Source organism: Janibacter limosus NBRC 16128 (genome assembly GCF_001570985.1).
Lineage (GTDB): Bacteria > Actinomycetota > Actinomycetes > Actinomycetales > Dermatophilaceae > Janibacter > Janibacter limosus.
In genome coordinates this window covers 1-41,671 of sequence record NZ_BCSS01000030.1, presented here as the reverse complement: position 1 = coordinate 41,671, position 41,671 = coordinate 1, and the positions used below count along the sequence as shown (strand labels likewise).

At 68.9% G+C, this 41,671-nt stretch carries 45 protein-coding genes; 11 read left to right on the top strand and 34 right to left on the bottom strand.

Annotation, left to right across the window (positions count from 1 at the left end):
• The 4 genes from radA to JLI01S_RS11675 form a co-directional block, all read left to right on the top strand.
• Positions 1 to 1,281: DNA repair protein RadA (radA, locus tag JLI01S_RS11690; protein WP_068264731.1), on the top strand; the 1,281-nt coding region annotated here is incomplete at its 5' end.
• Between the two features lie 9 nt (positions 1,282 to 1,290).
• Positions 1,291 to 2,367: a DNA integrity scanning diadenylate cyclase DisA gene (gene disA, locus JLI01S_RS11685; RefSeq protein WP_068264722.1), complete on the top strand. Its 1,077-nt coding sequence runs from the start codon at positions 1,291 to 1,293 to the stop codon at positions 2,365 to 2,367.
• 1 nt (position 2,368) lies between these two features.
• Positions 2,369 to 3,556: a DUF5005 domain-containing protein gene (locus JLI01S_RS11680; RefSeq protein ID WP_068264720.1), complete on the top strand. Its 1,188-nt coding sequence runs from the start codon at positions 2,369 to 2,371 to the stop codon at positions 3,554 to 3,556.
• Entirely contained in the window at positions 3,553 to 4,455 is a 903-nt protein-coding gene (locus JLI01S_RS11675) for an iron-sulfur binding domain-containing protein (RefSeq protein WP_281177464.1), read from the top strand. The genes JLI01S_RS11680 and JLI01S_RS11675 overlap by 4 nt, the downstream gene beginning before the upstream one ends.
• 37 nt (positions 4,456 to 4,492) lie before the next feature.
• Here JLI01S_RS11675 and JLI01S_RS11670 read toward each other — a convergent pair whose 3' ends face one another.
• Both JLI01S_RS11670 and JLI01S_RS11665 read right to left on the bottom strand, forming a co-directional pair.
• Positions 4,493 to 4,990: an amino-acid N-acetyltransferase gene (locus JLI01S_RS11670; protein ID WP_068264715.1), complete on the bottom strand. Its 498-nt coding sequence runs from the start codon at positions 4,988 to 4,990 to the stop codon at positions 4,493 to 4,495.
• 58 nt (positions 4,991 to 5,048) lie between these two features.
• The gene (locus JLI01S_RS11665) at positions 5,049 to 6,476 is read right to left on the bottom strand and encodes an LVIVD repeat-containing protein (protein WP_068264712.1); all 1,428 of its coding nucleotides are present in this window, start codon (positions 6,474 to 6,476) and stop codon (positions 5,049 to 5,051) included.
• Between the two features lie 170 nt (positions 6,477 to 6,646).
• Between JLI01S_RS11665 and JLI01S_RS11660 the strand changes: the two genes are divergently transcribed.
• The 3 genes from JLI01S_RS11660 to JLI01S_RS11650 all read left to right on the top strand — a co-directional run bounded on the left by JLI01S_RS11660 (position 6,647) and on the right by JLI01S_RS11650 (position 8,285).
• A complete protein-coding gene (locus JLI01S_RS11660) occupies positions 6,647 to 7,324 on the top strand; it encodes a DUF305 domain-containing protein (RefSeq protein WP_084349388.1) in 678 nt (225 codons plus the stop codon).
• A gap of 92 nt (positions 7,325 to 7,416) precedes the next feature.
• A complete protein-coding gene (locus tag JLI01S_RS11655) occupies positions 7,417 to 7,791 on the top strand; it encodes an ArsR/SmtB family transcription factor (protein ID WP_245634599.1) in 375 nt (124 codons plus the stop codon).
• A complete protein-coding gene (locus tag JLI01S_RS11650) occupies positions 7,788 to 8,285 on the top strand; it encodes an SRPBCC family protein (protein ID WP_068264710.1) in 498 nt (165 codons plus the stop codon). Before JLI01S_RS11655 ends, JLI01S_RS11650 begins: the two co-directional genes overlap by 4 nt.
• A 112-nt stretch (positions 8,286 to 8,397) precedes the next feature.
• Here JLI01S_RS11650 and JLI01S_RS11645 read toward each other — a convergent pair whose 3' ends face one another.
• The 3 genes from JLI01S_RS11645 to JLI01S_RS11635 form a co-directional block, all read right to left on the bottom strand.
• On the bottom strand, positions 8,398 to 10,920 hold the full coding sequence (locus JLI01S_RS11645; RefSeq protein ID WP_068264708.1) for an ATP-dependent Clp protease ATP-binding subunit: 2,523 nt from the start codon (positions 10,918 to 10,920) through the stop codon (positions 8,398 to 8,400).
• A 159-nt stretch (positions 10,921 to 11,079) separates the two neighbouring features.
• Positions 11,080 to 11,394 carry an antibiotic biosynthesis monooxygenase family protein gene (locus JLI01S_RS11640; RefSeq protein ID WP_068264702.1) on the bottom strand — a complete coding sequence of 105 codons (315 nt, stop codon included), beginning with the start codon at positions 11,392 to 11,394 and terminating at the stop codon, positions 11,080 to 11,082.
• A complete protein-coding gene (locus tag JLI01S_RS11635) occupies positions 11,391 to 11,870 on the bottom strand; it encodes a DUF4328 domain-containing protein (RefSeq protein WP_068264695.1) in 480 nt (159 codons plus the stop codon). Before JLI01S_RS11635 ends, JLI01S_RS11640 begins: the two co-directional genes overlap by 4 nt.
• 46 nt (positions 11,871 to 11,916) lie before the next feature.
• Between JLI01S_RS11635 and JLI01S_RS11630 the strand changes: the two genes are divergently transcribed.
• A complete protein-coding gene (locus JLI01S_RS11630; protein WP_068264694.1) occupies positions 11,917 to 12,504 on the top strand; it encodes a flavin reductase family protein in 588 nt (195 codons plus the stop codon).
• 2 nt (positions 12,505 to 12,506) lie between these two features.
• On the opposite strand, the gene JLI01S_RS11625 is transcribed toward JLI01S_RS11630, so the two are convergent.
• From JLI01S_RS11625 to JLI01S_RS11510, 24 genes are all read right to left on the bottom strand, one after another.
• Entirely contained in the window at positions 12,507 to 13,328 is an 822-nt protein-coding gene (locus JLI01S_RS11625; RefSeq protein ID WP_068264692.1) for an SDR family oxidoreductase, read from the bottom strand.
• A 36-nt stretch (positions 13,329 to 13,364) separates the two neighbouring features.
• Positions 13,365 to 14,096 carry an SDR family NAD(P)-dependent oxidoreductase gene (locus JLI01S_RS11620; protein WP_084349387.1) on the bottom strand — a complete coding sequence of 244 codons (732 nt, stop codon included), beginning with the start codon at positions 14,094 to 14,096 and terminating at the stop codon, positions 13,365 to 13,367.
• Positions 14,093 to 14,902: an SDR family oxidoreductase gene (locus tag JLI01S_RS11615; protein ID WP_068264688.1), complete on the bottom strand. Its 810-nt coding sequence runs from the start codon at positions 14,900 to 14,902 to the stop codon at positions 14,093 to 14,095. The genes JLI01S_RS11620 and JLI01S_RS11615 overlap by 4 nt, the downstream gene beginning before the upstream one ends.
• A 14-nt stretch (positions 14,903 to 14,916) precedes the next feature.
• The gene (locus tag JLI01S_RS11610; protein ID WP_068264686.1) at positions 14,917 to 15,753 is read right to left on the bottom strand and encodes a VOC family protein; all 837 of its coding nucleotides are present in this window, start codon (positions 15,751 to 15,753) and stop codon (positions 14,917 to 14,919) included.
• Entirely contained in the window at positions 15,750 to 16,523 is a 774-nt protein-coding gene (locus JLI01S_RS11605) for a maleate cis-trans isomerase family protein (RefSeq protein WP_068264684.1), read from the bottom strand. The genes JLI01S_RS11610 and JLI01S_RS11605 overlap by 4 nt, the downstream gene beginning before the upstream one ends.
• A gap of 31 nt (positions 16,524 to 16,554) precedes the next feature.
• Positions 16,555 to 17,382 carry a GntR family transcriptional regulator gene (locus JLI01S_RS11600; RefSeq protein ID WP_068264682.1) on the bottom strand — a complete coding sequence of 276 codons (828 nt, stop codon included), beginning with the start codon at positions 17,380 to 17,382 and terminating at the stop codon, positions 16,555 to 16,557.
• Positions 17,375 to 17,692 carry a hypothetical protein gene (locus JLI01S_RS11595; protein WP_218005504.1) on the bottom strand — a complete coding sequence of 106 codons (318 nt, stop codon included), beginning with the start codon at positions 17,690 to 17,692 and terminating at the stop codon, positions 17,375 to 17,377. The genes JLI01S_RS11600 and JLI01S_RS11595 overlap by 8 nt, the downstream gene beginning before the upstream one ends.
• On the bottom strand, positions 17,689 to 18,561 hold the full coding sequence (locus JLI01S_RS11590; protein WP_068264680.1) for a nitrilase-related carbon-nitrogen hydrolase: 873 nt from the start codon (positions 18,559 to 18,561) through the stop codon (positions 17,689 to 17,691). Before JLI01S_RS11590 ends, JLI01S_RS11595 begins: the two co-directional genes overlap by 4 nt.
• Positions 18,558 to 19,655, bottom strand: a complete 1,098-nt coding sequence (locus JLI01S_RS11585) for a DODA-type extradiol aromatic ring-opening family dioxygenase (protein ID WP_068264678.1) — start codon at positions 19,653 to 19,655, stop codon at positions 18,558 to 18,560. Before JLI01S_RS11585 ends, JLI01S_RS11590 begins: the two co-directional genes overlap by 4 nt.
• A 1-nt stretch (position 19,656) precedes the next feature.
• A complete protein-coding gene (locus tag JLI01S_RS11580) occupies positions 19,657 to 20,661 on the bottom strand; it encodes a 2,5-dihydroxypyridine 5,6-dioxygenase NicX family protein (protein WP_068264676.1) in 1,005 nt (334 codons plus the stop codon).
• Between the two features lie 25 nt (positions 20,662 to 20,686).
• A complete protein-coding gene (locus JLI01S_RS11575) occupies positions 20,687 to 21,460 on the bottom strand; it encodes an SDR family oxidoreductase (protein WP_068264674.1) in 774 nt (257 codons plus the stop codon).
• Between the two features lie 93 nt (positions 21,461 to 21,553).
• Positions 21,554 to 23,083: a sugar ABC transporter ATP-binding protein gene (locus JLI01S_RS11570; RefSeq protein WP_157074926.1), complete on the bottom strand. Its 1,530-nt coding sequence runs from the start codon at positions 23,081 to 23,083 to the stop codon at positions 21,554 to 21,556.
• A complete protein-coding gene (locus JLI01S_RS11565) occupies positions 23,071 to 24,216 on the bottom strand; it encodes a sugar ABC transporter substrate-binding protein (protein WP_084349385.1) in 1,146 nt (381 codons plus the stop codon). Before JLI01S_RS11565 ends, JLI01S_RS11570 begins: the two co-directional genes overlap by 13 nt.
• 24 nt (positions 24,217 to 24,240) lie before the next feature.
• Positions 24,241 to 25,296, bottom strand: a complete 1,056-nt coding sequence (locus tag JLI01S_RS11560; protein ID WP_068264667.1) for an ABC transporter permease — start codon at positions 25,294 to 25,296, stop codon at positions 24,241 to 24,243.
• 48 nt (positions 25,297 to 25,344) lie between these two features.
• A complete protein-coding gene (locus tag JLI01S_RS11555; protein ID WP_068264665.1) occupies positions 25,345 to 25,539 on the bottom strand; it encodes a ferredoxin in 195 nt (64 codons plus the stop codon).
• Entirely contained in the window at positions 25,536 to 26,840 is a 1,305-nt protein-coding gene (locus JLI01S_RS11550; protein WP_068264663.1) for an NADH-ubiquinone oxidoreductase-F iron-sulfur binding region domain-containing protein, read from the bottom strand. The genes JLI01S_RS11555 and JLI01S_RS11550 overlap by 4 nt, the downstream gene beginning before the upstream one ends.
• Positions 26,837 to 27,475, bottom strand: coding sequence for an isochorismatase family protein (locus JLI01S_RS11545; RefSeq protein WP_245634598.1), 639 nt, complete (start codon positions 27,473 to 27,475; stop codon positions 26,837 to 26,839). The genes JLI01S_RS11550 and JLI01S_RS11545 overlap by 4 nt, the downstream gene beginning before the upstream one ends.
• 5 nt (positions 27,476 to 27,480) lie before the next feature.
• A complete protein-coding gene (locus JLI01S_RS11540; protein ID WP_068264659.1) occupies positions 27,481 to 28,884 on the bottom strand; it encodes an aromatic ring-hydroxylating oxygenase subunit alpha in 1,404 nt (467 codons plus the stop codon).
• A gap of 30 nt (positions 28,885 to 28,914) precedes the next feature.
• Positions 28,915 to 29,439, bottom strand: a complete 525-nt coding sequence (locus tag JLI01S_RS11535; RefSeq protein WP_068264657.1) for an aromatic-ring-hydroxylating dioxygenase subunit beta — start codon at positions 29,437 to 29,439, stop codon at positions 28,915 to 28,917.
• A 47-nt stretch (positions 29,440 to 29,486) separates the two neighbouring features.
• Entirely contained in the window at positions 29,487 to 30,437 is a 951-nt protein-coding gene (locus JLI01S_RS11530; RefSeq protein WP_068264655.1) for an oxidoreductase, read from the bottom strand.
• Between the two features lie 12 nt (positions 30,438 to 30,449).
• Complete coding sequence (locus JLI01S_RS11525) at positions 30,450 to 32,045, bottom strand: purine-cytosine permease family protein (protein ID WP_068264654.1); 1,596 nt, start codon at positions 32,043 to 32,045, stop codon at positions 30,450 to 30,452.
• A gap of 134 nt (positions 32,046 to 32,179) precedes the next feature.
• Positions 32,180 to 33,004, bottom strand: a complete 825-nt coding sequence (locus JLI01S_RS11520) for an Fpg/Nei family DNA glycosylase (protein WP_068264652.1) — start codon at positions 33,002 to 33,004, stop codon at positions 32,180 to 32,182.
• A 12-nt stretch (positions 33,005 to 33,016) separates the two neighbouring features.
• Positions 33,017 to 33,982: a non-homologous end joining protein Ku gene (ku, locus tag JLI01S_RS11515; protein WP_068264650.1), complete on the bottom strand. Its 966-nt coding sequence runs from the start codon at positions 33,980 to 33,982 to the stop codon at positions 33,017 to 33,019.
• Between the two features lie 33 nt (positions 33,983 to 34,015).
• Positions 34,016 to 35,863: a hypothetical protein gene (locus JLI01S_RS11510; RefSeq protein ID WP_068264648.1), complete on the bottom strand. Its 1,848-nt coding sequence runs from the start codon at positions 35,861 to 35,863 to the stop codon at positions 34,016 to 34,018.
• Positions 35,864 to 35,967: 104 nt separating this feature from the next.
• On the opposite strand from JLI01S_RS11510, the gene ligD (JLI01S_RS11505) reads away from it, so the two are divergent.
• The 3 genes from ligD (JLI01S_RS11505) (at position 35,968) to JLI01S_RS11495 (ending at position 38,231) form a co-directional block, all read left to right on the top strand.
• Positions 35,968 to 36,903, top strand: a complete 936-nt coding sequence (gene ligD, locus JLI01S_RS11505) for a non-homologous end-joining DNA ligase (RefSeq protein ID WP_068264646.1) — start codon at positions 35,968 to 35,970, stop codon at positions 36,901 to 36,903.
• Positions 36,896 to 37,780, top strand: a complete 885-nt coding sequence (ligD, locus tag JLI01S_RS11500) for a non-homologous end-joining DNA ligase (protein ID WP_068264644.1) — start codon at positions 36,896 to 36,898, stop codon at positions 37,778 to 37,780. The genes ligD (JLI01S_RS11505) and ligD (JLI01S_RS11500) overlap by 8 nt, the downstream gene beginning before the upstream one ends.
• A 76-nt stretch (positions 37,781 to 37,856) precedes the next feature.
• A complete protein-coding gene (locus JLI01S_RS11495; RefSeq protein ID WP_068264642.1) occupies positions 37,857 to 38,231 on the top strand; it encodes a VOC family protein in 375 nt (124 codons plus the stop codon).
• On the opposite strand, the gene JLI01S_RS11490 is transcribed toward JLI01S_RS11495, so the two are convergent.
• From JLI01S_RS11490 to JLI01S_RS17145, 5 genes are all read right to left on the bottom strand, one after another.
• Positions 38,218 to 38,832, bottom strand: a complete 615-nt coding sequence (locus JLI01S_RS11490; protein ID WP_068264641.1) for a (2Fe-2S)-binding protein — start codon at positions 38,830 to 38,832, stop codon at positions 38,218 to 38,220. The genes JLI01S_RS11495 and JLI01S_RS11490 overlap by 14 nt on opposite strands.
• Before the next feature lie 11 nt (positions 38,833 to 38,843).
• Positions 38,844 to 39,173: a histone-like nucleoid-structuring protein Lsr2 gene (locus JLI01S_RS11485; protein WP_068264640.1), complete on the bottom strand. Its 330-nt coding sequence runs from the start codon at positions 39,171 to 39,173 to the stop codon at positions 38,844 to 38,846.
• 48 nt (positions 39,174 to 39,221) lie between these two features.
• A complete protein-coding gene (locus JLI01S_RS11480; protein ID WP_068264637.1) occupies positions 39,222 to 39,428 on the bottom strand; it encodes a hypothetical protein in 207 nt (68 codons plus the stop codon).
• Between the two features lies 1 nt (position 39,429).
• Positions 39,430 to 40,881, bottom strand: coding sequence for a lysine--tRNA ligase (lysS, locus tag JLI01S_RS11475; protein WP_245634600.1), 1,452 nt, complete (start codon positions 40,879 to 40,881; stop codon positions 39,430 to 39,432).
• A 222-nt stretch (positions 40,882 to 41,103) separates the two neighbouring features.
• The coding region (locus tag JLI01S_RS17145) for a hypothetical protein (RefSeq protein ID WP_218005503.1) at positions 41,104 to 41,671 on the bottom strand (568 nt) is incomplete at its 5' end.

Below are 41,671 nucleotides of genomic sequence, written 5' to 3'. Positions count from 1 at the left end.
GGGCCGACGGTCCGCACCCTCGCCGCCGCGAGGGTGGAGCGTCCCGCCGTGCCGATCCGCGATGTCGACGCCGAGGCGGCGACCCACCGCAGCTCCGGGGTGCCGGAGTTCGACCGCGTGCTCGGCGGGGGCCTCGTGCCCGGATCCGTCGTGCTCGTGGCCGGCGAGCCCGGCATCGGCAAGTCGACGCTGCTCCTCGACGTCGCCGCACGCGTGGGCGAGCAGCGCCGCGTCCTCTACATCAGCGGCGAGGAGTCGGCGGCCCAGGTGCGTGGCCGGGCCGAGCGGATCGATGCCGTCACCGACGGGCTCTATCTCGCCTCGGAGACCGATCTGGCCACCGTCCTGGCACAGATCGAGCAGGTGCAACCCGACCTCGTCGTCATCGACTCGGTGCAGACCATCGCCTCCACCGAGGTGGACGGCGCGCCGGGCAATGTCGGGCAGGTGCGTGAGGTCGCCGGATCCCTCATCCAGGCAGCCAAGTCCGGGGGCTTCGCGATGCTCCTGGTGGGGCACGTGACCAAGGACGGGTCGATCGCCGGGCCACGCGTGCTCGAGCACCTCGTCGACGTCGTCGTCCAGTTCGACGGCGACCGACACTCGCGTCTGCGGCTGGTGCGAGCGGTGAAGAACCGCTTCGGCCCGACGGACGAGGTCGGCTGCTTCGACCTGTCCGACAGCGGCATCATCGGCCTGGACGACCCCAGCGGTCTCTTCCTGTCCAGCCGCCACATCAATGTGCCGGGCACCTGCGCGACGGTGACGCTCGAGGGACGCCGACCGTTGGTCGTCGAGGTCCAGTCGCTCGTCTCCCCCTCGCAGATCCCGACGCCACGACGGGCCAATGTCGGGCTCGACGGCGGCCGGCTGGCCATGATCATCGCCGTCCTCGACAAGCGGGCAGGCGCCCCGATCGGCAACCAGGACACCTACGTCTCCAGCGTCGGCGGGGTCAAGATCACCGAGCCGTCCAGCGACCTGGCCGTCGCGGTCTCCATCGCGAGCGCCGTCCTCGACGAGCCCATCGCGCACGACCTCCTCGCCCTCGGCGAGGTGGGCCTGAGCGGCGAGGTCCGCCCCGCCGCCGGAGTCGCGCGGCGCCTGACCGAGGCGGCCCGGCTGGGCTTCCGCACGGCCTTGGTCCCCAAGGGCGCTCTCGCCGACTCCCCGACCCCGCAGGGCATGGAGGTCATCGAGGTCGTCGACGTGGCCTCGGCGATCACCGCGGCCCGAGGACATCACCCTCGGCCACACCTCGTGCCCAGCCGCACCCCATAGACTCGCCGCGTGGCCGACACTGACGACGAGCTCTTCCGGACGACCCTTGCCGCGGTCGCGCCGGGCTCAGTGCTGCGCGACGGGCTCGAGCGCATCCTGCGAGGCAACACCGGCGCCCTCATCGTGCTCGGTCACGACAAGCTCGTGGAGTCCCTCTGCACCGGCGGCTTCGACCTCAACATCGAGTTCTCGGCGACGCGGCTGCGCGAGCTGGCAAAGATGGATGGCGCCGTCGTCGTCGACTCGAGCGTCTCGCGCATCCTCAAGGCCGCCGTGCAGCTCGTGCCCGACTCGAGCATCGAGACGATCGAGAGTGGCACTCGGCACCGCACCGCCGAGCGGGTGGCCAAGCAGACGGGGCACCCGATCGTCTCGGTCAGCCAGTCGATGCACATCATCGCGCTCTACGTCGGCGGCCGACGGCACGTGCTGCGCACGACGACCGAGCTGATCTCCCAGGCCAACCAGGCGATGCAGACCCTCGAGCGGTACACCAACCGGCTCAACGAGGTCACGGGCACGCTCTCCGCCCTCGAGATCGAGGACCTCGTCACCGTGCGGGACATCGCGGTCGTCCTCCAGCGTCTCGAGATGGTCCGCCGCATCCACGCCGAGATCGCCGAGTACGTCCTCGAGCTCGGCGTCGACGGACGTCTGCTGACGCTGCAGCTCGAGGAGCTGACTGCCGGACTCGACGACGACCTCAACGCCGTGATCCTCGACTACCTCGACCCCGAGGGTCCCGTGGGGTCGAGCGACCAGGTGCTCAGCAACCTCTCTGCCCTCGATGCCGCCGAGCTGCTCGACCTGGGGCACGTGGCCAAGACCTTGGGTTTCGCCATCGTGGGCGAGTCCCTGGATGCGTCGGTCAGCCCTCGGGGACTGCGCATCCTGGGCAAGATCCCTCGCCTGCCGGGTGCCATCGTCGATCGCCTCGTCGAGCACTTCGGCTCGCTGCAGCGGCTGCTCGCAGCCGGCATCGACGACCTGATGACGGTCGACGGGGTCGGCGAACTGCGCGCGCGGACGGTCCGCGAGGGGCTCTCCCGGCTGGCCGAGTCATCGATCCTCGAGCGCTACGTGTGACATGACCCGGTTCCTCGTCTCATGGCTCGCCGGCAGCCTCGTCGTCGCCGGGGCATGGTTCGGGTGGACGTACACCGATCAGGTCAATGCCGCCGTGACCAGCGCCGCCCAGCTGGGCCCGACACCTGAGGGCGAGGCACTGCGGACCGATGGCACCGAGCTCGGCAGCGCCTGCTCAGGCCCTACTCCTGTGGATGCCACGGGCATGGATGCTCTGATGGACCAGCTCGACGGGGAGCCCACGCTCCAAGGCGCCGACCACGGCGGCTCCGTGGCCCTCGCGGACGGCCGGCGGCTCTACGCCTTCGGCGACACCATCCGTGACACGGACGTCGTCAAGCCCTTCATGGTGCGCAACTCCGTGCTCATCTCCAATGGCGACTGCATCAAGCCCATGGAGGTCGACCACCATGGGCCGGCGATCCCCAGCGACGGCAAGCTGGGCTACTGGCCGATGTCACTGCGCGCGACCCCGGTCAAGGGCGGGACCATCGTCCAGATGATCACCGCGACCGTGACCGTCAAGGGCAGCGAGTCCTTCGCGACCACGGGGTCCAACCTCGCGACCTTCGAAGTCCCCACCAACCGCATGCCGCGCCTGGTCTCCCACCGGCCCCTCGGGCCCCGCACCGCGGACCCGCGCGTCCCCACCTGGGGTGCTGCCATGTGGGACGTGGGTCCATGGACCTATGTCTTCGGCACGGCCAGCAACGCGGACAAGTCCACCGCTGGATGGGCCCTCCACGTCGCGCGCACCTCACCCGACGACCTCGACGACCCCGACGCCTGGCAGTACTGGGACGGCAGCACGTGGGTGACCGGCGACCCGTCAGCCGCCCAGGGCGAGGCGGCACAGCTCATCGGCCCGGACAACGGCGTCTCGCACGTCCTCGGGGTCATGGAGCAGGACGGCAACTGGTACGCCGTCAGCAAGGAGGGCGATTACCACGGAGTGTGGCTGAGCGTCTGGAAGGCACCCGAGGTGACCGGCCCCTGGACCAAGCACCGTGTCCGTCCTCTGGCCAACGACTCCACGATCCGGCGCTACGCGCCACTGGTCCACCCCGACTTCACGACCGCCTCGGGCCGTCTGCTGATCTCGTGGAGCGAGTCCCCGACGACTCACGGCCCCTTCTACACCCATCCTGAGCTGTACCGACCGCGATTCGCGGAGATCGACCTGCCGTGAGCGACCTCCCCCCGACCGGGGTGGCCAGTGCCGTCCTGCACTCCGCTGTCCTCGAGTGGTACGCCCAGCACGGACGCGACCTGCCATGGCGCGACCCCGAGTGCACCCCGTGGGGCATCTACCTGTCCGAGGTGATGTCGCAGCAGACTCCGGTCGCTCGGGTGCTGCCCGTCTGGGAGCGGTGGCTCGAGCGGTGGCCCACCCCGGCAGCGCTGGCTGCCGACTCCCCCGGCGAGGCCGTGCGCATGTGGGACCGACTCGGCTATCCCCGACGGGCCCTGCGCCTGTGGGAGTCGGCCCGGGCCATGGTGGAGCGGCACGACGGCCAGGTCCCCCGGGACCACGAGGACCTGCTCGCACTGCCCGGCGTCGGGACCTACACCGCAGCGGCCGTCGCGTCCTTCGCCTTCCAGGATCCGCGCACCGTCGTCGACACCAATGTGCGCCGGGTGCTGGCACGGACCGTGAGCGGCACCCAGCACGCGGCGCCCGCGCTCACCGCCGCCGAGATGCGCTTGGCCACTGCCTCGATGCCGCCGGACCGCGACCGGGCCAACCTGTGGAATGCCGCGTCGATGGAGCTCGGCGCGCTCGTCTGCACCGCGCGCACCCCTCGATGCGGCGAGTGCCCTGTCGCCCATCTGTGCGCCTGGCAGCTCGCCGGCCGGCCTGCCCACGAGGGGCCGGTCCGCCGCGGGCAGGCCTGGCACGGGACGGACCGACAGGTGCGCGGTCGCATCGTGCAGCTGCTCCGTGAGAGCCCTGACCCCGTCTCCCGGAGCGACATCACGGCAGTGTGGCCCGACGACGAGAGCAAACTCGAGCGTTGCCTCGCCGCGCTGGTCGACGACGGGCTGGTCGAGCCGCGCGACAGCGGGCGCTTCGCGCTGCCGAGCTGAGCGGTCCGCCCCCTTCGTCCGCTCAGGATCCGCTGGCTCAGAGCTGGCGGAGCATCCGGGTGTTGCCGAGGGTGTTGGGCTTGACGCGCTCGAGGTCGAGGAACTCCGCGACGCCCTCGTCGTAGGAGCGCAGCAGCTCGACATAGACATCGGGGTCGACGGCCTGGCCCTCGATCTCGGTGAAGCCGTGACGGGTGAAGAAGTCGACCTCGAAGGTCAGGCAGAAGAGCCGCTCGACGCCCAGCTCCTCCGCGTCCTGCGCGAGGGTCTCCAGGAGAGCGCCGCCCACCCCACGACCCAGCTGACCCTCCGCGACGGCGAGGGTGCGGATCTCGGCGAGGTCGTCCCACATGACGTGCAGCGCACCGCAGCCGACGACCTGCCCGTCGACCTCGGCGACCCGGAACTCTTGGAGCCCCTCGAAGTAGGCGACGGTGTCCTTGCTGACGAGGACCCGCCTCTCGGCGAGCGGCGCCACGAGGGAACGGATCTCGCGCACATCGCTGGTGCGCGCGCGTCGGATGGTCAAGGTCACCCGGACAAACCTACGCCCCCACCACGAGGGCGGGGGCGCAGGCTCACGACGAGGGGGGTCAGCGCACCTTGTACCTGGGCTGCGACTGCGGGTTGAGCTCGTCCATGATGACGCGGTCAGCCTTCTTGGTCATCGCGCTCTTGAACTTCAGCACGTCGAACCCGCGTGCGATGTCGGAGGAGAAGATGTGACCGTTGTAGTAGTAGCTCGACCACGTACCGCCGATCCCCTCGGACTCCGGCAGCGGACCGCGCTCGAAGTAGCCGATCTCCTTGGGCTTCTTGGAGTTGGTGAAGTCCCAGACGCTCGTCCCACCCTGGTACCAGGACTGGACCATGATGTCGCGGCCGGCCACCGGGATGAGCGAGCCGTTGTGGGCCACGCAGTTCTCGGTCTCGGTCTGGTGACGCGGGATCTTGTAGTACGACGTGAAGGTCAGCTTCCCCAGCTTGGAGAGGCTGTAGATCGCGTTGGCCCCGCGGTTGGGTCCGGTCTCGGCGTCACAGGTCGCTGCACCGCCACCACCGAGCTCGTCGGTGAAGACGACCTTGGTCGCATCGGCGTTGAAGGTGGCGGAGTGCCAGAAGGCGAAGTTTTCGTTGTCCTGCACCCGCTCGATGACGCGAGGCTTCTCCCGGTCCTTGATGTCCATGATGATGCCGTCACCCATGCACGCGCCGGCCGCAAGATTCTTGTGCGGCAGGGCCGTGAGGTCGTGGCAACCGGTCGTCGAGGAGCGGTTGGCGATCGGCGTCGGGCCGGGGCCACCGGGGTTGCCACCGTCAGGGAAGAGGTTGGGGGTGGCGATGACCGCGGACTGCTCAGGCGCGGACTTGTCGACCTTGACGATCGAGATCAGGTCGTGCGGCGTCTGGCAGTCGGGGTACTCCGCGCGCGGCGAGTAGCTCGAGACGTAGAGGTAGTCATTGCCCTTGGTCTTGCCCTTGCCCGGGACGAGGGTGTGGGTGTGCGAGCCGCAGGCGGTCTCGACGGACTTCAGGTAGCGCGGGTTCTTCACATCGGAGATGTCGAAGATCTTGATCCCCTCCCAGCTCTCCTTCTGGGACGCCGGCTGCGAGGTGGAGGCACACGAGTCGTCGCTGCGGGAGGAGTCGGTCGACAGGTAGAGGAGGTCACCCGACACGGAGATGTCGTTCTGGCTCCCGGGGCAGCTGACCTGGACGAGGGTCTTCGGCTTCTTGGGATTGCGGACATCGATGATCGAGAAGCCGTCGTAGTTGCCGACGAAGGCCTTGTCGTCCTGGAAGGCCATGTCGGTACCGAGGCCTTCAGCAAGCGCTCCGGACGGTGCGAGGTTGGCCAGATGTTTCACATTGGCACTGCGGCCGATCTCATCGGTCAGCAGATCCGTCCCGGAGACACCGACTCGATCGTCGGGTCCGTCCGCGGTGGCACTCCCGACCCCGACTCCGGAGACGATCATGGCTGCGACGGCTGCGACGGCCAGGGCTGGTCTCTTGCGCATGCTTCCTCCACGGTGGCGTCCGCCGAGACTGGGTGTGTTCGGCGAGTACGCCACACCTTCCTCCCCGGCACACAGGCACACACCCCCGGCAACCTCCGGGTTGTTTCCGGAAATGGTCAGTACCGCTGACAGCGGTCCCGCGAGCGGCGAAGGGGGCTAACGTCGGCTCGGTGACCCGCTACCGCTTCGCCCCTCTCGTCGCCTCCGCGGCTCTGGCTCTGGCACTCGGCGCCTGCTCCTCCGACGAGCCGGCGACCCCGACCGCGACCTCCCCCGACGCGCCCGTGCTCCAGCCGGGCGTCCCGGGCGAGCCCAACACCTCGCTGAGCGGGACCTCGGCCGTGGCAACGCCCAAGGTCACCCACAACGACGCCGATGTCACCTTCTTGCAGGACATGATCGTCCACCACGCGCAGGCCGTCGTCATGGGTGATCTGGTCAAGGGCCGCCTGACCGACCAGCAGGTGCGAGGCATCGCCAGCCGGATCCGGGATGAGCAGAAGCCGGAGATGAAGGCCATGTCGAGCACCTTGAAGTCCTGGGGCGAAAAGGTGCCGATCGAGGCGACCAACCCGACCCTGGGATCCCGCGCCGGGCACTCCCAGCACGCACAGATGCCCGGGATGGCGACGCAGAAGCAGCTCGACGAGCTGGCCCGGGCCAAGGGCGCGGACGTCGACCGTCTGTACCTCGACCTGATGACCAAGCACCACCAGGGCGCCCTGACGATGTGCACCACCTTGGGTGACAAGGGGTCTGACGAGCGCACCAGCGAGCTCGGTGACGACATCAACGTCACCCAGAGCAAGCAGATCGACCAGATGAAGGCCATGCGCAAGCGGCTCTGACCTCCGCGCCACCGCTCGTCCGCTCCCCCCTTGACCATGCCCTCGCCGAGGTCTACCGTCTTATTCAACCCAAAGGTTGATTAAGGAGCAGCGTGGCAGACCCACTGGAGGAGCGGCTCTCCCGGTCCTTCGCCGCGCTCTCCGACCCCGTCCGGCGGGACATCATCGCCCGCCTCACCGTCGGTGACGCCACCGTCTCCGACCTCGCCGTCCCCTACGACATCAGCCTCCAAGCCGTGAGCAAGCACGTGAAGGTCCTGGCCGACGCCGGGCTCGTCAGCCAGCGCAAGGAGGCCCAACGCCGCCCGGTCCATCTCGAGAGCCAGGCACTGGCCGCGATGACCGGTTGGATCGAGCGGCACCAGCAGCGGGCAGAGCAGCGCATGGCCCGCCTCGGAGAGGTCCTGGCGGACCTCCCTTCGTCCGACACCACAGGCACGTCCGACACACACGGAGCAGGACAATGACCCAGGCAACCGACCACATCACCACGGCCACCATCGAGGCCGACCCCGAGGTTCCCGTCATCCGCATCACCAGGGACTTCCCGGCGAGCGCCGCCCAGCTCTTCGCCGCGCACACCGACCCCGAGCTGTACAAGAGGTGGGTGGGCCCGGACTCGGTGGACACCGTCATCGACCACTGGGACGCGCGCACCGGGGGCAGCTATCGCTTCCTCAACACTCGCGGCGACGAGGAGTACGCCTTCCACGGCAGCTTCCACGAGGTCTCCCCCGAGCGCATCGTGCAGACCTTCACCTTCGAGGGCTTCCCCGACGGGGTCTCGCTGGAGACCATGACCTTCGAGGACCTCGGCGACGGATGGACCCGAGTCCACGGCCACTCGCTCGTGGCCACCTTCGAGGCGCGCGAGGGCATGCTCGCCTCCGGCATGGAGGTCGGCATCAACGAGGGCTACGCCGCGCTCGACCGGATGCTCGCGGCCGGCGAGATTGCCTGACCTGGCGTCGATCAGGAAGTTCGACGAGCAAACGGCCAGCGGCGCCGGACCACGACGAAGGGAGGGCCTCACCACTTGGTGGGGCCCTCCCTTCGGTCGTCAGCGTGCGGGATCAGCTCCCGGCGCCGCCGTCACCGGCTCCGAGGAGCGGGACGTCGAGCTCGCCGATCTTGTGTGCACCTTTGAAGGTGAAGATCGCCGACTTGCCCTCGCCCTCGACGTCCACCGCGACGATCTCACCAGCGGTGAGCTCGCCGAAGAGGATCTTCTCGGACAGCACGTCCTCGATCTCGCGCTGGATGGTCCGCTTGAGCGGACGCGCGCCGAGCACGGGGTCGTAGCCGCGCTTGGCGAGCAGCTCCTTGGCCGCACCCGTGAGCTCCAGGCCCATGTCCTTGTCCTTGAGCCGCTGGTCGAGCTTGGCGACCTCGAGGTCGACGATCTGCACGATCTCCTCCGGGCTCAGCTGCGGGAAGACGATCGTGTCGTCCACGCGGTTGAGGAACTCGGGGCGGAAGTGCTGCTTCAGCTCGTCGGTGACCTTGTCCTTCATCCGCTGGTAGCTCGAGGTCTGGTCGGCGCCCGAGGTGAAGCCCAAGGAACCCTTGGAGATGTCACGCGTACCGAGGTTGGTCGTCATGATGATGATCGTGTTCTTGAAGTCGACCATCCGGCCCTGGGAGTCGGTCAGACGCCCGTCCTCGAGCACCTGCAGGAGCGAGTTGAAGATCTCCGGGTGCGCCTTCTCGACCTCGTCGAAGAGGACCACCGAGAAGGGCTTGCGGCGCACCTTTTCCGTCAGCTGACCACCCTCGTCGTACCCGACGTAGCCGGGAGGCGAACCGAAGAGCCGGCTGACCGTGTGCTTCTCGGAGTACTCGGACATGTCGAGCGTGATGAGGCTGTCCTCGTCGCCGAAGAGGAACTCCGACAGCGCCTTGGCCAGCTCGGTCTTACCGACACCCGTCGGACCGGCGAAGATGAACGAGCCACCGGGACGACGCGGGTCCTTCAGGCCAGCGCGCGTGCGACGGATCGCCTGCGAGATGCCCTTGATGGCTTCGTCGTTGCCGACGACCCGCTTGTGCAACTCGGCCTCCATGTTGAGCAGTCGGCTCGACTCCTCCTCGGAGAGCTTGAAGACGGGGATGCCGGTGGAGGCAGCGAGCACCTCAGCGATCAACTCCTCGTCGACCTCGGCGACGACATCCATGTCGCCGGCCTTCCACTCCGCCTCGCGCTTGGCCTTCTCCGCGAGCAGGTTCTTCTCGTCGTCGCGCAGGCTCGCCGCCTTCTCGAAGTCCTGGCCGTCGATGGCCGACTCCTTTTCCAAGCGGACCTTGGCGACCTTGTCGTCGAACTCCTTCAGCTCCGGCGGAGCCGTCATCCGACGGATGCGCAGCCGCGCGCCCGCCTCGTCGATGAGGTCGATCGCCTTGTCCGGGAGGAAGCGGTCGTTGATGTAGCGGTCGGCCATCGTGACGGCGGCAACGATCGCCGGGTCGGTGATGGTCACCTTGTGGTGCGCCTCGTAGCGGTCGCGCAGGCCCTTGAGCATCTCGATGGCGTGCGGCAGCGACGGCTCGGCGACCTGAATCGGCTGGAAGCGACGCTCCAGGGCCGAGTCCTTCTCGATGTGCTTGCGGTACTCGTCGAGCGTCGTCGCACCGATCGTCTGCAGCTCACCACGGGCGAGCATCGGCTTCAGGATGCTCGCGGCGTCGATCGCGCCCTCGGCGGCACCCGCACCGACGAGGGTGTGGATCTCGTCGATGAAGAGGATGATGTCGCCGCGCGTCTTGATCTCCTTGAGCACCTTCTTCAAGCGCTCCTCGAAGTCACCGCGGTAGCGGCTGCCGGCGACGAGGGAGCCGAGGTCGAGCGTGTAGAGCTGCTTGTCCTTCAGCGTCTCGGGCACGTTGTCGTCGACGATGTCCTGGGCCAGGCCCTCGACGACGGCCGACTTGCCGACGCCGGGCTCACCGATCAGGACAGGGTTGTTCTTGGTGCGTCGCGAGAGCACCTGCATGACGCGCTCGATCTCCTGCGAGCGCCCGATGACCGGGTCGAGCTGGCCCTCTCGGGCAGCCTGGGTCAGGTTGCGACCGAACTGGTCGAGCACGAGGGAGCCTGCGGGCTGGCCCTCGGCGGGACCCGCACCGGCGCCGACGCCAGCGGCCTGCCCCTCCTTGCCACCCTGATAGCCCGAGATGAGCTGGATGACGGTCTGGCGCACGCGGCCGAGGTCTGCCCCGAGCTTGACGAGGACCTGGGTGGCGACACCCTCGCCCTCGCGGATCAGGCCGAGCAGGATGTGCTCGGTCCCGATGTAGTTGTGGCCGAGCTGCAGCGCCTCACGAAGGGAGAGCTCGAGGACCTTCTTGGCACGCGGGGTGAAGGGGATGTGCCCCGACGGAGCCTGCTGGCCGGGACCGATGATGTCCTGGACCTGCTCACGGACGGCATCCAGAGAGATGCCGAGCGACTCGAGCGCCTTGCTGGCCACGCCCTCACCCTCGTGGATCAGGCCGAGCAGGATGTGCTCGGTCCCGATGTAGTTGTGGTTGAGGAGGCGTGCCTCCTCCTGGGCGAGGACGACGACCCGGCGGGCCCGGTCGGTGAACCGTTCGAACATGGGATCTCCCCTTCACGTGGTGCTCTGACCTCGATGCTAACCGTGCCCGCTGCCTGAGCCGGGGCGGCGAGCCTCTCACGGGGTCACAACGCAGGTACCCCCAACCCTGTTCCATGACACGGAGAGGGTCACCCCTTGTTCGCTCTCAGCGGATCGCGATCACTCGGCCGTGGGCGCCGGGACATCGATGACGATGTCGAAGCCGAGCAGCTCTGCACCCGTGGCCACCGGCTTCTTGGCCTCGCCGGAGTGGGCGGCCCGAGCGTCCCCGTCACGCCAGGCGGCGAAGGACTCCTCGTCGGCCCAGCGCGTGACGACGAAGTAGCGGTCGCCACCCTCGGTCGGACGCAGTAGCTGGAACCCCTCGAAGCCGGGCGACTGGTCGACGGCTCCCTGACGGGCAGCGAAGCGGCGCTCCAGCTCCTCGCGGGCCTGCTCGGGGACGCTGATGGCGTTGATCTTGACGATGCTCATGGCTCGACCGTAATGGAGGCCCTCGCTGCGGCAGTCATGGCCGACACGACCCGGATCCACAGAACACCGGTGACCAAGGTCGCCACGGCGAGGACAGCGGAGACGATGAGCCACGGAGTCAGGTCGTCGGGCGACAAGGCGAGCGCGACGGACTCCGCGGCAGCAAGGACGCCGGTGACGATCCAGCCGGCCCACCACCAGGGCAACACCCGGGTGCGAGCTCCCACGGCGGCTGCTGCGTCGCGCACCACCTGATAGGGGAACCAGAGGTTGACGACGGGCGCGATCCAGCCCACGAAGCTCCAGTAAGCCTCACGCTCGTGCCGGGCCTCCGGATTGAGCTGACGGGCTGCCTCGACGAAGAAGTACAACCAGAGCCCGGCGATGATGAAAGCGAGAAGCTGCACGAGGACCGACAACGACGCGAGGGCGTCGACGACGAAGAAGAAGGCGATATCGGGGTCGGGCCGCGGCACCTGCGCGCCGAGATCTCCTCGGCTGTGGACAACCTAGGCTCACGGCATGCGCACCGTCTTCGACGTCAGTGATCCCGACACCAACGCCTACGCCCTGCTCACCTCGGTGGTCGTGCCACGGCCGATCGCCTGGGTCACGAGCGTCGGGTCGGACGGGGTCGGCAACCTCGCGCCCCACTCCTTCTTCAACGTGGCGTGCGCGCGGCCGCCGATCGTCAGCTTCACCTCGGTCGGGCGCAAGGACACACTGCGCAATGTCCTCGCCACCCAGCACTTCGTCATCAACCTCGTGAGCGAGCAGCTCGCGGACCTCGCCAACGCGAGCAGCGCTCCCTTCGACCCGGAGGTGGACGAGGCGGACGCGCTCGGGATCACGCTCGAGCCCAGCGAGCTCGTCCCGGTCCCGCGCGTCGCGGACTCGCCCGTCTCCATCGAGTGTCGCCTGCACTCAAGCATCAAGCTGGGCAACAGCCACCTCGTGCTCGGCGACGTCCTGGCGATCACCGTCTCCGATGACGCCCTCGTCGACGGCCACCCGAGCATGGAGGCGCTGCGCCCGATGTCCAGGCTCGGACGCGACGAGTGGGGCCGGCCGCCGGAGGTTGTCCACCTGACGCGACCAGAGGGCCCCTGAGCTCAGGTGACGTCGAGGGCATCCGGGTCGAGCTCCGCGCCTCCGCGCGGTGATCCGATACCCCGGATCCCGAAACCGCTGTCGGTCCAGATGCACTCGCCCGTCGCGACCGACGCCCGGTCTGACGCGAGGTAGACGAAAGCGCCCGCATGGTCGGACGCCTCGGGGATCACCTCCAGGGGTATGACCTGCTCTGCCCCCGGCAGGACCGCGTCGACGGTTGGCTGGTCGAGGCACTGCAGACCTTCCATGTTGGTCCGGGCCACTCCGATCGCCACACCGTTGACGCGGACCCGAGGGGCAAACTCCCACGCCAGTTGCCGCACGATGCCTACGTCAGCGTGCTTGCTCGCCACGTACAGCACGCCATCGTCGACGGCCCGGTAGCCGGCGATGGAGGTCGAGAAGATCATCGACCCGTGGGCGCGCAGCACTTCGGGCAGCGCGGCCCGAGCACCCAAGAGGTAGCCGCGCACGTTGATCGCAAAGATCTCGTCGATGGCCTCCTCGAGCTTGTCCACCGGCATCTGGGCGAGTGTGAGGTTGCCGGCACCCACACCGGCGTTGCCGACGAAGGTGGTCAGGCCACCGAAGGCGTCGACCGTCGTCTGCACGGCGCGCACGTTGTCCGCCATCCGCTCCACGCTCCCGTGGACCCCGACGACCGCGTCCCCGAGGTCGCGGGCCACGGCATCCAGCCTCTCCGCGTCCCGGTCGAGGATGCCCACGCGGGCGCCTGCCTCGACGTAGGCGCGAACCACGGCCTCGCCGATACCACCGGCGCCGCCAGTCACGAGGGCGATCTTGCCGTCCATGGAAAACATCAGTCTGTCCTTTCGTGCCCGGGCACCGTGCCCGGGTCAGCTCATCGCGACGCCACCGTTGACGTCGATCGAGATGCCGGTGGTGAAGCCGGCGTCCTCCCCCACGAGGTACCGCACGGCAGCCGCGACCTCGGCAGGGTCGCCGAGTCGTCCCATCGGGATGGACGCGGCAAGGTCTGCTCCCGCCCGGTCGCTGTCGCGCAGGTAGTCGTCGAGGTGCTCCGTGCGGGTCGTGCCGGGGTTGACGACATTGGCCGTCACCCCGGTCCCAGCCGTCTCCAGCGCCAGCTGCCGCGTCCATCCCACGACCCCGGCCTTGGCTGCGACGTATGCAGTGGCGTTGCCGAGCGCAGGTGCGCGCGCGACGACCGAACCGATCGTCACGATGCGGCCCCACCCGCGGGCGATCATCCCGGGCAGCACCGCCTGCGTCATGACGAAGGGGGCGGTGAGGTTGAGCGCGAGCTGTTGCTCCCACTCCTCCTTCGTGGTGTCGAGCGTGGTCCCCGGCCGCAGGAAACCGCCAGCGTTGTTGACGAGGACGTCGACCGGTCCGAGCCGGTCGGCCACCTCTGCGAGCATCCGGTGGACGTCTCCGGCATCGGTGACGTCCCCCGTGATCGTCAGGTCGGCTCCCGGCGTCGACGTCGGTGACCGGACGGCAGCGACGACCTGCAGCCCGGCCTCGGCGAGAGCCGTCACCGTCGCGGCGCCGATGCCCCGCCGCGCACCGGTGACCAGGGCCACCCGGGTGGGCCGGGGCGTCATCGCACCCCGACGCGGCCACCGGGGCGGTTCAGGCCGCGCACGGACAGCCCGCTGTCGACGCTGATCATCGCGCCGGTCATGATCGCCGCGTCGTCGGAGGCGAGCATGACGAAGGCCCCGTCGAAGTCGCTCAGCTCGGGCACCCGCTGCAGGGGCAGGATCGCCGCCGTCCCGTCGAGGACCGAGTCCGTCGCCTCCTGCCCCAGGGCGGAGAGCCCCTTGAGCCGGGTCGGGGCCACTCCGGGGGCGATGCCGTTGACCCGGACGTCGGGCGCGAGCTCGTAGGCCAGCTGGCGCACGAGCCCGAGGACCGCGTGCTTGGACGCCGTGTAGAGCGCGCCTCCTCCGGCCGCGTGGGAGCTGGCGAAGGAGCCGGTGAGGATGATCGACCCCCTGCTGCTGATGAGCTCTGGCAGTGCCGCACGCGCTCCCAGCATGAGGGCGAGGACGTTGACGTCGAAGAGCTCGTGGAAGGCCTGCGTGAGGTCCTCACCGGGGATCTCCTCGAGCGGACGGGCTGCATCGGTGATCCCGGCGTTGCCGACGAAGAGGTCCAACCGACCCCAGGCCGCGACAGCCGCCTCGACGGCCGCCCGGTTGCCCTCCCAGGTCGACACGTCGGCGACGACAGGGATGACGGCATCCCCCAGGTCGGCAGTCGCCTGCTCCACCCGGTCGGAGATGTCGACGGCGACGATCCGCGCCCCCTCGGCGACGAAGCGGCGCACGGCGGACAGGCCGATGCCTCCGCCGGCTCCGGTGAAGACGACGACCTTGCCGTCGAGGCGACCGGTGGATGTGCTCATGGGTGTCTCCTGGGTCATAGGTTGATCCGCGCTCGGGCGATGGTCCGCTCGGCGCGTTCGCTTGCGGGCAGGATGGAGATGGTCAGCTGCTCACCGTCCGGCAGGTCCATCCGCTGGCAGGTCTGCTCCCACGGTGTCTCGACGACGCCCGTGGCGTGGCGGGTGGCCCCCGATGCCTCGAGGACACCGGCCAGTCGTTCGAGGGCGGGCAGGTCGGCGACCTCGACGCGCAACCCGTGGTCACGCCCGAGCGGCTCCCCCGCCTCGACGGCGTCGACGAGGTCTGCCTGGGGCCCGTCGAAGATCTCCAGGGCCGCGGGCACGACGCCGAAGAGCGCACCCCGCTGCCCGTCGGGGTGGGTCCACTCGTCGACGACCTGCATCCCGAGCCCGTCGCGGTACTGGGCCAGTGCGGTGTCGAAGTCGTCGACGCGCAGGCAGAAGCGCAGCTCGTCGAAGCCGCGGTCACGCGAGACCCGCTGCTCCGGCCAGCTGGTGACCAGCCCGTAGAGGTAACCGTCCGGCCCGCGGAAGTGGGTCCAGCGCGGCGACCACGAGTCCTCGACCCCCTCGTGGATCTCCCCGACGAACTCCACGCCCCGGGACTCCAGATGGGCCCGCACCTCCGCCACGTCGTCGACGAGGAAGCCGGCGACCGGGTGCTCGAAGAAGTCGTGCGCGTCGTCGCTCGGCTTGAAGATCTCGAAGGCACTGCCGTCGGGGAACCCGAAGACCCGGGCGCCCTCCTGCTCCTGCTGCACCTCGAGGCCGAGCCCGTCGCGGATGAAGGCCGTCATCTCCTCGAGGGCAGGACTGCTCGACCCGAGCCAGGCCAGCCCGTGCACCTTCATCGGGAGACCGCCTGAGCGAGGGGCTGCCCCAGGAGCGCGCCGGCCTCGGGCACCACCGGGTCGAGGTCGAGCTCGCGCAGCATCTTCCACACGGTGGCCGACGCGGCGCTGACGACGGGGATCGGCGAGCGCCGCTGCACCTCGGCGAGCGCCCTGAGGGAGGGCATCTGCACGCACGCGCTGATGACGAGCGCGTCCGCGCCGGTGGTGTCCACCTCACCCGCAAGCCGGATGAGCTCGTCCTGGTCGAGCTGACCGACCTTGAGGTTGTCGGGCTCCTCCCTGCTGATGGAGTCGACGACCTCGATGTCCTCGTTCTCGATGTAGCTGCACACGGTGGCGGTGAGTGGCTCCATGTAGGGGGTCAGGACCGCGACCCTGCGGGCGCCCAGGTGCTCCAGCGCCTCGACGAGCGCACCGGCCGAGGACACGATCGGCAGGTCGCCACCGGTCTCTTCGCGCGCCACGCGACCCAGACGCTCCTCGGAGGTCCTGTGGTACCCGTGGCCCTGGGACATGATCGCGACGAGGCAGGCATACCCCATGACGTCGACCCGGGCGTCGGCCAGCTCGGCGGCGGCTCGCTCGGAGTCCGCGTCCATCGCGGCCAGCTCCTCCGGCGTCACCTGCTTCATCCGCATGCGCGCGGAGTGGAAGGTGAAGCGCTCTGGCGCGACCTGCTCCCGAGCGCGCAGCATGGCCGGGATCTCGGTCTCCATCGTCACGTTGCTGCTCGGCACGATGAGGCCGACGCGGATGGGGGTGTGCATGGGTGGGCTCCTGTCGAAGGGGGTCACGGGCTCACCGGGTCTGCCGGGGTGCCTTGAGAGGGACGAGGTTGACGGTCTCGGTGAGACCGATGTCGTAGTAGTCGTGGCGCCACAGGACGTCGAGGCGTCCGTCGGCGCGCTCGTCGAGGACGATGTCGAGGGCGTCACAGGTGACGAGCAGCGGATCGAGGACGTAGTCCGGGTCGACCTCGCGGATCATGCCGATCGCGGCGTCGAGGAGATGGAACTCCATCATCCGGGCTGCCGCCGCGCCCTCGCGAGTCCCGACCGCCTCGAGGAAGGCGCGGTCGACGTCGGTGAAGTTGGACAGGGCCCGCGGGCGGGCGAAATAGAGCCGCTGGTGGCGCTGGATGAGCATCATCTGTGCGTCGACCAGCCGTGAGACGGCCTTCGGGTACTTCCCGGTGATGATCTCGTGGAAGGCGAAGTGCGCGTCCTGGAAGTCACGCGTGCTCGTGTGGTCGCGCTCCATGGCCTCGAGCCGCTCGCGCATGGCGTCGAGCGCGTCGTCCTCGATGGTCGAGACGATGGCCCGCACCATGGGTGGCTCGGTCATCAGGCGCAGGCAGTAGGCGTCCTCGACCTGGTGGAGGGGCGCCGGGGCCACGGACATTCCGCGGTTGGCCTGGGTGACGACGAGACCCTCCGCCTCGAGTTTGTGCAGCGCCTCCCGCAACGGCGTGCGTGAGACATCGAGCTCGCGCGCCACGTCCGCCTGGCTGAGACGCAGACCGGGGGCGAGTGCCCCCGAGACGATCTGCTCGCGCAGCGCATCGGCGACCGCCTCGACGACGTTCCCCGAGCGTCGTTCACCGCTGCCGACGGCGTGGTCAGGCATCCGTCGGCTCCTCGGACCCGGCACCCAGCTCGCGGGCATGCAGGCGGCTGAAGAAGGTCGGGTCCTGCGCAGCGACGATCTCCAGCTGCATCGGGTCGAGGACGACGCTGTGACCTCGTCGCGGGACGAAGAGCTGTAGGCGTTCGCCGTTCTTGGTGCGCACCTTGCGGAAGTGGACACCGGTGAACTCGTTGCCGATGCCCTGCCACTCCTCGGCGCTCACGACACCCGGCACGGGGTCCGGCTCGTCCTTGGCGTCCGGGCCCGGCTGGGCGTCCCCGAGGTCGGGGTGGATCTTGTGCTCGCTCATGTCATCGCTCCTGAGGTCGTGACTCGTCGGATCTGTGCACCGTATGTCTCCGGCTGCACGCCGCGCAGGGCCGGCAGCCGGTCACGCACCGCGTCCACCTGGTCGAGGTCGAGGTCGAGGACCTTCGTGGCGAAGGTCGCCTCCCCGAGGTCGGCGAGGACCTCGCCCCAGGGGCCCACCGCGAGGGCGTGCCCGTAGGTCTCGAAGGCGTCGGGCGTCTCGCCGTCGCCGTGGACGGTGGCACTGGCGAGGACGTAGGCCCCGGACTCGATGGCCCGGGACCGCAGCAGGACCTCCCAGTGGGCGTCGCCCGTGATGCGGGTGAAGGCAGCGGGCACGAGGATCACCTCGGCCCCGCCCAGCGCGAGGGTGCGGTAGAGCTCGGGGAAGCGGACGTCGTAGCAGATCGTCAGACCGACGGCGACACCGTCGACGTCGACGATTACCGGGTGCGTGCCACGTTGCTCGACCGAGCTCGCCTCGAAGGACTGACCGCCGATGCGTGCATCGAAGAGGTGGATCTTGTCGTAACGCCCGGCCAGGTGTCCCGACCGGTCGTAGACGAGGGCGGAGTTGAAGGTTCCGCCGTCGGTGCGGTTCTTCAGTCCACCGACGACGACCACGACGTCCTTGTCACGCGCCGCCTCGGCGATGCGGTCGAGGTGAGGGTCGCCCCCTTCGCTGAAGGCCGCCTCCCTCATCTCGGTGTTGCTGCCGAGCATCAGTCCGTTCTCCGGGAGGACGACCAGCTGCGCTCCCGCGGCCGCGCAGTCGCGGACGGCCCGCAGGGCCAGCTCGACGTTCGCCGCGACATCCCGCGTCGCGTGCCACTGGGTCAGACCGACCCGTAGGCTCCTCGTGTCCGTCATGACTCCTCCTCGATCTGCATCCGCACGACGGTCCAGCCGCCACCGGATGCCTCCATGGGCTCGTAGGTGTAGACCTCACCGCGGACACCCGGCCCGACGAGCCCGAGCATGATCAGCCAGTTCGGGAACTCGTACTGCCCGTGGTCGAGCAGGGGGTACGGCTCGAGGTTGGCGATGTCGTTGCCCCGCCCTGCCCGGAGCATCTCGAGCAGGTAGGTGTCGAACTCGACGTCCACGCCGCCGAACTTGCCCGGGTCGAGCCAGTGGCTCAGGCCCCCTGTGGCGAGCATCGCCACGCGCAGCCCGGAGCGCTCGACCGCGGCCCGCATCGCGGCACCGAAGGCCCTGGCCCCGAACGGCGAGAAGCTGCGGTGCGGCTGGGTGATGATCGGCACGACCGGGACGTCGGGCCGAGGCAGCATGAGGCGAAGGGGGACGATCAGCCCGTGATCGAGGTCGACGCGGGACGCCTCCTCCACCTCCAGGCCCGCCGCGCGCACGGCCGTCGCGATGTGCTCGGCCATCTGCGGGCTGCCGGTGAGCTCGAGGTCGAGGTCGGGACGCTTGAAGAACTCCATCGAGCCGCCGTGCGTCGCGGCCGTGCCGACGACGTAGTGCTGCGTCTCGAAGCTCTGGAAGTGGCAGTCGGCCGTCACGAGGATGACGTCGGGGTCGGCGGCCCGCAAGTCCGCCGCCATCCGCTCGTACCCGGCGAGGAGTCGCTGCACCCCCTCCTCGGGGTCGATCTCGGGACGGGCCAGCAGGTCGGGGACGTGCGATGCCCCGCCGGCGAAGACCAGGCCCTCGGGCAGGTCCTTCGGCGGCAGCGGCGTCGTCGTGTCCACGTGCAGGCGGCCCTCGCTCGCGCTGTCACCGATGTCGTCCCGGAACCAGCGGCTGACGAGGATCGTGATGCCGTCGTTGACCCCGGCCGAGCGGAGCCGGTCGCGATCGCCGGAGACGATGACCTCGACCCACTCCTGCGTGATCCCGAGCTCGGTGGCACCGGCCGCCGGGTCCTGGCGGACCCGCTCGAGCAGGTCTCGGTCGCGGGCCATCGCGAGGATGGCGCCCTCGAGGGAACCATCGGACATGTCAGACCAGCTTCCCGTCGCGCACGACGACCCGGTCGTCGACGCTCACCGTGCAGCCGCGCATCGGGACGTCGAGGTGGGCCGGGGTCTCGCGGTCGGCGAACCGGTTGGAGCCCGTGGACCACATGAAGTTGCCCGCGGTGGAGCGCAGCTCCTGGCCGTAGAGGGTGCGTGGGTCGTAGACGTCGAAGGCCGACCAGCGCGCCTGGGGCAGCAGGCCCCAGCCCATGTGGCTGAGCGCCCAGACCTCGGGGTCGTCCCAGGACTCGAAGTAGTCGTTGAGCACGTGCGCGTCGGCGCCGCCGGTGATGGAGGTGATGAAGCCGTCCTCGACGGCGATCGTCACCTCGTCACGGACGTAGCGCTGCCACGGGATGAGCGCGTCGCCCGGCTGCAGGACGATCTGCCCCTGGGCCGTGCGGTCCTTCGGGAAGCAGGCGGCGAAACCGCTCGGCCAGTGGTCCCAGCGACCGGGGACGTCGACGTACCCCCACTGCATGGTGATGGGCAGGTCCTCGCCGGACACGTCGGCCGTGAGGTCGGTCCCGGCAGCGCTCACGACGTGCAGCGTGTTGCCGTCGCGCAGGACGTCGCCGGCAGCCGAGACGTCGGCCTTGAGGTCCTCGCCACCCATGAGGCGCTCAAGGACGTCGTTGGGCTCGGCGACGAAGAGCATCCGCTTGCCGTTGCCGGTGATGCGGGTGCGCACGTCGGAGTGGATGAGTCCGCCGACGGTGCAGTCGACGACGAAGTCGGCCTCGCCCGCCGCCGCGAGCAGCGCCGCGACCTCACGGCCGTCGGGCTCGTAGGGCGGGAGCATCGGGCTCGACAGGCTGGAGGCGTGCAGGACCAGCGCGCTGGCGCCGAGCTGGCGGGCCGCGGCCACGGAGGCGGCGACGTACTCCTCCTTGTGGCCGAGCTCGGCGATGACGGCGACGACCTCGCCTGAGGTCACCTTGCACAGTTCGAACTGCTTGACGAAGTTCTCGGTCAGTGAGCGGGGCATGTGAATGCTTCCTTTCGGGTGCGGATCAGTGGGCGGAGCGGATCGCTCCGCCGTCGATGACGAAGGAGGAACCGGTGGAGAAGCCGGGGAGGTCGGAGGCGACGAAGGCGATGAGGTCGCCGATCTCGTGCGCCTCGCCCCACCGGCCGAGCGGGATGTCGGCGACGACGCGGTCGAGCTCGGTGTCGCGGTCGGTGCCGTTGGTCTCGGCCTTGCTGCGCAGGATGTTCTCCATCCGCTCGGTGCCGGTGGCCCCGACGAGGACCTGGTTGACCCGGACCCCGCGCGGAGCGATCTCGCCGGCGAGCGACTTGACGAAGGAGGACTGGGCGGAGCGGTAGGCGGCCGACAGGACGCCGGCCGGGGCGGGCTGGCGCACCCACGACGAGGAGACGAGCACCATCGCCCCGCTCCCCTGGCCGACCATGACGCGACCCGCCGCGGTCATCAGCTCGACCACCGGTCGCAACATCGCGTCGTGGGCGCCTGTCCAGTCCTCCCAGGTGAGCTCCAGCGCCGGCGAGAGCTTCGGACCGGGGGTGTTGGCCACGAGCACGTCGAGCCGCCCGTGCTCCTCACGCACCTGCTCGACGAGGGCGCTCCCCGCACCGGCCTCACCGAGATCGGCCACCACGGGCACGATCCCCCCGCGCCCGACCTCCTCGGTCTCGCGGTCCTGCGAGCGCGCCGCCGCGATGACGGTCGCACCCTCGCTCGCCAGTCGCTCGGCCGCCGCTCGACCGATTCCGCGTGATGCCGCGGTGACGAGGGCGACCTTGCCGTTCAGTGCCAGATCCATGTGCTTCCTTGTTCTTGTTCGCTGAATAACCGACATACTATGCATACATGTTTGCATACATTTTTGCACGTCGTCATCTCATCACTCGGAACACTAAATTCCTTGCGCCGCGCTCAAGAGCGCCGCCTCGGTCAGATCACCGCCTTCGAGCGTCCGGAAGATCACTCCTCGCTCGAAGACGTGGACCCGATGACAGATGTTGGCGAGGTCCTCGTGTTCCGCACTGGCGATGACCACCGCCGCGCCTTGAGCTGCGGCCTCCATGACATGGCGCAAGATCTGGTAACGAGCGCCGACGTCCACTCCCTGCGTCGGCTCATGCAGGACAAGGATCCGCGGACTGATGTTCAGCCACTTGGCCATGAGCACCTTTTGCTGGTTACCACCGCTGAGGGTGCTCATCGCGACGTCCGGCACTGCCGGCCGAACATCGAACTGCTTCAGGAGGGCATTCGTCAGGCGTCGTCGACCGGCCAAGTCGAGCTTTCCGTGACTGACCAGTCTGGGGAGCGTGGCGATAGTGGCGTTTTCCTCGACTGATAGCTCGCCGACAGCGCTGTCTCGGACCCGATCGGCTGGCACAAGAGCGATCCCCATGGCCACAGCCCGCTGTGGTGTCATCCGCGCGAACTCGATCGGCTCCGCCTCGCCTACAGCGAGGGAACCATTGACGTTGTCAAGGGCACCCATGATCGCGTACGGAACTTGCTCCCATCCGGAGGCGACGAGGCCTGCCAATCCGACGATCTCGCCAGGCGCGACGGCAAGATCCACCGGACCGAGAAGATCGGCAGACAGCCCCCTGATCCTGAGAAAGGCAGCGGTCTCCAAGGAGTCCGGTCTATCGGGATACGTCGCATCTGGCGTCGTCCCGATCATGGCCTCGATGATTTCGGCCTCTGTCGTCTCGGGGACCTCCTTGGTCGCAACGACCTTCCCGTCCCGCAGCACCGTCACACGGTCAGCGACGGCCATGACCTCTTGGAGGCGGTGCGTCACGAGCAGCACGCCGACCCCAGATCGTGCTGTCTGGACGATCTGACTCAGCAGCTCCCTGACACGGTCATTCGGCAAATAGGCGGTCGGTTCGTCGAGGACCAAGAGGGACCCACGCGCATCCACGACTTCATCCCGCGCACGGGCAAGGGCCAACAATGCCTTGTCCACCTGTTGAAGTGATCGCATGGGAGTGTCCACGGACAACGACAGCCCAGCGAGTTCGGTGATTCGTTCCGCCCGGATGCGTTCGGCACGCCAGTTCAAGGTGCCCAGGGAACGGCTATGGAAGGCGCCGGCTAGGTTTTCGACGATGCTCAACGAGTCGACGAAGCCAAGGTCTTGGTGGACGAAGGCGATTTTGTCCGACCATCCTTCCGCCTCACCAGCAACGTAGACCTCGCCACCTTTGTCCGCCGGCTGGTAGCCAGACAAAATCTTGATGAAGGTGCTTTTGCCAGACCCGTTTTGACCTACGAGCGCGTGCACCTCACCCGAACGGATGGTCAAATCCAGATCCGTGAGAACGCGTGTTGCGCCGAAGGTCTTCGACAAGCCCGACACCTCAAGGGCACAGATCTCGGGATGCACCACTTGCTGTACTCCCATGCCCATCAGTTCTTCCACAGCGTCGGGAACTTCTTGGCCGGGTCGACACCGAAGATTGCCTCATCACTCCCGGCAAGGTCGATGTCGCCGACATTGGTCTCGTCGAGCAGGCGTACGGGAACACCCGCCTTCTCGATGGGGCCCTCGCCGGACAAAATCCGCAGGGCAAGGTCAATGTGCGACCAGCCCTGCCACGTGTATGGGAAGGCCACATCGGCTCGGAGGGGCGACGACCCAAGAAGGTTCTGGAGCACCTCCGGCGTGCCGTTGCTCGAGACAACGGAGACGCGCTCTTCAGCATTCTGCTGGGCCAAGGACGACATGATCGGTTGCGAGAAGGTGTCGTAGTCCGGCATCAGCACGTTGGTCTTACCGTCTTGGATGTCCGTAGCCGACTGGGTGCCGACATTGTTGAAGAACTCGTCGTACCCAGGAAAGGTGACGGGGGTGAACGAGCAAGTGTCTTCGCAGGTCTCCTCCAGCACGCGCTTCTCGGCGGCCTGCTGAACCTTGGACCCAAGGTCGTTGTTCACCCCGTAGGCGACCGCATGGGCACGCCCTCCCGTGTGCTCGACGGCCCACGCCGCCATGGCCTCGCCGATGCAGGTCTGGCACAGCTCCTGCTGAGCCACGATCCCGATGGCCTGCTCCTCCTTGGTCGGCCACTCCGGATCACCGTGGGTTCCGCTCATCACGAACTCGATGCCAGCCTTATGCGCCTGCTTGATCGCCGGCTGGATCTGGGTTGGAGGCACCGTAGCCACCGCGATCAAGTCGACGTCCATACCAATCCCCTGCGTGATCGCCTTCGACGTGTCGTCGGCATTGCCCTTGCCGTCGAGGATCGTGACGTCGACGCCGTACTTGGGCATCTCACGCTTGATGGTGTCCGCCTGTGCCTTCACATACGGCAGGTTGAGGCCGTTGGCTATGTACAAGTACCTCTTCCCTTTGGCTGGTGTGACGTCGAATGCCGGTCCGGGCGGTTCCCACGCGATCGGCTTGCGGTAGTCATCCGCGATCTTGTTGGCGGCGTCGACCGCTCCTTGGTTCACCTCGCCTTCGGGTCCTGCTGCGGCGGAACACGCAACGAGCGGAAGCACCACGGCGGATGCCAGGAGAGCAACGGTGAACTTGAGACGAGAAGGCATGGGGTTCTCCTACGAGTATGAAGGTCAGAGACGCACGGACTTTGCGGACATGCTGTCCAGTGCCGCATCGTGGTGGGACGTTGATTCCGTGGTCGCGTCGTCGATGAGGTCTTGGATGTCGGCCTTGCGCTTGAATCGACCGACGACCTGTGAAGCCGCGACTGCGAGAACCAGAGCCCCGCCATAGAAGACGTTGGCCGCCCAGCCTGAAGCTCCGATGAGCTGGATCCCCGTGATGCCGGTTGTCAGGAAGTAGACGGCGACGAATGTTCCTACGGAGTTGAAGCGCCCTGGGTTGATCGCAGTGGAGCCCAAGAAGGCCGCGGCGAAAGCTGGCAAGAGATAGGGCGGACTCATCGCAGGGTTCACCGATCCGAGCGTTCCGATCATGACTACTCCGGCGGTCGCCGCCAGCGTGCTGGTGATGATCAGAGAACCCGTCCGGAGCCGGTCGACCGGTACGCCACTCAGCCGGGATGCGTTGTGATTCGACCCGACGAACCGGAGATGAGTGCCAACGATCGTGTATCGGAACACCCACCAGAGGATTGCCGTCAGAGCCACCCCGTACCAGAACGCGAGCGGTAGACCGATCACCTGGGCCCGCATGGCGCTAACCAAGCCGTCGCTGATGCCGAATGCCGTCTCTTGGTTGATGGCCACGGCAATCCCCCCGAAGAAGGTCCCCGACCCCAGGGTCACCACCATCGCGTTGATTCCCAACCCGACGACGAAGACGGCGTTCAGAGCCCCGATGAGAGCGCCACACAACAACATCACCATGATGGTTGGCACGATGGGCCACCCGAGCTCGACGTTGAGGAAGCCGCCGAGGACGGAGCTCACGCCCAGCACACCGGTGATGGACAGATCCACCTCTCCAGCACTGAGCGCCACGCACAAGGCCAGCGCCAAGAAGAGGATCACCGTCTGACTGCCGAAGATCGTCTGGACATTGGACCAGGTGAGAAAACGCTCAGGACGCAGGACGGAGAAGGCGGCGCCCACGCAGAGCCACACGCCGATAAGACCGAATTTCGGTGCGAAGGTTGACAGTTCAACGGATCGACGCCGCGCCATGATGAGTCCTTGTCTGTTCGAGGTGCACGAGTGAAGTGCAGGTGGGTTTCAGAAGCCGAGATGGACGGCGTCCTCGGGGCAGGCTCGCTGCGCCGAGCGCGCTGCCTCCTCGAGCGCCTCGGGGACGTCGCCATCGCCGATGACGGCGGCGAATCCCCACTCGTCGAGCTCGAAGAGCTCCGGGCACCGGTCCACGCAGGTCCCGTAGCCCTGACACCTGATCGCGTCGATGCGTGCCTTCATGACTGCTCCTCGAGGGTGGTGGTGGCGCCGTTCCCAGCGCGTGCTCGGGCGCCCACGAACTCCTTGGCGCTAATGACCGAGACGGTGGTGCGGGCCAGGGTCGCCGCCCCGTCGAGGAAGGCGCAGGCCCCGCGGCCGGGCAGGTCCACGCCCCACCGGGAGAGGTTGGCCAGGTCCTCGTCGTCGGCGAGTCCCTCCGCGTTCTTGCCGAGCGCCTTGCCGATGGCTCGGGTGCCGTTGCGGCAGACCCCGCACTGCTGGGCGCTCTCGGAGGCATACCAGGCACCGAGCTCGGCAACGATGCCGGCGACGTCCTCGTCGGGACCGATGACGGTGAGCGAGGCGCAGCCGAGTCCGCTCCCGGCGAGACGCAGGGTCGTGTAGTCGCACTCGAGGCCGAGGACCTCCGAGGCGTGCACGCCTCCGAACCACCCGCCGAGGAAGAGGCGCGAGACGGCCTCGGGCTGCACGCCGACGAAGGACAGCAGCTCGTGGATCTCGATGCCGAGCGGCGCCTCGATGATCGCGCAGTCCTCCGGTCCGCCCATGATCGTGAAGAGCGCGCTGCCGGGCGAGGTCCGGGTGCCGAGCTGGGCGAAGGCCTCCGCTCCGTGGCGGTGGATCCAGGCGACGTGGGCCAGCGTCTCGACGTTCTGGATGAGGGTCGGCTGGCCGCCGACGCCCTCCTCGAAGGGCCGGGGAGGCTTGAAGGTCGGCAGCGGCTGCTTGCCGTTGATGCCTTGCACGAGGGCGCTCTCCTCCCCCGTGACGTACCGGTGGTCGAGCGAGACGACCTCGATGTCCACCGACTCCTGCACCAGTCCCGCCGCCGCGAGGTCACCGATGGCCGCCTCGACGGAGGCGCGTGTGTCCGGACGGCTGACGCAGACGATGGTCCGGTCGGCTCCAAGGGCGGCGCCTGCCAGCAGCAGTCCCTCCAGGACGAGGTGGGGACGGTGGAGCAGCAGCCAACGGTCCTTGCCGGACGCCGGCTCGCCCTCGTGGCCGTTGGCCACGACGACACGCCGCCCGTCGGCCGCGGCGACCGAGCGCCACTTGACGTGGGCCGGGAAGCCGGCCCCGCCGCGGCCCTGGACCCGGGCACGGGTCAGCTCGTCGATGAGTCCGGCGGCTGACGCGGGCGTCGGTGTCTCCTGCAGGTACCCCGCCTCCTGCTCGCCGGCCAGCCCGAGCGGTGCGCCGTCAGGTCGGGTGCGCACGAGGCGCGGCTCCATGCAGGGCGCGACGCGAGCGGTCGGCAGACGATCGGGGACCCGACGCAGCAAGGGGAAGGTGGTCATCGGTGCTCCTCGATGATGGACAGGGCCGTCTCGATGGGGACGACCTCTCCGTACTTGGCCTGGATGTCGATCAGCGCGGCGTCGTGGGGCGACTGCTCACGGTCGCCGACGGCGGAGGCGACGACGAAGGGCCGCAGCCCCACGGAGATCGCGTCGACCGCGGTGGCGCGCACGCACCCGGAGGTCGTGGCGCCGCAGACGACGACCGTGTCGACGCCGGCCTCCTCCAGCCGGCTCGCCAGGTCGGTCCCGCTGAAGGCCGAGGCCGCCTGTTTGACGACGACGTGGTCTCCGTCGGCGATCCCGGCGGCCGGGTCGATGTCGACCCAGGGGGAACCGTCCCGCAGCTCGAGCATCGCGGGCATCTTCGTCAACCACACCGGCTCGTCGTCCGAGGCGAAGGCGATCGTCGTGAAGAGGACCGGCACGTCGGCCGCATGGGCGGCTGCCACGAGCCGGGCCGTCTCGGTGACGACGGTCGGCATCTCGAAGCCGGGGCCGCAGGCCGGGTCGGTGAAGCCCCGTTGCAGGTCGACGACGAGCAGGGCGGGTCGGTGACCCGGCGACAGGGCGCCGGCCAGGCCCCCTTCGGCGTACCGGGTGAGGACCGCGTCGCGGTCGGTGGAGGTCGTCACGGCGCTCACTCCAGCGAGGTGACGGGCCACTCGCCGTCACCGGCGCGCATGAGCGCGGAGTAGTAGCGGTAGAGGTTGCGCTGGACGCCCTCCTCGTAACGCGACCAGTAGGCCTTGCCGGGCCCGGGCCAGTCGTCGACCTCGCGGGCGATGCCGACACCGGGCATGCCCATCTTGTAGTTGAGCTGCATGTGCATCAGCTCCGCGGCGACGGACCGACCGGTGCGGCCCACGGTGATCCACGGCTCGGTGTCGTCCATCTCGAAGGAGCCGCCGACGGAGAAGGTCCCGAGGCCCGCCTTGTACGTGCGCTCCTTCTGCTCGTCGCTGAGGTTCTTGTACGCGAGGAACCAGTTCCAGATCTCGATCTCGCCCGGGCCCTTGGGCTGCCAGGTGCGCATGGTGAGGATGCCCGTGGGGGCGTGCTTGTCGCCGTCCTCGCTCATGGGCAGCGCCAGCACCGAGAAGTTGGGGAAGACATTGCCGACGAAGACCCGTGCGCGGCGCGCGATCTCGAGCTGGTGCTCGGAGATGTTCGTCGTGTCGAAGTGCTCGGCGAGGGTGTCGGGGAAACCGAAGAAGTTGGGTCCCGGCTCGTCCGGGTCCTCGGCCATGGAGAAGGACAACGAGTGTCCGGGCGCCGCCTGGACGTGGTAGCCCATCATGTTGTCCTGGAAGGCCACGGGGAAGGCCCCGATGTCCCACACCGAGCGGTGCAGAGTGCCCAGGTGGTAGTCGTCACCGGAGAAGTTGTCCGCCCCCGACTTCCAGTTGGCCTGCACGATGAAACGCTGCGGCGGGCCGAGCACCTCGACGCCGTCCTTGTCGAGGCCGAAGAGCAGCGACAGGTACCAGCCCATCCCGCCGAGGTACTCCTCGAGCGGCGGCGCGGTCGGGTCGAGGCTGGCGAAGACGAGCCCGAGGAAGCTCTCGACCTTCGGAGCCTTGAGCAGACCGTTGGACTCCTTGTCCATGCCCTCGAGGGCGTGCTTCCACAGCGGTGCCCCGATGAGCTTGCCGTCGGAGGCGTAGGTCCACCCGTGGTACGGGCACCGGAAGTGGCTGGAGTTGCCGGCGTCGGACCGGCACACCTGGACGCCGCGGTGGCGGCAGGCGTCCAGGAGGACGTGGATCTCGCCCTGCTCGTCGCGGGAGACGATGAAGTTGTCCTCGCCGATGGCCCGGACCACGTAGTCGCCGTTGGCGGCGATCTCCGACTCGTGGGCCAGGAAGACCCACGCGCGCCCGAAGACGCGGCGCAGCTCGGCCTGGTAGATCGCGGGGTCACCGAAGATCGAGGCCGGGATGTAGCCGTCGGGCAGGTTGGCGTCGAGCTCGTCGAGGAGCTCGGTCGCACGCGCGGTGAGCGGTGGGCGCACCTTGAGGGATTCGTTGACGTCCTGGGTCATGGCATGTCTCTTTCGTTGGTCCGTCGCCGGTCAGAAGAAGATCGAGAGGTTGTGGGTACCGATGACGGTGAGGTCGAGGACAACGGAGCGGCGCAGCAGTCGCAGGCCCTCCCCTTCGTCACGCAGGACGTCGTGCCGTTCGCCGGCGAGCAGCTGCGGCGTGGTCTGGTCCTGGCGGGTGCGGTAGATGAGGATGTTGGAGCGGACGGCGAGCTCGCCGGGACGCTCCCCGTGGCGGACGCGGACGTTCGTCACGAAGTGACGCACCCGCGACGGCGGGTCCTCCGCCCAGGCATAGGCCGTCTCGTTGCGCTTGACCTTCGAACCCAGCGAGCCGTAGTCCTCGTTGAGGTGGTACATCCCGGGCGCGACCCCGTTGCCGCGTGAGCGCTCGACGGTCTGGCGCAGCGGCAGCTGGTAGATCACGTCGCGGCTGACCATCTCGACGAGCCAGCGACGCTCCTCGAGGTCGTCGAGCAGCTCGGCCTCCAGCATGAGGAAGTCGACCGCGGCGGTGTGCTCCGGGCTGGTCGAGCTCAAGGGTCGGTTGGTCATCTCTGCTCCCTCTCGAGGTGGGTGGTCGGTCACGGGTGCATCGGCAGTCACAGCTGCCTCCCCGTGAAGAAGGCACTGTGGACGGCATCGAAGACGCGCCCCGATCGGTCGGCCGAGCCGATGGTGACGACCTGCTGCCCCCGCTCGGCCAGTGCCTGGCGAAGGGGGTCCCTCGCCTCCCGGCGCCCGCTCGCGAGGACGACGGTGTCGGCCTCGAGCAGCTCGCCGTCGGCCAGCGAGACGCCGTCAACCGTCACGCCTGTGGCGCGGGTCCCGGTGCGCACGTCGACCCCGGCCTCGGCGAGGAGCCTCGGCAGGGCCATGAGGTCGGTGAAGACCTCATCACCCTGCTGGAGTGACTCGTGCTGCTCGACCAGGGTGACCGTGGCACTGGGCACCTCCCGGGCGATCCGCAGGGCGCACTCGCACCCCTGGAACCCGCCACCGACGACGACGACGCAGGACCCGACGTCCTCGGGGCGCACCGTCGCTGGCGTCCTCGTCGTCACCCCGGCCGCGACGTCCAGGTCGGCATCCCGATGGATCTCGACGGCCGTCATCGGCACGGGGACATTGCCCTCGACCGCCTCGACCTCGCTCCAGGAGGAGGTCGAGGCGGACTTCAGCGGACGCGTGCCGAGGAACTTCTGGCGACCGCCGTGGGCCAGCTGGATGCCCACCTTCGCCCCGGTGGAACGCACCACGTCAGCGAGCCACCCCAGGCCGGCGACGTGCTCCCGCCGGGACAGACCGATCTGGTTGTGGATCGCCTTGGAGGCGTCATCGTCCACATGGGTGTACTCGACCATGACCAGGCCGGTACCCCCTTCGCCCAGGCGCCGGTAGTGGTCGACGGTGCGCTGGGTGACCGTCCCGTCCTGGTTGGCCGTGGCGGTCGCCTGCGGCGACTTCACGGCGCGGTTGCGCAGCTCGAGCCGGCCGATGTGTCCCGGGCGGGCCAGGCTGGCGAAGGGGGCAGCGTCCACTGCGGTCGACATGGTCGTCCTCTCTCAGGCGAAGTTCGTGGCGCGACTGCCGATGGCGCAGGCGTCGCACAGCGGTCGGTGGTCGTCGGAGTGGACGTCCCGGTCCATCTCGTAGGCGACGTAGGACTTCGTACACTCGTCGCACCGGACGTAGGTGCGCCAGACGTCGTCGACCTCGAGACGGATGTCGCTCACGGGCAGCTCGGCCCGGCGAGCGGCCATGACGAGATACCCGATCGTGTAGAGCACGACGGCGATGACGAGCGCGGCGACCGGGGCGATGGCGGCCAGCTTGGCCGGGGCCGCGCTGGACTCCTCGAGCCAGATCGCGACGGCGGCGGAGATCAACCACGCGGCCAGGCCCCACGTCACCCGGGGGGCCCGCTGCGCGCGGAACTCGGTGGCCCTCCACCCCTTCGACAGCGCGTAGTGGGCCAGGAGGATGCCGACCCAGCCGACCATGAAGGCGGCCTGCCAGCCGAGCATCCGCTGGATGTAGCTGAAGACATCGGTGAGCATGAGGAGGAAGACCACCGCGGTGAGCCCCGCGACGAGACCCAGCCGCGGGACCCGTCGGCCGGTCAGCGAGGTGATGACACGGGAGGCATTGGCCGAGGACTCGTAGTAGTTGAGCGTGTTGATCCGGGTCTGCGAGACGACGATGAGGATGAGACCGAAGACGCCCAGGCTGGACAGCAGAGCCGTGACCACGCCCGTCTCCGCGGCGGGCTCGTTGGGGATGACCGAGCGGACGAGGAAGATGCCCACGACGCCGTTGACGAGGAAGAGCAGGGTCTGGAAGACCCAGCCGAAGCTGACGTTGGTGTGGAACTTCTCGTCCTCGACCTTGCCGAAGCGGGCGAAGTCCGCCGTCGTCGGCATGAGGATGAACAGGCCCATGTAGAGCATGAAGGCGAGGACCCACCCCGGGTACGCACGCGCCTCCGGCGGGACGATGCCCTCGAAGTCCAGCCAGGCGGAGCCGACCGGGAAGCGGACCGCCGTGACGACGACCGCTGCGATGAGCCCGACGTAGTAGAAGGGCAGGAGGGCGCCGTTGAGCTTGGCCATGAAGGTCTGCACCCCGCCGAGCATCAGCGGCAGCATGATGAGGGCGACGACGGCGTACCAGACCTCGATGCGCCAGGACGGCGTGTAGTGCGCGAAGGCGACGGCCAGGGTGCTCGACTCGAAGACGGCGTAGTACACGGTGTTGGCGGTGAGCATCGCGGCAGCGAAGATCGCACCGAAGATGCCGAAGGTCTGGCGCGACAGCAGGGTCGCGTTGAGGCCGGTGCGGATCGTCCAGCGGGCGATCACCGCATTGCCGACGGAGTAGGTGACCACGGCGAGGACCATCGCGATGATCGCGTTGGCGCTACCGAAGAGGCTCGAGGCGAGGGCTCCGTAGAAGAGCCAGACCATCGCGGACAGCAGCGACCAGAAGGACATGGCCAGCTGCCACCTGCCGAGCCGCATCGAGATCGGGACGACGTGGTTGGCGTAGTCGTCGTGGTGCTGGTCGTCGACGACGCGCGGGTCGTCCGAGCCGGACAGCTCCAGCTCACGCACAGCTCGTGGCGTGAGCTCTGCCTGCGACTCCCTGGGGGCAACACCCATCTGAGGACCTTTCTTCAGGTGTACGCACCTTTGCATACACTTTGATGAAGTGTGGGACCCCGGTCACGAAGTGTCAAGGACCGGTTGGATGCAGGTCCGCGATGTGGACCGAGGCACACCTAGCCTGCGTGGCGTCAGCTGCGCCGCTGGCAGTTGGCGCACCAGTACAGAATGCGCCCGGCGACGTCCTTGGCCCGCACGACGGAGCCGCACCGCACGCAGTGCTCACCGGTGCGCTTGTAGACATAGCTCGTGCGCTCGTCGAGGTGCACGTCCTCCCCCTTCGCCAGGGCGGACTCGACCTGCTCGATCTCCTCGTCGACCGTGACGATCCGACTCGTCGCGACACCGAGCGGCAGCAGCCGGCGCAGGTCGGTCCAGACGAGGTCCCACGACGCGCGCTTGAGCCGCTCCCCCGGCGTCATTGGGTTGATCCGATGCCTGAAGAGGACCTCGCAGCGATAGACATTGCCGACGCCGGCGAGCACGTCCTGCTCCATGAGCAGCGCCGCGACCGACTTGCGTGAGCGGTGGATCCGCTCCCACGCCGGCCCACCATCGGTGTCCCGTAAGGGATCCGGACCGAGCTTGGCGTGGACCGCGTCCTCCTGCTCAGGCGTGATGACGGCGCAGGTCATCGGTCCGCGCAGGTCGGCGACGTGCTCGTCCGTCGCGATCCGGCAGCGGACCTGCCCGACGACCGGCTGCTCTCCGACATAGGCCGTGGCGTCGATGGTGAAGGTCCCGATGAGCCCGAGGTGCACGTGCAGCACCCGCTCCCCCGCGAACTCCACGAAGAGGTGCTTGCCGTGGGCCCGCGCCTCGATCAGCTCGTGGTCGGTGAGCAGCGCTGCGCCGGCGCCGAATCGGCCCTGGGGAGAAGATACCTCGACGACCTGCCCGGCAAAGGTGCCGTGCAGGTCGCGAGCGAGACGGTGGAGCGTGTGGCCTTCAGGCATGACGAAGGGAGGTCAGCTCGCCTTCTTCTTCGGGGACGATTTCTTCGCTGCGGTCTTCTTCGCCGTCGACGTCTTGGCTGCGGCCTTCTTGGCCGGAGTCTTCTTCGCGGCGGCCTTCTTCGTCGTCGTCGACTTCTTGGCCGCGCTCTTCTTCGCTGCAGACGCCGTGGGCTTCGTGGCCGGAGCGCTCGACGTGCTCTCGCCGCGAGAGGCCTTCGCCTTCTCCACGGACCGAGCGAGCGCAGCGAGCAGGTCGACGACCTCGCCGGACTCCTCCTCGTCGGGCTCAGGCTGCTGGACCTCGCCCCCTTCGAGCTTGGCCTTGACGAGCGCCTCGACGGCGAGCGCGTAGTCGTCCTCGTACTCGTCGGGGTCGTAGTCGCCGGCCAGCTCGTCGATGAGCATGCGGGCCATCGACATCTCCTTGTCGCTGACCTCCTGGTCCTCGATCGTCGCGAAGTCCGCAGCGCGGATCTCGTCGGGCCAGAGCATGGTCTGCATGACGATGACGCCGTCGCGGACCCGCAGGACGGCCATCGTCATCCGGGTGCGGATGGACACGGTGACGATCGCCATGCGCCCCTGGACCTCGAGCGCCTCACGCAGCAGCACATAGGGCTTGGTCGCGGACTTGTCGGGCTCGAGGTAATAGCTCTTGTCGAGGAGCATCGGGTCGATCTGGTCCTCGGGGACAAACTTTTCGACGCTGATCTCCTTGCTGGAGCGCGTCGGGAGATCGGCCATGTCCTCGTCCGTCAGGACGATCATGCTGCCGTCCTCGGTCTCGTACCCCTTGGCGATGTCGTCATAGGCGACCTCGTCGCCGTCCTTGCTGCAAAAGCGCTTGTACTTGATCCGGCCCCCGTCGGTGCGGTGCACCTGACGGAACTGGACATCGTGGTTTTCGGTCGCCGAGTACAGACGCACCGGGACGTTGACGAGGCCGAAGGAGACGGCGCCCTTCCAGATTGCACGCATGTTGTCCTCCCGCAGGTGTGGGTCGGTCGAAGCCTACGCGTCGGGGTCCGGCTGCAGAGCGTAGATCCGAGAGGGGCCATCGCCCTCCGAGGCGACGATCAACCCCAGCCCGGTACCGGTCACGGCGATCGGCACACCGTCAGCGGCATTGATGGGCCCAGGGAGCGGTGTGGTGCTGGCTCCCTTCCTCGTCGCTGCCGCATCGCGCGACCAGGCCCGGTCGTCGGTGATCCGGATGGTCGCCCACTGCTGGCCCAGGGGCTCCTTGGCGCCGGTGCCCAGATCGACCGCCACGGTGCCCGCCGTCGCCCACGATCCGTTGGGGGCGACGGCGAAGTCACCGACCGCGACCCGACCGGGGACGGTCGTCGTCCACGTCGGCTCCATCTGGTCGGTGACGTCGTAGCCCGCGAGGTGGGTCGTGCGGTTGTTGCGGGTCCAGTTGACGACGAGGGTCGTGCCCCCGACACCGAGCACCGCGCCCGGGAGCGCGCCATAGGCGGGGGGCGCGAGCAGGGTGCCGTCAGAGACCTCGCCGTTGTCCCCGCTGGACCACCAGTGACCGGTCGACCCGACGGACAGCACCCGTCCGTCGAGGTCCGCGGCCAGCGGCTGGCCGCCCGAGGGCAGCGCCCGGCGGCGCAGGGCGCCGTCGTGCAGGACGAGAGCGGTGAGGGTCTCCTCGTTGGCGAGCAGCGGGACCGGGCTGCCGGCCACGAGGGTGACATCGGCCTCGGTGAAGCTCCACGTCTGCGGCGTCGGCGTCTCGTCCTCGACGCCGAGGTGCCGCCACAGGTAGAGCTCGTTGGCCGTCGCCGCCACGACGGCCGGCTCGTCCTGCCACCTGATCAGCTGAGGTGGACCAGTGAGCGCGCCGGCGATCGGGCTGGACCAGAGCTCGGCTCCGTCCGAGGTGCTCAGCGCCGTGAGGTCGGGGGCCGCGGGATCGCCTGTCGTGGTGATCGCGGCGCCCTCGGCGACGAGCACCGTCGGGGCGCTGTCGCCCGCGGCGATCTCCGGCGAGGTCCACTCGGCCTGACTCGTCCAGCCGTGGACCGGGTCCACCGGCGACAGGCCGGGCGTGCCACCCGCCGAGTCGCCATCCCACGGCAACCCTCCTGCGATGACGAAGGGAGTGACCCCCAGGGCCACCACGACGGCCACGGCGACCGCGACGAGAGCCCAGCGACCCCGTCGCGGCGTCGGTCGAGGCCCACCCCAGGTGTTGGCCGGCGCTCCAGGGGCGGGCGCGCCACCGGGAGTACCGGCAAAGAGATCACGCACGTCGATGCGTGGCTGGGTGTCCATCTCGTCCTCGGACAGCTCGTCCTCACCGACGACCCGCATGACGCCGTCCCACGCCGTACGCGAGGCCTGCGGGAGAGTTCCCTGCTGCAGCGGATCGGCGTGCATGCGCGAGTCGTGGGGGACGACGAGCGTGGCGCGGGCCAGGCTCGCAAACCTGCTGGTCACCTCGCTGGGCGCCGGGTGGCTCGCGTCGGCCCTGGCGAGCACGACGACGGTCCGGGCGGCGAGGGACGATGCCGCCCCGCCCCACCCATGCAGCACCTGCAGCTTGGCGGCCGCCGAGGTGACCTCGGCAGTGGTCGAGGCGACGACGACCTGGTCGGCGCGCTCGACGATCTGGGACCAGTGCAGGGGGTAGGTCGCGGTCGCGATCACCAGCGAGTGGGTACCGCGGGACAAGCGGTGCACCATGACGAGACCGGGGCCGCTGGGCGCCGCTGGTCCGCTCGTGGTGAGCAGCGAGTACCCCTCGCGGCGGATGGCTGCTGCCGCCAGCATGGTCGCGGTCGTGGTCGCGATCGATCCCTCGCCGATGACCACGATGGTGCGCTCGGCGCTCTGGCCCTGACCCACGACGTCCCCTCACTGGCGTGACAACTGATCCGGTGGGGTCCCCACGGCCCCATCACTGCGGTCACGATATCCCTGCTGGCGGCTGACGACGGCAGGATGGCTCCATGCGCCCGATGCTCGCCACCCTCACCGAGACGGTCCCGGCAGGGCCGGAGTGGGTGCACGAGGTCAAGTGGGACGGCATGCGCATCCTGGCCGAGGCGAAGGGAGGCGGCCTGACCCTGACGAGTCGCTCGGGGCGGGACGTCACCGTCGCCTTCCCCGAGCTGGTCCCGCTGGCCGACCTCTACGACGACATGCTCCTCGACGGCGAGGTGGTCTCCTTCGTCGACGGGCGCCCCTCCTTCGCCGCGCTCGCCGACCGGATGCACGTGGCCGACGCGCGCAAGGCGGCCCGGGCCGCCGTCGCCCGTCCGGTGACCTTCGTCGTCTTCGACGTGGTGCGGCTGCTGGGCCAGGACCTCACGACACAGCCGTGGGCGACGCGACGTGCCCTGCTCGAGCAGCTCGAGCTCGACGGTCCGCGGTGGCAGGTGCCACCGACCCATGAGGACGGTGAGGGGCTGCTCGCGGCGACCGCGGAGCAGGGCCTCGAAGGCATCGTCTCCAAGCGCCGCAGCTCCCCCTACTCCCCCGGGCGTCGCTCGTCTGACTGGCTCAAGCGGCCCCACCGCGACACCCTCTCGGTGGTCGTCGGGGGCTGGCGCCCCGAGGCCGGAGGCAACCGGCTGGGCTCCGTGCTCGTGGGCCGGCCCGGCCCGGACGGCTGGGAGTTCGTGGGGCGCGTCGGCGCCGGGCTCGCCGGACGCGCGGGGGCGACCCTCCTCACGCGGCTGCGTCCGCTGGAGCGAGCGGGGTCCCCCTTCGTCACGCAGGTGCCGCGTGAGGACGCCGTCGGGACGACGTGGGTCGAGCCGGAGGTCGTGCTCGATGTCGCGAGTCTGGGCCGCAGCGGTGGCGGACGGCTACGGCAGCCGTCCTATCAACGGATGCGCTCGGACCTGACCGCCGCCGACCTGCGGGAGGCCACCGATGGCTGACTCCAGAGGGACGGCCACCCGGGTCGAGGTCGCCGGCCGCACGATGCGCCTGACCTCGCTGGACAAGGTCATGTATCCCGCGACCGAGACGACCAAGGGAGAGGTCCTCTCCTATTACGCCCGGGCAGGCGAGACGGTCCTGGCGCATCTGGCCGGCCGACCGGTGACGCGGGTGCGCTTCCCTCACGGCGTGGAGGACATGAGCTTCTTCGAGAAGAACCTGCCCTCCGGCGCGCCGAGCTGGCTGCCCAGGGTCGAGATCTCCGACGTCACCTATCCCCTCGTCGAGGACCTCGCGCAGCTGACCTACCTCGTGAACCTCAACAGCATCGAGCTGCACGTACCCCAGTGGCGGGTCGAGGACGGCGAGCGGCTCAACCCCGACCGGCTCGTCATCGACCTCGACCCGGGCAAGCCGGCAGGCCTGCACGAGTGCGCCCGCGTCGCGCTCCTGCTGCGGGAGCGCCTCGGCGGGCTCGGTCTCGACCTGCACCCGGTGACCTCCGGCAGCAAGGGGATGCAGCTCTACGCCCGGCTCGGGGGCGACCTCACGAGCGACCAGGTCCGTGACCTCGCTCAGCAGCTCGCGCAGGAGATGACGCACAAGCACCCCGAGCTCGTGCTGTGGAAGATGACCAAGACGCTGCGCCCCGGCAAGGTCTTCATCGACTGGAGCCAAAATGTCGCCGCCAAGACGACCGTGTGCCCCTACTCGATGCGGGGGCGTGAGGACCCGTGGGTCGCGGCTCCGCGGACCTGGGAGGAGGTCGAGGCGGGCGGCGAGGACGCGGACGCGCTCACCCAGCTGGACTTCGAGCAGGTGCTGCAGCGGCTCGAGAGCGACGGCGACCTGCTCGCCCCGCTGATCGCCGACTGAGCGTCGGGCGGCGACCACCGCGCGCAGCTCCGATTCGTCCAAGACTCCCGGCGCCCCCGAGGGCAGGCTGGACGACATGGACGACATCCAGGTCTCATCCAAGCTGGTGGTCAGCGACGCCACCGCAGCCATGGCCTTCATGGTCGACGTGCTCGACGCGCTCCCGGGACCGGTCCACCGCAGCGGTGGCGCCGTCCAGCACGCCAGCGTGACCGTGGCCGGTCGGGCCTTCAGCCTCAAGGACGCCGATGCGCACGACCCTGTGCCGACGCCCGGCGCCATCGTGGAGGTGACGTGCGCCAGCCCGGACTCCCTCGCCCAGCGGGCGATCGCTCACGGCGCGGCGGTGCTGATCCCGGTGTCCGACCAGCCCTACGGGGCCCGCGCGGGGCGTCTCGTCGACCCGTGGGGCACGCAGTGGCTGCTCACGACGCCCGTCAGGGACGTCTAGGGCACCCAGCGCACGGCTGGCAGTCCGGCAGCGAGTAGATCAGGCAGCACGAGAGCCGCTCGGGCGGTGGCGCGCCGGCCAGCCGGGCGAGGGACATCTCCCACATGTCCTCGACCATGCCGAGGCGCTGGCGGGAGCTCATCCTCGTGGGCGAGGGCAGCGCGGTCGCGATCTGGTCGGCCGTGGCGCGATATCCCTCGTAGGCGAGGTCGAGCCGCTCGGTGTCGTCGTCGACGCGGCGGTGGTCACCCGCGCGCACCTGCGCCGCGACGGGATAGAGGTAGGTCGGCTCGAGGCCGATCGACCAGAGCGAGGGGTCCGCCGACAGCGCGAAGGGGGTCCGGGTCGCGGCCGCGGAGATGACCGTGGCCAGCGGGTCGACGAGGTACTGCAGGACGAAGGCGGAGGGCATGCCGGGTGGGGCCGTGCCCCACTGCTCGATCGTCAGCTCGCGATAGGTGTCGATCCACCCCGGGGCGATCTCGTGCGCCCTGGCCAGGGGTATGCCGAGGTCCGGGTCGCCGTCATCGGCGACCCGGACCTGCAGCACGGCAAGAGAGCGGCCGAGCTGCGAGATGACATCGCGCAGCTCGGCACTCACGGGTGGGTGACTCAGCCGTTGGCCTTGGCGTAGGCGTCGCGCACCTTCTGGCTGATGCGCCCGCGGTCGGAGACGTCGTGGCCGTTGGCCCGAGCCCACTCGCGGATCTTGGTCAGCTCACCGCTGTTGGAGCGGGCGCTGGAGGAAGATCCGCTGCTCTTGCGTCCGGAGACACGACGACCGGCACCGACATAACCGGCGAGTGCGTCACGCAGTGCCGCTGCGTTCTTGTCGTTGAGGTCGATCTCGTAGGTCACGCCGTCAAGCCCGAAGGTGATGGTCTCGGTGGCGTCGCCACCGTCGAGGTCGTCCTCGAGGATGATCTGGACACGCTGCGCCATAGTCATTCCATTCATTGGTGAATTGATGTTTCGCGCCCCCCACCATAGTCAGGTATTCGGAGAATCTCCCGAGTTGTCCCCAGAAGCCCCGTCTTCGGACTTTGCCTTCTGGTCGGCATTCCACTTCGCGAGCGCCTTTCGCTCACTGCGATCTGCCTCGATCATGTATCGGATGATCCAGTAGAAGAGGAATGCGACACCGACCGTGGGCAGCAATGCCGCCGCATAAGCCCAGTACTCATTGACGAGGTCCATCTCAGGCCTCGGGCTTCAGGTGCGGAAAGAGAATGGTCTCTCGGATGCCCGCACCGGTGAAGAGCATGATGAGCCGGTCGATCCCCAGGCCCAGGCCGCCCATGGGCGGCGCGCCGAACTCCAGGGCACGCAAGAAGTCCTCGTCCAGCTGCATCGCCTCGTCGTCACCAGCGGCCGCACGTCGCGACTGGTCCTCGAGGACCTCTCGCTGGATGACCGGGTCGATCAGCTCGGAGAAGGCGGTACCGCGCTCCACGCCGCCGATGAAGAGGTCCCAGGCCTCGATCTGGCCGGGCTTGTCCCGGTGGGGACGGGCCAGCGGCTGGGCGATGGCCGGGTAGTCGCAGATGAAGGTCGGCTGCACGCAGGTCGGCTCGACGAGCTCGGCGACGAGCTCCATGGCGGCCTTGCCGGCATCCCACGCAGGGTCGAGCTGGACCCCCTTGGCGTCGGCGATCTCGCGCAGTCGCTCCAGCGGAGTATCGACGTCGACGCTCTCGCCCACGGCCTCGCTCAAACCGTCGTAGAAGGAGAGCCAGCGCCATTCGCCGCTGAGGTCGGCCTCCCCGGCGGGGGTGCTCACCACCGTGGTTCCGGCGACCTTGGCCGCGGCCAAGTGCAATTCCTTGATGAGCTCGGCCATCGTGAACTGGTCACCCCAGGCCTCATAGACCTCGAGCGAGGTGAATTCGGGGGAGTGGGTCGAGTCGACGCCTTCGTTGCGGAATAGGCGACCCATCTCGTAGACCCGGTCGACACCCCCGACAACGGCCTTCTTCAGCGGCAGCTCCAAGGCGATGCGCAGTGACATCTCTTGGTCAAAGGCATTCATGTGCGTGTCAAAGGGACGTGCGGCCGCGCCACCGTGCACGAGCTGCAGCACGGGGGTCTCGATCTCGATGAAGGAGCGCTCGTGCAGGGTCTCGCGGATGGCGCGCACGATCCCGGCGCGCAGGCGCACCATGTCGCGCGCCTCCTGACGCACGACGAGGTCGGCGTAGCGCTGACGCACGCGGGCCTCCTCCGACAGGTCCTTGTGGAGGACTGGCAGGGGACGCAGCGCCTTGGAGGCCATAGTCCAGGAGGTCGCCATGACGGAGAGCTCACCGCGGCGGGAGCGGATGACCCGACCGGTGACCGCGACGTGGTCCCCGAGGTCGACATCGGCCTTCCATGCGGCCAGGGAGTCCTCGCCGACCTCGGCGAGGGAGAGCATCACCTGCAGGCGGGTCCCGATGCCCTCCTGCAGTGCCGCGAAGGCCAGCTTGCCGGTGTTGCGCACGAACATCACCCGGCCGGCGACGGTGACGACGTCCTGGGTCTCCTCGCCGGTCTCGAGCTGCTGCCAGCCGTCGTTGACCTGCTCGAGGGAGTGGGTGCGGCCCACCGTGACCGGGTAGGCCTGCTTGCCCTCGGCGAGCAGGCGGTCGCGCTTGGCGCGACGGAAGCGCATCTGCTCGGGCAGCTCGTCGTCGGCAGGGGGCTCGATGGGGGTGTCACTCACGGGACACCACGATATCCGCGAGCCTCTCCGACCCCGAATCCGCACGCTGTCGCGCTGGCCACGAGCGGTCCGACATCGTCTCCGCCGCCTCCGGCGGTGACTCACGTGGCGCATCACGATCCAGCACACGAGTCACGACCGGAGGCGCCCGGGCGGACCGTCGTGCCTCGCTCAGTCCCTCGGGCGCGCGACCTGCCAGGCCGCCAGCCCCGCGCACACGATCAGGGCGAGCGGCCCCTGGGCGAGCGCATCCCCGATGAGCACGACCGCCGCTCCCACGAGCACCAGGTCCGGGCCGAGCACGAGTCGCCGGACGAGCCCAACGTGCATGGCCCCGCCCGGGGTGGCCAGCGCGGCCCCGAGCTCCGGCGGCGGGTCGCAGGCGCGCATGGCCCCGGCCATAGCGGCGAAGGCGAAGCCGAGAGGGGCCCACCATGACAAGCCGAGAGCGCCCACGGCGATGGCCGACCCCACGACCGTCATGGCGAAGGGGGGTACCGCCAGGACCGCAGCCACGGCAGCCGGGTGAGCGGGCAGGGCACGACGCAGGCCGGGCGTGGTGAGCCACGTGGACAAGCCGCCGGCGCCCGCGCGGGCGACGGCGAAGACGGCGAGTGCGGCGAGCACCGCCCCGGCGAGACGTCCGAGGAGGAGCCCGACGACGAGCGCGCCCGCGCACGCGAGCAAGGCGGTGGCGATCTGCCGGGAGCGGCGGGCGAGGGCGTGGGCCTCGTGGAGC

Excerpts from the sequence above, each read along its gene's own strand:
- JLI01S_RS11680 (WP_068264720.1), top strand. The coding sequence starts at position 2,369 with ATGACCCGGTTCCTCGTCTCATGGCTCGCCGGCAGCCTCGTCGTCGCC.
- JLI01S_RS11665 (WP_068264712.1), bottom strand. The coding sequence starts at position 6,476 with ATGCGCAAGAGACCAGCCCTGGCCGTCGCAGCCGTCGCAGCCATGATC.
- JLI01S_RS11650 (WP_068264710.1), top strand. The coding sequence starts at position 7,788 with ATGACCCAGGCAACCGACCACATCACCACGGCCACCATCGAGGCCGAC.
- JLI01S_RS11645 (WP_068264708.1), bottom strand. The coding sequence starts at position 10,920 with ATGTTCGAACGGTTCACCGACCGGGCCCGCCGGGTCGTCGTCCTCGCC.
- JLI01S_RS11640 (WP_068264702.1), bottom strand. The coding sequence starts at position 11,394 with ATGAGCATCGTCAAGATCAACGCCATCAGCGTCCCCGAGCAGGCCCGC.
- JLI01S_RS11630 (WP_068264694.1), top strand. The coding sequence starts at position 11,917 with ATGCGCACCGTCTTCGACGTCAGTGATCCCGACACCAACGCCTACGCC.
- JLI01S_RS11625 (WP_068264692.1), bottom strand. The coding sequence starts at position 13,328 with ATGTTTTCCATGGACGGCAAGATCGCCCTCGTGACTGGCGGCGCCGGT.
- JLI01S_RS11620 (WP_084349387.1), bottom strand. The coding sequence starts at position 14,096 with ATGACGCCCCGGCCCACCCGGGTGGCCCTGGTCACCGGTGCGCGGCGG.
- JLI01S_RS11615 (WP_068264688.1), bottom strand. The coding sequence starts at position 14,902 with ATGAGCACATCCACCGGTCGCCTCGACGGCAAGGTCGTCGTCTTCACC.
- JLI01S_RS11610 (WP_068264686.1), bottom strand. The coding sequence starts at position 15,753 with ATGAAGGTGCACGGGCTGGCCTGGCTCGGGTCGAGCAGTCCTGCCCTC.
- JLI01S_RS11605 (WP_068264684.1), bottom strand. The coding sequence starts at position 16,523 with ATGCACACCCCCATCCGCGTCGGCCTCATCGTGCCGAGCAGCAACGTG.
- JLI01S_RS11600 (WP_068264682.1), bottom strand. The coding sequence starts at position 17,382 with ATGCCTGACCACGCCGTCGGCAGCGGTGAACGACGCTCGGGGAACGTC.
- JLI01S_RS11595 (WP_218005504.1), bottom strand. The coding sequence starts at position 17,692 with ATGAGCGAGCACAAGATCCACCCCGACCTCGGGGACGCCCAGCCGGGC.
- JLI01S_RS11590 (WP_068264680.1), bottom strand. The coding sequence starts at position 18,561 with ATGACGGACACGAGGAGCCTACGGGTCGGTCTGACCCAGTGGCACGCG.
- JLI01S_RS11585 (WP_068264678.1), bottom strand. The coding sequence starts at position 19,655 with ATGTCCGATGGTTCCCTCGAGGGCGCCATCCTCGCGATGGCCCGCGAC.
- JLI01S_RS11580 (WP_068264676.1), bottom strand. The coding sequence starts at position 20,661 with ATGCCCCGCTCACTGACCGAGAACTTCGTCAAGCAGTTCGAACTGTGC.
- JLI01S_RS11575 (WP_068264674.1), bottom strand. The coding sequence starts at position 21,460 with ATGGATCTGGCACTGAACGGCAAGGTCGCCCTCGTCACCGCGGCATCA.
- JLI01S_RS11565 (WP_084349385.1), bottom strand. The coding sequence starts at position 24,216 with ATGCCTTCTCGTCTCAAGTTCACCGTTGCTCTCCTGGCATCCGCCGTG.
- JLI01S_RS11560 (WP_068264667.1), bottom strand. The coding sequence starts at position 25,296 with ATGGCGCGGCGTCGATCCGTTGAACTGTCAACCTTCGCACCGAAATTC.
- JLI01S_RS11555 (WP_068264665.1), bottom strand. The coding sequence starts at position 25,539 with ATGAAGGCACGCATCGACGCGATCAGGTGTCAGGGCTACGGGACCTGC.
- JLI01S_RS11550 (WP_068264663.1), bottom strand. The coding sequence starts at position 26,840 with ATGACCACCTTCCCCTTGCTGCGTCGGGTCCCCGATCGTCTGCCGACC.
- JLI01S_RS11540 (WP_068264659.1), bottom strand. The coding sequence starts at position 28,884 with ATGACCCAGGACGTCAACGAATCCCTCAAGGTGCGCCCACCGCTCACC.
- JLI01S_RS11535 (WP_068264657.1), bottom strand. The coding sequence starts at position 29,439 with ATGACCAACCGACCCTTGAGCTCGACCAGCCCGGAGCACACCGCCGCG.
- JLI01S_RS11530 (WP_068264655.1), bottom strand. The coding sequence starts at position 30,437 with ATGTCGACCGCAGTGGACGCTGCCCCCTTCGCCAGCCTGGCCCGCCCG.
- JLI01S_RS11525 (WP_068264654.1), bottom strand. The coding sequence starts at position 32,045 with ATGGGTGTTGCCCCCAGGGAGTCGCAGGCAGAGCTCACGCCACGAGCT.
- JLI01S_RS11520 (WP_068264652.1), bottom strand. The coding sequence starts at position 33,004 with ATGCCTGAAGGCCACACGCTCCACCGTCTCGCTCGCGACCTGCACGGC.
- ku (WP_068264650.1), bottom strand. The coding sequence starts at position 33,982 with ATGCGTGCAATCTGGAAGGGCGCCGTCTCCTTCGGCCTCGTCAACGTC.
- ligD (WP_068264646.1), top strand. The coding sequence starts at position 35,968 with ATGCGCCCGATGCTCGCCACCCTCACCGAGACGGTCCCGGCAGGGCCG.
- ligD (WP_068264644.1), top strand. The coding sequence starts at position 36,896 with ATGGCTGACTCCAGAGGGACGGCCACCCGGGTCGAGGTCGCCGGCCGC.
- JLI01S_RS11495 (WP_068264642.1), top strand. The coding sequence starts at position 37,857 with ATGGACGACATCCAGGTCTCATCCAAGCTGGTGGTCAGCGACGCCACC.
- JLI01S_RS11485 (WP_068264640.1), bottom strand. The coding sequence starts at position 39,173 with ATGGCGCAGCGTGTCCAGATCATCCTCGAGGACGACCTCGACGGTGGC.
- JLI01S_RS11480 (WP_068264637.1), bottom strand. The coding sequence starts at position 39,428 with ATGGACCTCGTCAATGAGTACTGGGCTTATGCGGCGGCATTGCTGCCC.
- lysS (WP_245634600.1), bottom strand. The coding sequence starts at position 40,881 with ATGCGCTTCCGTCGCGCCAAGCGCGACCGCCTGCTCGCCGAGGGCAAG.